The 57671-nt window shown below is 29.6% G+C and carries 57 protein-coding genes, 1 pseudogene, 1 riboswitch and 1 other annotated feature (1 of these 60 running past the window's edge); of the genes and pseudogenes, 39 read left to right on the top strand and 19 right to left on the bottom strand.

The window, feature by feature from the left end; translation table 11 throughout:
• Positions 1-1164, bottom strand: the 5' portion of a protein-coding gene (locus KPL38_RS03760; protein ID WP_216287246.1) for an O-acetylhomoserine aminocarboxypropyltransferase/cysteine synthase family protein. Its footprint begins 126 nt before the window's first position; the window shows 1164 of its 1290 coding nt (coding positions 1-1164); it begins with the start codon at positions 1162-1164; the stop codon falls past the left edge of the window.
• 188 nt (positions 1165-1352) lie between these two features.
• Positions 1353-1463: riboswitch (SAM riboswitch) on the bottom strand.
• 88 nt (positions 1464-1551) lie between these two features.
• Positions 1552-2010: a YbaK/EbsC family protein gene (locus tag KPL38_RS03755; RefSeq protein ID WP_216287230.1), complete on the bottom strand. Its 459-nt coding sequence runs from the start codon at positions 2008-2010 to the stop codon at positions 1552-1554.
• Positions 2011-2402: 392 nt separating this feature from the next.
• On the opposite strand from KPL38_RS03755, the gene KPL38_RS03750 reads away from it, so the two are divergent.
• The 4 genes from KPL38_RS03750 to ybaK all read left to right on the top strand — a co-directional run bounded on the left by KPL38_RS03750 (position 2403) and on the right by ybaK (position 5613).
• Positions 2403-3329, top strand: coding sequence for an ABC transporter ATP-binding protein (locus tag KPL38_RS03750; protein WP_246577798.1), 927 nt, complete (start codon positions 2403-2405; stop codon positions 3327-3329).
• Positions 3322-4275: an ABC transporter permease gene (locus tag KPL38_RS03745; protein WP_216287228.1), complete on the top strand. Its 954-nt coding sequence runs from the start codon at positions 3322-3324 to the stop codon at positions 4273-4275. The genes KPL38_RS03750 and KPL38_RS03745 overlap by 8 nt, the downstream gene beginning before the upstream one ends.
• 170 nt (positions 4276-4445) lie before the next feature.
• A complete protein-coding gene (locus KPL38_RS03740) occupies positions 4446-4829 on the top strand; it encodes a hypothetical protein (protein WP_216287220.1) in 384 nt (127 codons plus the stop codon).
• Positions 4830-5142: 313 nt separating this feature from the next.
• Positions 5143-5613, top strand: a complete 471-nt coding sequence (gene ybaK / locus KPL38_RS03735; protein ID WP_216287218.1) for a Cys-tRNA(Pro) deacylase — start codon at positions 5143-5145, stop codon at positions 5611-5613.
• Positions 5614-5678: 65 nt separating this feature from the next.
• Here ybaK and yjeM read toward each other — a convergent pair whose 3' ends face one another.
• Positions 5679-7190: a glutamate/gamma-aminobutyrate family transporter YjeM gene (yjeM, locus tag KPL38_RS03730; protein WP_216287211.1), complete on the bottom strand. Its 1512-nt coding sequence runs from the start codon at positions 7188-7190 to the stop codon at positions 5679-5681.
• Positions 7191-7457: 267 nt separating this feature from the next.
• On the opposite strand from yjeM, the gene KPL38_RS03725 reads away from it, so the two are divergent.
• Complete coding sequence (locus KPL38_RS03725; protein ID WP_216287209.1) at positions 7458-8825, top strand: pyridoxal-phosphate dependent enzyme; 1368 nt, start codon at positions 7458-7460, stop codon at positions 8823-8825.
• Positions 8826-8925: 100 nt separating this feature from the next.
• On the opposite strand, the gene KPL38_RS03720 is transcribed toward KPL38_RS03725, so the two are convergent.
• Both KPL38_RS03720 and KPL38_RS03715 read right to left on the bottom strand, forming a co-directional pair.
• On the bottom strand, positions 8926-9483 hold the full coding sequence (locus tag KPL38_RS03720; protein ID WP_216287207.1) for a sugar O-acetyltransferase: 558 nt from the start codon (positions 9481-9483) through the stop codon (positions 8926-8928).
• A gap of 343 nt (positions 9484-9826) precedes the next feature.
• A complete protein-coding gene (locus tag KPL38_RS03715; protein ID WP_216287205.1) occupies positions 9827-10240 on the bottom strand; it encodes a hypothetical protein in 414 nt (137 codons plus the stop codon).
• 231 nt (positions 10241-10471) lie between these two features.
• Between KPL38_RS03715 and KPL38_RS03710 the strand changes: the two genes are divergently transcribed.
• From KPL38_RS03710 to KPL38_RS03685, 6 genes are all read left to right on the top strand, one after another.
• The gene (locus tag KPL38_RS03710; RefSeq protein WP_246577797.1) at positions 10472-10906 is read left to right on the top strand and encodes a MarR family winged helix-turn-helix transcriptional regulator; all 435 of its coding nucleotides are present in this window, start codon (positions 10472-10474) and stop codon (positions 10904-10906) included.
• A 19-nt stretch (positions 10907-10925) separates the two neighbouring features.
• Entirely contained in the window at positions 10926-12365 is a 1440-nt protein-coding gene (locus tag KPL38_RS03705; RefSeq protein WP_216287203.1) for an MFS transporter, read from the top strand.
• A gap of 266 nt (positions 12366-12631) precedes the next feature.
• Positions 12632-13861 carry an aminopeptidase gene (locus KPL38_RS03700; protein ID WP_216287201.1) on the top strand — a complete coding sequence of 410 codons (1230 nt, stop codon included), beginning with the start codon at positions 12632-12634 and terminating at the stop codon, positions 13859-13861.
• Between the two features lie 57 nt (positions 13862-13918).
• Positions 13919-14086 carry a zinc-ribbon domain-containing protein gene (locus KPL38_RS03695; RefSeq protein ID WP_216287199.1) on the top strand — a complete coding sequence of 56 codons (168 nt, stop codon included), beginning with the start codon at positions 13919-13921 and terminating at the stop codon, positions 14084-14086.
• A gap of 146 nt (positions 14087-14232) precedes the next feature.
• Entirely contained in the window at positions 14233-14958 is a 726-nt protein-coding gene (locus KPL38_RS03690; RefSeq protein WP_216287197.1) for a hypothetical protein, read from the top strand.
• Between the two features lie 40 nt (positions 14959-14998).
• The gene (locus KPL38_RS03685) at positions 14999-15415 is read left to right on the top strand and encodes an acyl-CoA thioesterase (protein ID WP_216287195.1); all 417 of its coding nucleotides are present in this window, start codon (positions 14999-15001) and stop codon (positions 15413-15415) included.
• A gap of 178 nt (positions 15416-15593) precedes the next feature.
• Here the strand turns inward: KPL38_RS03685 and KPL38_RS03680 are convergent, their stop codons facing one another.
• Positions 15594-16202: a 3'-5' exonuclease gene (locus tag KPL38_RS03680; protein ID WP_216287193.1), complete on the bottom strand. Its 609-nt coding sequence runs from the start codon at positions 16200-16202 to the stop codon at positions 15594-15596.
• 347 nt (positions 16203-16549) lie between these two features.
• Here KPL38_RS03680 and KPL38_RS03675 point away from each other — a divergent pair, with 347 nt between their 5' ends.
• The 3 genes from KPL38_RS03675 to KPL38_RS03665 all read left to right on the top strand — a co-directional run bounded on the left by KPL38_RS03675 (position 16550) and on the right by KPL38_RS03665 (position 18484).
• Positions 16550-16690, top strand: a complete 141-nt coding sequence (locus KPL38_RS03675; RefSeq protein ID WP_281419320.1) for a LytS/YhcK type 5TM receptor domain-containing protein — start codon at positions 16550-16552, stop codon at positions 16688-16690.
• A 36-nt stretch (positions 16691-16726) separates the two neighbouring features.
• Positions 16727-16897 carry a LytTR family transcriptional regulator DNA-binding domain-containing protein gene (locus tag KPL38_RS20300; RefSeq protein WP_216287189.1) on the top strand — a complete coding sequence of 57 codons (171 nt, stop codon included), beginning with the start codon at positions 16727-16729 and terminating at the stop codon, positions 16895-16897.
• 150 nt (positions 16898-17047) lie between these two features.
• A complete protein-coding gene (locus KPL38_RS03665; protein WP_216287187.1) occupies positions 17048-18484 on the top strand; it encodes a carbon starvation CstA family protein in 1437 nt (478 codons plus the stop codon).
• A 171-nt stretch (positions 18485-18655) separates the two neighbouring features.
• On the opposite strand, the gene KPL38_RS03660 is transcribed toward KPL38_RS03665, so the two are convergent.
• The gene (locus tag KPL38_RS03660) at positions 18656-18835 is read right to left on the bottom strand and encodes an asparagine synthase (protein ID WP_216287185.1); all 180 of its coding nucleotides are present in this window, start codon (positions 18833-18835) and stop codon (positions 18656-18658) included.
• A gap of 231 nt (positions 18836-19066) precedes the next feature.
• Between KPL38_RS03660 and KPL38_RS03655 the strand changes: the two genes are divergently transcribed.
• Positions 19067-19228, top strand: coding sequence for a hypothetical protein (locus KPL38_RS03655; protein ID WP_216287183.1), 162 nt, complete (start codon positions 19067-19069; stop codon positions 19226-19228).
• A gap of 319 nt (positions 19229-19547) precedes the next feature.
• Here KPL38_RS03655 and KPL38_RS03650 read toward each other — a convergent pair whose 3' ends face one another.
• Positions 19548-19961: a hypothetical protein gene (locus KPL38_RS03650; protein WP_216287182.1), complete on the bottom strand. Its 414-nt coding sequence runs from the start codon at positions 19959-19961 to the stop codon at positions 19548-19550.
• Between the two features lie 411 nt (positions 19962-20372).
• On the opposite strand from KPL38_RS03650, the gene proB reads away from it, so the two are divergent.
• Together proB and KPL38_RS03640 are read left to right on the top strand one after the other, a co-directional pair.
• Positions 20373-21191, top strand: a complete 819-nt coding sequence (proB, locus tag KPL38_RS03645; RefSeq protein ID WP_216287180.1) for a glutamate 5-kinase — start codon at positions 20373-20375, stop codon at positions 21189-21191.
• Positions 21192-21281: 90 nt separating this feature from the next.
• Positions 21282-22538 carry a glutamate-5-semialdehyde dehydrogenase gene (locus tag KPL38_RS03640; protein WP_216287171.1) on the top strand — a complete coding sequence of 419 codons (1257 nt, stop codon included), beginning with the start codon at positions 21282-21284 and terminating at the stop codon, positions 22536-22538.
• Positions 22539-22598: 60 nt separating this feature from the next.
• Here the strand turns inward: KPL38_RS03640 and KPL38_RS03635 are convergent, their stop codons facing one another.
• Positions 22599-23180, bottom strand: coding sequence for a 4Fe-4S binding protein (locus KPL38_RS03635; protein WP_216287169.1), 582 nt, complete (start codon positions 23178-23180; stop codon positions 22599-22601).
• 327 nt (positions 23181-23507) lie between these two features.
• On the opposite strand from KPL38_RS03635, the gene KPL38_RS03630 reads away from it, so the two are divergent.
• The 3 genes from KPL38_RS03630 to clpA all read left to right on the top strand — a co-directional run bounded on the left by KPL38_RS03630 (position 23508) and on the right by clpA (position 26836).
• Positions 23508-23888 carry a hypothetical protein gene (locus KPL38_RS03630; RefSeq protein ID WP_216287167.1) on the top strand — a complete coding sequence of 127 codons (381 nt, stop codon included), beginning with the start codon at positions 23508-23510 and terminating at the stop codon, positions 23886-23888.
• Between the two features lie 324 nt (positions 23889-24212).
• Positions 24213-24530, top strand: a complete 318-nt coding sequence (locus KPL38_RS03625; protein ID WP_216287165.1) for an ATP-dependent Clp protease adaptor ClpS — start codon at positions 24213-24215, stop codon at positions 24528-24530.
• Between the two features lie 2 nt (positions 24531-24532).
• Positions 24533-26836: an ATP-dependent Clp protease ATP-binding subunit ClpA gene (clpA, locus tag KPL38_RS03620; protein WP_216287163.1), complete on the top strand. Its 2304-nt coding sequence runs from the start codon at positions 24533-24535 to the stop codon at positions 26834-26836.
• A 34-nt stretch (positions 26837-26870) separates the two neighbouring features.
• Here clpA and KPL38_RS03615 read toward each other — a convergent pair whose 3' ends face one another.
• The 3 genes from KPL38_RS03615 to KPL38_RS03605 all read right to left on the bottom strand — a co-directional run bounded on the left by KPL38_RS03615 (position 26871) and on the right by KPL38_RS03605 (position 29126).
• Positions 26871-27641 (bottom strand): flagellar motor protein MotB, encoded by a 771-nt coding sequence (locus KPL38_RS03615; RefSeq protein ID WP_246577796.1) that lies wholly within the window; start codon positions 27639-27641, stop codon positions 26871-26873.
• Entirely contained in the window at positions 27641-28429 is a 789-nt protein-coding gene (locus KPL38_RS03610; RefSeq protein WP_216287161.1) for a flagellar motor protein, read from the bottom strand. Before KPL38_RS03610 ends, KPL38_RS03615 begins: the two co-directional genes overlap by 1 nt.
• A gap of 328 nt (positions 28430-28757) precedes the next feature.
• Positions 28758-29126 carry a VOC family protein gene (locus KPL38_RS03605; protein WP_216287159.1) on the bottom strand — a complete coding sequence of 123 codons (369 nt, stop codon included), beginning with the start codon at positions 29124-29126 and terminating at the stop codon, positions 28758-28760.
• A 265-nt stretch (positions 29127-29391) separates the two neighbouring features.
• Here KPL38_RS03605 and KPL38_RS03600 point away from each other — a divergent pair, with 265 nt between their 5' ends.
• The 5 genes from KPL38_RS03600 to KPL38_RS03580 all read left to right on the top strand — a co-directional run bounded on the left by KPL38_RS03600 (position 29392) and on the right by KPL38_RS03580 (position 34656).
• Complete coding sequence (locus tag KPL38_RS03600; RefSeq protein WP_216287151.1) at positions 29392-30120, top strand: MBL fold metallo-hydrolase; 729 nt, start codon at positions 29392-29394, stop codon at positions 30118-30120.
• Between the two features lie 281 nt (positions 30121-30401).
• A complete protein-coding gene (locus KPL38_RS03595; protein WP_216287149.1) occupies positions 30402-31265 on the top strand; it encodes a YitT family protein in 864 nt (287 codons plus the stop codon).
• A gap of 115 nt (positions 31266-31380) precedes the next feature.
• Entirely contained in the window at positions 31381-31629 is a 249-nt protein-coding gene (locus KPL38_RS03590) for a hypothetical protein (RefSeq protein ID WP_216287140.1), read from the top strand.
• A 285-nt stretch (positions 31630-31914) separates the two neighbouring features.
• Positions 31915-32187 (top strand) — a binding site (T-box leader).
• Positions 32188-32251: 64 nt separating this feature from the next.
• Positions 32252-33643, top strand: a complete 1392-nt coding sequence (asnS, locus tag KPL38_RS03585; RefSeq protein ID WP_216287138.1) for an asparagine--tRNA ligase — start codon at positions 32252-32254, stop codon at positions 33641-33643.
• A gap of 161 nt (positions 33644-33804) precedes the next feature.
• A complete protein-coding gene (locus KPL38_RS03580) occupies positions 33805-34656 on the top strand; it encodes a YitT family protein (RefSeq protein WP_216287135.1) in 852 nt (283 codons plus the stop codon).
• Positions 34657-34732: 76 nt separating this feature from the next.
• On the opposite strand, the gene fdxA is transcribed toward KPL38_RS03580, so the two are convergent.
• On the bottom strand, positions 34733-34903 hold the full coding sequence (gene fdxA / locus KPL38_RS03575) for a 4Fe-4S ferredoxin (protein ID WP_216287134.1): 171 nt from the start codon (positions 34901-34903) through the stop codon (positions 34733-34735).
• 661 nt (positions 34904-35564) lie between these two features.
• Here fdxA and KPL38_RS03570 point away from each other — a divergent pair.
• The 4 genes and pseudogenes from KPL38_RS03570 to KPL38_RS03555 all read left to right on the top strand — a co-directional run bounded on the left by KPL38_RS03570 (position 35565) and on the right by KPL38_RS03555 (position 41870).
• A complete protein-coding gene (locus tag KPL38_RS03570; protein ID WP_216287132.1) occupies positions 35565-37688 on the top strand; it encodes a BglG family transcription antiterminator in 2124 nt (707 codons plus the stop codon).
• Between the two features lie 14 nt (positions 37689-37702).
• Positions 37703-39616: a PTS mannitol transporter subunit IICBA gene (locus tag KPL38_RS03565; protein WP_216287130.1), complete on the top strand. Its 1914-nt coding sequence runs from the start codon at positions 37703-37705 to the stop codon at positions 39614-39616.
• 39 nt (positions 39617-39655) lie between these two features.
• A pseudogene (gene pfkB / locus KPL38_RS03560) lies at positions 39656-40585 on the top strand (1-phosphofructokinase).
• Between the two features lie 22 nt (positions 40586-40607).
• Entirely contained in the window at positions 40608-41870 is a 1263-nt protein-coding gene (locus KPL38_RS03555) for a zinc-binding dehydrogenase (protein ID WP_216287128.1), read from the top strand.
• 130 nt (positions 41871-42000) lie between these two features.
• On the opposite strand, the gene tkt is transcribed toward KPL38_RS03555, so the two are convergent.
• A complete protein-coding gene (gene tkt / locus KPL38_RS03550; RefSeq protein ID WP_216287238.1) occupies positions 42001-43995 on the bottom strand; it encodes a transketolase in 1995 nt (664 codons plus the stop codon).
• Positions 43996-44501: 506 nt separating this feature from the next.
• Here tkt and ymfI point away from each other — a divergent pair.
• The 7 genes from ymfI (at position 44502) to KPL38_RS03520 (ending at position 50516) form a co-directional block, all read left to right on the top strand.
• Positions 44502-45245, top strand: a complete 744-nt coding sequence (gene ymfI, locus KPL38_RS03545; RefSeq protein ID WP_312884141.1) for an elongation factor P 5-aminopentanone reductase — start codon at positions 44502-44504, stop codon at positions 45243-45245.
• A gap of 147 nt (positions 45246-45392) precedes the next feature.
• Positions 45393-45719 carry a hypothetical protein gene (locus KPL38_RS03540; protein WP_216287117.1) on the top strand — a complete coding sequence of 109 codons (327 nt, stop codon included), beginning with the start codon at positions 45393-45395 and terminating at the stop codon, positions 45717-45719.
• Between the two features lie 182 nt (positions 45720-45901).
• Positions 45902-46759: a phosphatase PAP2 family protein gene (locus KPL38_RS03535; protein ID WP_216287115.1), complete on the top strand. Its 858-nt coding sequence runs from the start codon at positions 45902-45904 to the stop codon at positions 46757-46759.
• 100 nt (positions 46760-46859) lie between these two features.
• Positions 46860-46991, top strand: coding sequence for a hypothetical protein (locus KPL38_RS19950; protein WP_281419318.1), 132 nt, complete (start codon positions 46860-46862; stop codon positions 46989-46991).
• Between the two features lie 281 nt (positions 46992-47272).
• Entirely contained in the window at positions 47273-48679 is a 1407-nt protein-coding gene (gene cysS / locus KPL38_RS03530) for a cysteine--tRNA ligase (RefSeq protein WP_216287105.1), read from the top strand.
• 278 nt (positions 48680-48957) lie between these two features.
• The gene (locus KPL38_RS03525; RefSeq protein ID WP_216287102.1) at positions 48958-49794 is read left to right on the top strand and encodes a type I phosphomannose isomerase catalytic subunit; all 837 of its coding nucleotides are present in this window, start codon (positions 48958-48960) and stop codon (positions 49792-49794) included.
• A 32-nt stretch (positions 49795-49826) separates the two neighbouring features.
• On the top strand, positions 49827-50516 hold the full coding sequence (locus KPL38_RS03520; protein WP_312884140.1) for a peptidylprolyl isomerase: 690 nt from the start codon (positions 49827-49829) through the stop codon (positions 50514-50516).
• Positions 50517-50578: 62 nt separating this feature from the next.
• Here the strand turns inward: KPL38_RS03520 and KPL38_RS03515 are convergent, their stop codons facing one another.
• Positions 50579-50992, bottom strand: a complete 414-nt coding sequence (locus tag KPL38_RS03515) for a hypothetical protein (RefSeq protein WP_216287100.1) — start codon at positions 50990-50992, stop codon at positions 50579-50581.
• A gap of 391 nt (positions 50993-51383) precedes the next feature.
• On the opposite strand from KPL38_RS03515, the gene KPL38_RS03510 reads away from it, so the two are divergent.
• On the top strand, positions 51384-52289 hold the full coding sequence (locus KPL38_RS03510; RefSeq protein WP_216287098.1) for a serine/threonine protein kinase: 906 nt from the start codon (positions 51384-51386) through the stop codon (positions 52287-52289).
• A gap of 396 nt (positions 52290-52685) precedes the next feature.
• Positions 52686-53933 (top strand): C40 family peptidase, encoded by a 1248-nt coding sequence (locus KPL38_RS03505; protein ID WP_216287097.1) that lies wholly within the window; start codon positions 52686-52688, stop codon positions 53931-53933.
• Between the two features lie 85 nt (positions 53934-54018).
• Here KPL38_RS03505 and mscL read toward each other — a convergent pair whose 3' ends face one another.
• From mscL to KPL38_RS03490, 3 genes are all read right to left on the bottom strand, one after another.
• Positions 54019-54450 carry a large-conductance mechanosensitive channel protein MscL gene (gene mscL, locus KPL38_RS03500; protein ID WP_216287088.1) on the bottom strand — a complete coding sequence of 144 codons (432 nt, stop codon included), beginning with the start codon at positions 54448-54450 and terminating at the stop codon, positions 54019-54021.
• A gap of 80 nt (positions 54451-54530) precedes the next feature.
• Positions 54531-54854, bottom strand: a complete 324-nt coding sequence (locus tag KPL38_RS03495; protein WP_216287086.1) for a rhodanese-like domain-containing protein — start codon at positions 54852-54854, stop codon at positions 54531-54533.
• Positions 54855-55053: 199 nt separating this feature from the next.
• A complete protein-coding gene (locus tag KPL38_RS03490; protein ID WP_216287085.1) occupies positions 55054-55530 on the bottom strand; it encodes a CBO0543 family protein in 477 nt (158 codons plus the stop codon).
• Between the two features lie 205 nt (positions 55531-55735).
• On the opposite strand from KPL38_RS03490, the gene KPL38_RS03485 reads away from it, so the two are divergent.
• A complete protein-coding gene (locus tag KPL38_RS03485; RefSeq protein ID WP_216287083.1) occupies positions 55736-57115 on the top strand; it encodes an MATE family efflux transporter in 1380 nt (459 codons plus the stop codon).
• Between the two features lie 162 nt (positions 57116-57277).
• On the opposite strand, the gene KPL38_RS03480 is transcribed toward KPL38_RS03485, so the two are convergent.
• Positions 57278-57466: a hypothetical protein gene (locus KPL38_RS03480; RefSeq protein ID WP_216287081.1), complete on the bottom strand. Its 189-nt coding sequence runs from the start codon at positions 57464-57466 to the stop codon at positions 57278-57280.
• Between the last annotated feature and the right edge of the window lie 205 nt (positions 57467-57671).

The raw sequence follows: 57671 nt of genomic DNA, 5'->3' as shown, positions 1-57671 counted from the left end.
TTCTGCATGCGTTGTGCTTGATGGATGAATTACAAGAGACTTCGCATCCGCAACATTTGCAAGTAATGAGAATAACTTTACACTGTTAATAAATTTCTTCCCAGCTTCAAGTCCACCTTTAATTCCAAAAGTGAATATTGACCCAGCTCCTTTTGGTAGATATTTTTTAGATAAAGTTTTATATTTACTTGACTCGAGTTCAGGATAATTAACCCATGAAACACTTGGATGCTTGCTTAAAAATTCAACAACTTTTTTAGCGTTTGAAACATGCCTCTCAACTCTTAAAGACAATGATTCAAGTCCCTGAAGAAAATAAAATGCACTTTGTGGACTAAGTGTTGCCCCTGTATTTCGAAGTAATTGAACTCTAGCCTTTAAAGCAAATGCTGGAGCACCTAAATCGGCATATACAAGTCCATTATAGCTTTTGTCTGGTGTAGTAAAATCAGGGAACTTGCCACTTGCCCTCCAATCAAATTTACCACCATCGACTATAATTCCACCAATAGTAGTTCCATGTCCACCTATGAACTTTGTTGCTGAATGAACAACTACATCTGCTCCAAACTCAATTGGACGGCATAGGAAAGGAGTTGCAAAAGTACTGTCAATAATAAGTGGTATTTTATTTTCGTGGGCAATATTTGCTACTGCTTCTATATCTAAAACATTCATTTTTGGATTTCCTATTGTTTCACCATAAAGTGCTTTTGTTTTACTAGTTATAGCTTTTCTAAAGTTTTCAGGATCATCTGGGTCAACAAATATTGCGTTAATTCCAAGTTTTCTAAGTGTAACATTAAATAATTCATATGTACCACCATACAGTGTACTTGCAGTCACTATTTCATCACCACAGCTTGCAACATTGAGTATTGCGTAGAATATTGCAGCTAGTCCTGAAGCTGTAGCAAGTCCAGCAACGCCACCTTCTAGTGCAGCTACTCTTTTCTCGAAAACGTCTGTAGTAGGGTTCATTATCCTTGCATATACATTTCCAGGTTCCTTTAACTGAAATAAATTTGCTGCATGATCTGCATTTTTAAATACAAAAGATGATGTTTGATAAATTGGAACTGCTCTTGAACCTGTAGTTGGATCAGGGACTTGTCCTGCATGTACCTGCAATGTTTCAAAACTTAATTTTCTCTCACTCATAATAATATCTCCTTTTTATTCTATTTTTGTATTTTGGGGAAAATATTAAAAATATTGATAGTTTATTGCTGAAACAGTCACAAAATGTGATAATGCATTTATATAGGTAAAAAAAAAGCGACCTTCCTATAAGGAAAGCAGCACGTTTAACTTTAATAAACAATAAAATTGTATAATAAAATATGCTATCGTCCTTATCTTTCAGATTATACAATCTGATGGAATTGACACCATTGCATTCATAAAAGAATGCTGGTTGTCGGGCATCATCGGGCCAGTCCCTCTGCCGCTCTGGATAAGTTGTATTTAGTTATTAGTTCATAGTATATTACTCATAAAAGTTATTGTCAATGGCTTTTATGAATATTAATTATTTTATACTAATTTGATTTATTTGCAAACATTAATATATTCAGCTTTAGTTAGCTCTTGCATTTTTGAAGGACTGATTTTTAATGCTGTAAATGCTGAACCAGCTGCGGGATAAACATATTCATAGTTTTCAAGAGATACATCTATATATACTGAAATAGGTTTTATCAAACCAAATGGGCATACTCCACCTACTGGATGCCCTGTTATCTTTGCAACTTCATCGTGATCTAACATTTTTGCTTTTACTTTGAAGAAATCTTTGTATTTCCTATTATCTATTCTTGCATCTCCTTTAGTAACAATTAAAATATTACTCTCTTTAAGACGAAATGATAATGTTTTTGCGATTAAAGCTGGCTGAACACCGAGGGTTTTAGCGGCAAGATCAACAGTAGCACCACATTCTTCAAGATTAAACACTGGATCTTCAAGTCCGTGATCAATAAAAAATTTTTTAACACTTTCAACACTCATAACAAGACCTTCTTTCATATATATTTTTATTCTTTATAGTTTAAAAGCTATGATAATGCTTTTACTGAATATTGTCAATAATGCGAATATATTTTTATACGATATTATACACAAAAATAGAGTATATTGTCGATTAAAATTTTGTTGATAGAAAGAAATTTATAATCTTTTGCGTGAAACTGCTAATATATATTTCAGTAGTTTTTTTGATGTTTGAAAATCAATTGAAAAGCAAAATATATTTGTAATTAATGTAGACTTTTAAGATTGCTTTACAACCACCTAATGCTAAAAATGTTAGTTTGAAGTATGGAGTACCAAGTGTTATAATACCTTATGTCAATGGCCATTTTGAGGGCTGAACAATTAAAATACATATAAGGAGGTTTAATATGGGTGTGAAAAATATAGTACAAATTAAGAATGTTACAAAGAAAATTGGAAAAAAAGTTATAATAGATGATCTTACTTTTGATGTGCATTCTGGTGAGGTGTTTGGTTTTCTTGGACCTAATGGTGCTGGTAAAACCACTACTATTAAAATGCTTTTAGGACTTATGTCTATTACTAAGGGTGAAATATACATTGATGGTTATAATGTTGAGAAAAATTTTGAAAAAGCAATTGCTAAGGTGGGTGGAATTATAGAAAATCCAGATTTATATAAATATTTAACTGGATATCAAAACCTAGTTCATTTTTGGAGAATGTACCCATATATAAAGAAAGAACGTATTGATGAGGTTATTAAAATTGTTGGTCTTGAAAAAAGGATACATGATAAAATAAAGACATATTCTTTAGGAATGAGGCAAAGGCTAGGTGTTGCACAAGCCTTAATTAATTCTCCAAAACTATTAGTGCTTGATGAGCCTACTAATGGACTCGACCCTGCTGGAATTCATGAACTACGTACTCATTTGAGAACCCTTGCAAAAGAGGAAAATGTTGCGGTTATCGTATCTAGTCATTTGCTTTCAGAAATGGAGCTTATGTGTGATCGAGTAGGAATAATACAAAATGGTAAATTAGTTGGAATTCAGGATATGAGAGAAATGCTCGATGATGTAGATGATTCAGTTATATCTTTGATTGTTACACCAATTGAAAAAGCAAAAACATATTTAGAAAGTCTTAATAGCAAATATAAACCACAGATAAATGATAAGGAAATTAAAATTAATGAGTCTATAGAAAATATTCCTGAGTTAGTTGAAAAACTTGTAGGTCAGGGAATTAAAATTTATAGCGTTAGTAAGGTACAACAAAGTTTAGAAAATAAATTTTTAGAAATGACAGGGGGTAACGAAATTGCGTAATTTAATAAATTTAGTTCGTAATGAAAACATGAAACTTGCGCATCATACTAGCACATGGGTGATGATGGGAATAATGGTTATCCTTATAGTAGTAGCAGGATTAGTAACTAGATTTGCGGTTCCACAAGCATCTGCTAGTAATTGGAAAGCAGATATAACTACTGAAGATCAATTTATTAAGCAAATGATAGCTAAACCAGAAACAGTAAAAACACAAAAGGATGCAGCTGTTAAGCAATTACAAACTAATGAATATCGTCTTAAACATGATGTTCAACCTATACAAAGCAACTCATTATGGGGATTTGTAGAAGGAATAGCAAGTAACTTTATATCTTTAATTGCCCTTTTTGCAATTGTAATGGGTGGTGGAATAGTAGCAAATGAGTTCTCAGGGGGAACAATTAAACCATTACTAATTAGACCTTCAAAGCGTTGGAAGATACTGCTTTCAAAATATATTGCTGTTATAGAACATATTATTCTAATGCTTTTAGTACTATTAGCACTATCATTTATTCTAGGAGGCATATTGTTTAGTTTCAAGGGTGCAGGTACACCATTGCTTACTAATTCTAGTGGAGTAATCACTGAAATTAACATGGTATCACATATTGTGCAGCTTTATGGCCTTGAGTCTATAAACTTGCTTATGATGGTTACTTTATCATTTATGATTTCTACAGTTTTTCATAATAGCGCAATGGCTATAGGAATTGGAGTTTTTCTTTTAACTGTAGGGAATGTAATAACAGTAGTACTTGCTAGATATGATTGGTCAAAATACATCTTGTTTGCAAACACTAATTTAAACCAATATATTAGCGGGGAGCCATTAGTTAAGGGTATGACAATGACATTCTCAATTACTGTATTGATAGTTTATTTTATAATTTTTAATACTATTTCTTATATAGGTTTTACAAAACGAGATATAGTAGCATAATATTAATCATATCATGGAGATAACCTAGGCATTATATCATTTGCCTAGGTTATTTTATTTGGAAAAATGTTTAGATAGTAAATTATATTTTAAGAGGATAATATGTGTTATAGTAACAAAGCAGGGATAGTGGAGTAATATATAATATAAATATTATTTTGGAGGTACTTATGTACGATTATCGCTGTAAAGAGTGTGAAAACTTTGGTGAGTGTATGTCTATGGCTAATATGTCTATGATGAATATGCCTATGGGTGAGTCAGATGATGAAGATTTAAAAAGTATGTATCCTAAGGTTTATATCAGGATTTATCCAATGGTTAAACATCATTATGATATGATTGTAGCAAAACATGGAAGAATGTATTGTCCTAGTAAAGATAAAATGGATAATATGTGTAAAGATATATGCGACAAGTACAAAAAAAATCATAAGGACGAGGATAATGATGATATGAGACAATATGGATATCGGTTTTACGGTGGAGGTGGACTTGGAGACATAGTTAGAATACTTTTAATTGGAAATTTACTTGGAGGAAGAAATTATTAAAAGTATTAGTATTATTGTTAGTTAATATTAAATTAAAAGTGCTAACTTTCAATCCTATTTACAAAAAACTGTTGAAGTTTATTTCGATAGTTTTTTTTTGTTATTAAATCATCTCCTGGGTCGCTGCAACAGCTTCGAAGAGGATGGCAGACTTGAAGCTTCCAAAATATTGTTAAATAAAACTTAAGTGCATTAATATAATGTGCAGTGCATAATTGTATTTATGTGCATAGGGCGCAGAAAGAGAATATAATAAAGATAGTTTATAAGCTAACGGTATACTTTAAATTATTAAGATAACGGGGGAAAAATAATGATAAAAACAAATGCTATGCGAATTTTAGATAAAATGAATATAGAGTATGATGTTATAACTTATGAGGTTAAAGATGATAAAGTAGATGGAGTATCTGTGGCAAAGAAGATAGGGAGAGAGGAAAAATATCTTTATAAAACGATAGTAACACATGGAAATTCTAAAAAAATTTATGTTATTCTTATTCCAGTTAAAGAGGAAATAGACTTTAAGAAAGTATCTAAAGCAACTAATGAGAAGAGTGTAGAAATGTTAGATCTAAAGGAACTTAAAAAGCAAACGGGATATATTAGAGGTGGATGTTCCCCTATAGGTATGAAAAAAAAGTATAAAACATATATTGACAAAGCAGCACTTGAAATAGATAAGATAATTGTAAGCGCAGGTAAAGTAGGGTATCAAATAGAAATAAATGCAAATACATTAAAGAATATTGTAGATGGTGAGTTTGTTGATTTAATAAAATAAACTGATAATAGTTATTAAAATATAAAAAAGATGATTTCTAAGTAGAAATCATCTTTTATGGTTTATTAGTTTTTTACACATTTTTTTTCATAAGATCTATACATTAAAAATGCAACTAATGCAAAGAATACAGGCCCAGCTATACTCCAAATGGTTGTTTTTATATCTCCTGTAAGTGCGGGTTGTAAAATTGAGAAGAAATTTGCAAATCCAACAGTGAATATAACTACGATTGTCCATACTACAGCACTTTTGTAAGTTTTAAACATTTCAAAAGGTTTAATAATATCTTTATTTTTCTTAAATGGTATAAAAGCATACGCTATAAACATGTATGGAATAGTCATAGCCACATTAGTCATTGATACCAATATTACGAAGAACTTTTTCATACTACTTCCACCGAAGGCTATAAGAACAATCATAACACAAACAACTGCAGCTTGAACCCACATAGCATTTTGAGGCATTCCGTTTTTCATTTCTGCCATTTTACCAGGCCATAATTTAGGCGGAGTACCTTCAATTATTTGTTTTAATGGGGAAAACATTAATGCGAAAAATGCACCTGTTAGAGTTAAGAACATTGAAAATCCAAAGAATCTAGCTACTCCATGTGACATTGCTATACTTGTTGCTTGACTAGCACCGAATGCATCACCAAGAGCATATCCTAGATTACCCATGACTACATAACTAGCATTACCTAAATTAACAGATTTGATATTCATAACAGATGCCCAGTTAGTAAACACACCAACTAGAAATATACCAAGTGAATATCCAATTGAGATAACTGCTGCTGAAAGAACTATTCCCTTAGGGAATGTCTTTTCTGGATTTTCTGTTTCATCAACTAGGCCTCCAACAACTTCTATTCCACCATAAGCAAATATAGCAAATACTATGAATGCAAATGCTGAAACCATACTTCCACTAGCAGCGGGATCTGGTGATTGCGTAAATGAGCTTAATCCAACTACTGGCTGAGCTAATTGTCCATGATTACCTATAAGTACCAGTATAGCTCCAACAAATAGAAGTACGTTTGCCGCTACAACTGCAGTTCCACCTACAGAAGTAAATTTCTTAATGCTCTCTAACCCTTTAGTTGACATAACCGTAACAAATATTATCCAAAGGACTGCAAGTATGCCTAGAGTTTTAGGACCGGTTAATCCAGTCATACCAAATAAAGCCCAACTTTGTGTTGTATCTTTACCAAATAGCGCATTTGATATTGGAATCCAAACTCCTGAAGCAACATTAACCATCCAGACTACATAAGATGAATACCACATGAACGTTGCCATAAAAGCAAATTTAGGACCTACTGATTTTGACATCCATGAGTATATTCCACCTTTTTCATTCCTAAAAGCAGTACCAAACTCAGCCATCATGAAAGCAAAAGGAACAAAGAATGCCAGTCCTGACAGAATATACCATGGAATAGCGGCATACCCCATTATATAAAATGATCTAGGCATGTTATTAAATCCGTAAACTGAAGTAAAAATCATTAAAACTAATGATACAAGTGTTAATTTCTTAGTATGTTTTATTTTTTTTGACATGTTTTCTCCTTTCAATGTTAGATGTTAAATATGTTTTATTTTATTTTATGATAACATTATCATTATAATAACAATCGACAAAAAATTCAATAGTTTTGTTTTGAATGAGATTAGTTTTAGTTAGTTCATATGTAGTGGCATAATCAATATTTGCAGAATTAAACCAAAAATGATATAGTATAGACAATTATATCTTAGCAAAATGGGCATTCTAACTTTAAAGGTTTAAAAGAAGTTAGAATGTTTTTTTATTTAATTACATTAAGTATGGAAGGAGATATTATGCGAAAAAGTGGAAGAACGCCATTAATGAGAGCAAGAAAAATGGAAAAAGCATTAGGTATTGAAGAAATATATTTAAAGCTTGAAGGAGCTAATCCATCAGGACATAAATATGATCGTATTGCAGAGGTATTAGTAAGAGATGCTATTACTAATGGATTTTCAAAAATTCTAGTTGATGGTTCCAAATGTTACATAAAATCGGTAATGTTATTTGCAAAACTAAATGAATTGGAAGTAAGGGTTCCATTATTTAAACAAGAAAAATGGAAATTATCACGTTTAAACAAAGATATTTTAATGGATTTAAGAGATAAAAAAAATACGTTTTCACGTTTGCAATTAAGAGATATAGCAGAGGAAAATAACATGTATTTAATGTGTGAGTGGAATTTAAATAATATAATAAGCCACTTGGTACTCGAGGACATGACTACCGAATGTTTGAAGCGAATGGATTATAAAGTTGATACCATTACTCTTCAGTTAGGGTATGGGTATACACTATCAAGTATTTATAGTGGGCTTATGAAAAGTTGGGTAGAAGAAGAATTAAGCGAATTACCCCAATTGTTATGTGGTTCTAGACCATTGTGGCAAGATGTCTTGGATGAATATGCTAAAAAGATGCACATTGACCAAGATGAAAATGATAAGAATATAACAGAAAAAAAAGATGATTATTTACCAGATAAACACACAGAAATCGTAAAGATAATAATGAAAATTATTTTAGAGACACGTGTTGAAATGATTGGTATTGAAGAAGAAGATTTAAAAAAAGCATCTGCTATGCTACGTGAACTTGAGGGTGTCATAGTTTCAAAAGATGAATCCTATGCAATGGCAGCATTTATTCAAAAGGCTCAGAGTGGACTTTTGAAAAACGGAAAACATCTGATTATTTTAAATAATGGAAGAAGCGAAATTGAAGTATGCGAAATTAAAAGTTTTAATGATAAAAACAAAGAGGATTTACTTGAGATGACTCGTTCTTGGTTATCTGATTATAATGATTCAGTTGGAGAAACAGTAGATGCTATAGAAAAGGCTATGAAAGAAGGATTTTTGTTAATAGCCAAGAGAAATGGGGAAGAACAAGGTATTTGTATTATCGTCAATATGGGATTTGAAAGATTTATTCCTACATATCATTTAGCTTATATTGGCGTTAAACCAGGTAATAAGGGACGCGGTGTTGCATCTGAACTAATTGGACGTGCTATTGAATTAACAGATGGTAATTTGTCTCTTCACGTAGACCTTGATAATAAGAGGGCTAAAAGCCTGTATCGTAAAATGGGGTTTAACCATGTATATGATCGAATGATATATAATCATCCAGTTGAGTGATCTAAAATCAAGATGAGGCAAATTACTGAAATATATTTCTCAGTAATTTGCCTCATCTATTTTTCTAGTTATTTAATTATGTATATTTCAATATTTAATGTTATTTATTAATGTATTTTAATATTCTACAAGGGTTTCCTACAGCAACAACATTAGCTGGAATATCCTTTGTTACTACGCTACCAGAACCGATTACGCTATTATCACCAATAGATACTCCAGGGTTTATTATAGCTCCTCCACCAACCCATACATTATTTCCTATTGTAACAGCCTTTGTATAATCAGCGTTTTTAGGTCTTAACGTTGGATCAACTAGGTGAGTTGCAGTAAATATAGATACATTAGGAGCAAATAATGCATCATCTCCAATTTTAACGAGGCCATCATCTAGTATTAAAAAATTAAAATTGGCATAAAAGTTTTCACCAATCTCTATATTTGTTCCATAATCACAATTAAAGGGAGGTTCTATTTCAAAATTTCCACCTATTTTTCCAAATAGTTTTTTTAGAATATTTATTCTCTGCGTAGTTTCTTCGGGGTCGGAATTATTATATAACTTTGTAAGATGCCTAGCTTTATTTCTTAAGAGTACTAAATCTTTATCATAGGCATTATATATTTCACCACTTAGCATCTTTGATTTTTCACACATTTTATACACTCCTTATTCGATATACATATTTATATAAGTATATCATAGCAAAATAAATAGTAGGATTAATGAACTAATAAAGCTTATATTAGAAAGAAAAGTCATTAAAACAGTACTATGTGTTACATACTTGAACCTTATTAAATATATTAATGATAATAGGCATTATTTATAATAATATGACATTAAAATGGTCGAAAGCAAATATAAAACAACATTAGGGTTTAAGCACATAATTACATAATGTTAAATAGATAGAAGTAATAGAAACAACCCAATGTATTTTTATTCATAACATTGGGTTATATAAAAATGTAAGTTTTAGAACATTAAGTAGAAATTACTATTCTTCATTGTCTCTGTTTGCCATAGGTTTCATCGAACTCATAGGATTCATTATCATCATTTGACTCATAGCCATCATCTGATTCATTTGCATCATGTATATTACAGGACTTATTTGCAACATAGGATTAATTGTCATCATTTGCATCATAGTCATCATCTGATTCATTTGTATCATATACATGGCAGGATGCATTTGCATCATTTGACGCATAGATATCATTTGCATCATAGGATCAATTGGTGGCATATTATCGATATGTTTCATTTGAGCATGTGCCATATTATCCATGGGCTTCATTTGCATCATAGGATCTACTGATGGCATTTTATCCATAGGCATCATCTTTATATTAGGACCTACTGATCTCATATATTTACATCTCATTGCATTCATTGAATAATTTTTCATGATAATCTCCTTATATAAGTTTTATTCATTATATTATTATGATGAACTTTATTTTATGTTACTGATTTTTCAAATTTAGAATAGTTACTAAATGATTTTTATGTGTGTAGAAGTTGTATTTATATATAGAAATTAATAGTTGACAAGTCAACAAAATATATTTATACTAATAAAGGTTGACAAATCAACTAAAAAAGTGGTATGGAAGGTTAAAAAAGGCGGTGTTGAATATTGAAGGAAGATATAATGTATCTGATTAAGCTTAATAGTAAAATTTTCAGAGCTACTCAGATTTATTTGGATAAGGTGCTAAAAGAGTATCAATTAAGTAGTGGTTGTTATCCATACTTACTTATATTAAGGGGAAATGAGGGCATTAGTCAAAATAAAATAAGCGAAGAAATAGGCTGCGATAAGGCAATGTCAGCAAGGACGATAACAAAGCTTATAAAACTTGGATACTTAGATAAGAATAAAGATGAAACTGATTGCAGAGCTTATAAGTTATATTTAACAGAAAAGGCTAAGGCTATAATCCCAAAAGTTCTTAATCAAATTCATAAATTGTCTACCCTAATAACTGAAGACTTAGACTATAATGAGAAAGTTATCACAATAGATTCATTGAATAAAATTTTAAGTAATATAAAAAAAATAAATACATAATCATAAAAGGAGAATATTAATGGAGTCAGTAAAAGATAGTAATTTTAAAAATAGATGGGTAATTCTATTTATTGTAGTAATGGTAACTTTTATGTGTACGTTAGATAGTAGTGTTGTAAATGTAGCTTTACCTGTAATGGCTAAGGCATTGAACGTATCATCGGCGGGTATCCAATTGGTAGTAACAAGTTATTTAATTGTTATTTCAGCAGCTATATTAATTTTTGGTAGATTAGGTGATATGCTTGGCAAAACAAAAGTGTTTAAGTTTGGAATAGGTATATTTACAATGGGTTCGTTATTTTGTGGAATAACGAGTTCACTTCCAATTTTGGTTATAGCTAGAGTAGTGCAGGCAATAGGAGCGGCAGCTACTATGGCAAATAATCAAGGAATTATCACTGGAGTGTTTCCAGCAAAAGAAAGAGGAAGGGCACTGGGAATTGTAGGTACATTCGTGGCTTTAGGAGCAATGGTAGGACCAGCACTTGGAGGATTTATAGTGGATGCCAGCAGCTGGGAATATATATTCTTAATAAATGTTCCAATAGGCATAATAACTTTATTTTATGGAATAAAGATACTGCCAAAAGCTCACAAAACAGAAAAAGTAAAATTGGATGGACTTGGTGCAGCGTTGTTTGCATTTGCTATAGTTCCCCTATTTGTAGCTATAGGAAAGGGACAAGAAATTGGATTTACTCATCCTATAATTTTAGTGGCATTTTTGATAGCGATTGTTTCTTTTATTGCATTTATCATTGTGGAAAAGAAACGCAAAAATCCTTTACTGCAGTTAGAGATTTTTGAAAATAAATTATTTTCACTCTCTATATTTTGCGCGTTTATATCTTTTGTATCGATATTTTGTTCAGTAATTATACAACCTTTTTATCTTCAGGACGTACTTAGGTATTCACCCTCTTTTACTGGGCTAATACTTATGATATCCCCTTTGGTTTTGGCTGTAGTGGCACCAACTAGTGGATATTTGTCAGATAAAATTGGATCAGAAATCTTAACGTTTATAGGTCTTGTGGTTACAGGAATTGGATTACTATTAATGTCTACTTTAAATGAGCAAACTAGTCTTTTAAGTATGGTGTTTTTTATAGCGGTTATGTCCGTTGGAAATGGTTTATTTCAATCACCTAATAATTCTCTAGTAATGTCAACAGTACCAAAGGATAAGTTAGGTATTGCAGGAAGCATTAATGGGCTTGTAAGAAATCTTGGAATGGTATGTGGAATAGCTTTATCAACTGCTCTTTTGTATAATCGGATGAGCTATAAAATTGGGCATCGAGTAACTAATTATATAGTAGGACGAAATGATGCATTTATTTACGGTATGAGAACTGTATACATAACTGCTGCAATTATTTGTTTAATTGGGGCTGTGTTAACATTTTCAAGATTACATGGTGGTAGAGCTAAATCTAGAGATATTTTAAAATAGAAAAAATAATATTAGTACACATAATGCAGAAGTAGTAAGTAGTTGTTACCAGTTAAATAAAATTAAATTATAACAACATGATTTACAAAAAAAGTAATTATATTGAAGAAAAATATTCATACATAGATTTTTATGGTATAATTTCCTTAAATGATATGCATAATAAACTATAGATAGGTTAATGTATTATCTAAATTGTGAAAGGAAGTGAGCATTTAGTGAATGTGGATAATAGTTGTGATATACTCACTCGCTAAAGCTAAATTATGAATAATAAATTATTAGATAAATATGCTCTTTTATTAATAAAGATAGGAATTAATATTCAAAAGAATCAAACACTTGTAATTAATTCTCCTATAGAATGTGCCTATTTTACTAGAATTGTTACTAAAATTGCATATAAAGAAGGAGCTAGGGATGTAATTATTAATTGGAGAGATGAATTATCTTCAAAAATTAAATATATGAATGCGCCTGAAGAGGTTTTTGAAGAATATCCAGAGTGGCAGAAAGAATTTTATTTATCGAATGCACGAATGGGATCCGCTTTTTTAAGTATTTCAGCATCTGACCCTGAACTTATGAAGGACGTTAATCCAGTTAGAATGTCTAAAGCTAATAAAGCTGCTAGTGTTGCAATAAAGGAATATAGAGATAGACTTATGAGCAATAAAAATGTTTGGTGTATAGCATCAATTCCTACTAAATCATGGGCAAAAAAAGTTTTCCCAAAATCATCAGAGAATGAAGCAATGGAAAAACTTTGGAATGCTATATTTAAAACTGTAAGAGTTGATACTGATGATCCTGTTGCATCATGGGAAATACACAAAAACAATTTAAAGACTAGTATGGATTTTTTAAACTCTAATAACTTTAAATACTTAGAATATAAAAATTCGTTGGGTACAAATCTTAAAATTGAGCTTCCTAAAGATCATATATGGCTTGGGGGATCAGATTATACACCAGAAGGTATAGAATTTATGGCTAATATTCCTACTGAAGAAGTTTATACACTTCCTAAAAAGGATGGAGTTAATGGAATTGTTTTTAGCTCAAAACCATTAAACTATAATGGAAATTTAATCGAAAATTTTTCTCTTACTTTTAAGAAAGGGAGAATTGTGGATTGTAAAGCAGATGTAGGTTATGATATTTTAAAGAGCATAATTGAAACTGATGAGGGATCTTATTATCTTGGTGAGGTGGCTTTAGTTCCATATAATTCTCCAATATCAAATTCAAATATATTGTTTTACAATACACTTTTCGATGAAAATGCATCATGTCATCTAGCCATTGGAAAAGCATATCCGGTATGTATAGAAAATGGTGAAAATTTAAGTGATGATGAACTTTCAAAATTAGGAGTTAATGATTCATTTATGCATGAAGATTTTATGGTTGGTACAGAAGACTTGAAAATAACAGGTATTACAGCAGATGGAAAAGAAGTAATCATATTGAAAAATGGTAATTTTGCATTTTAATAGTTATAATGAAAATAAATTTAAATATATATTTCTAATCGAAAGGAGAAATGGAAAATGGAAGATAAAAAGTTAGTTTGTAAAGACTGTGGGAAAGAGTTTGTATTCACTGAAGGTGAACAAGCTTTTTACAAAGAAAAAGGATACGAAAACGAACCACAAAGATGTGCCGATTGTAGAAAGGCAAGAAAACAACAAAATGACAACTCTTCATTTAGAAGATAAAATAAACAAGTAAAGTATAACCTATAAGGCTTCGGTTTTATAGGCTTTTTATTTCCAAAAATTCATAGATAATGTATAATATATAATATGTAATAAAATAAATTTTAATGATTAAGCTAAAATACGAAATAAGGAAGTGGTATAATATGCCTTTTAATGTTTATGATAGAAATAAAAAGTTTTTAGGATTTATTCAATGTGCATATCCACAATATACGAATGTATTTATGGCAGCCAATACAGATGTTAAATTAAACGATAAGGATTTTAATATAAATAAAGTTAAATCTGAACTAGCTAGTTTTTTAGGTTGTAAAAGTATGTTAGGGAAAATTAATGAGCCAAGACTACATAAAAGTATAGATAATATAATAACAAAAGAACTTGGCAAATATAAAAATAATTCTCCTGAGGAATTGTTAAAACTGGTATATCTTAGAATATTAAGAGATGAGGATAATTTTCATTATAAAAAAATAGAAAATTCACAAATCAGATCTTATTTCTTGGTGGATATTAGCAAGGCAGTTATTGAAAATGATTCTATTATTATAGATGAAGAGATAGAATTTATTAACACTGATAAAATAGGAAATGATATTCCTATGGTCGCAATGATTACTGAGTATCCAAGAATACAAATTGATAGTATGCTCTCAGGACAAGGATTGCTCCTAGGTGCAAATATTGAGGATTTGGTTGGTAGGACTCACTTTCATAGGACAAAATTAAAAATAAAATCAGGTAACTTTATTAGTGACCTTGATTTACCAGTTGAATTATATCTAAAAAAAGGTGATACAATTCAAATATATATAGATAATAGAGTTATTAAAAGAATATTTTGTGATGGTATTATTTATGAATTTTAACAATCTAAGACTATTATAAATGTAGAATGGAGAAATGAACATGTATATCAATGAAACAAAGCTAAAAGTAAGATATGTTGAAACAGATAAAATGGGAATTGTACATCATTCAAATTATTATGTTTGGTTTGAAGTAGGCAGGACTGAATATATAACAGCGATAGGGATGACATATAAAGAAATGGAACAAAATAACATTATGTTACCAGTAGTTGAAAGCTCTTGCAAGTACATAGAAGGTGCAAAAAATGAAGACAAAATTATAATTCAGACTTTTATAAAAGAATTAAATGGTGCCAAGGTAATATTTAATTATAATGCAGTAAGAGAATGCGATGGAAAAATTTTGGCGAGGGGGAGTACTACACATGCTTTTGTTAATGAAAAATTTAAAATTATAAATATAAAAAAGGCTGATAGTAAGGTGTGGAGTAGGTTCGAAAAACTTCTTAAATAGTAACAACTAATTTATTAAAGTATTAGTATAATTAAATAAATGTATTGTATTATATTGTAAATAATACAATACATTCTTAAATATAGGTAATTACTTTTTATAAGGTATATGTATACATTAAACATGTTCGAAAGTGATTTTGTATAATTTCTGCAATATCAGAATATAATAAAATGAATTATTCCGCAATTTTTGAAAAATAATGTTTTGGAATAAAACCTTTTTTAATGCCTTCTGTTACTAGCAAATATGTTGCAGTAGTATCAAATCTGGCATCATGAAAATTTGACGTATCTCCAAAATACTCGTTGCTTTTTACATTTATTTGAGTTTCATTTAAATTAAGAAATTTAATGGCTTCTGATAATTTTGGATTTTTATGACCTCCACGTGCAGTTTGAAGTTTACAAATATCTTTATAATATTTCATAGTGCAAAATATATGTTTAGGGGTTAAACTGTGTCCACAATTTTCAAGCTCATGAGTTAAAAATTTTATATCAAAATTAACATTGTGGCCTATAAGTATATCTGCCGTTGTAAAATCATCAATAAAATCTTTGTAAGAATCTTCAAATGTTTTGCCATTGCTTAAATCAGATAAAGCTTCCACACTAAAACCATGCACGTCTTGTGCTGATGGTTCTATATAATCAACTGTAAAGAATATATTGTTACCTATAGTTTTTGTAGGCTTATAATCAGTATCAACAAGTATATAACTGAGCTGACATATGCTACCTGGTCTTATGCCAGTAGTTTCTGTATCAAAAAAAATCATTCTCATTAAAGGACCCTCCTGTAGATTTCTGTAGCAAATAATAATTACAAATTGTTATGCTCACTGTAAATTTTTATAGTACAAAACAATTAATATGCGAAGAAAACTTACAGTGAACCAATGATATTAATTTGCTAATTGTAATATTATATTAATTATAACATAAATTTTATATCTTTATATATTGTAGAATGGCGTATATATTGTTTATAAAACATTTTTAGGTACATGCCTTAAGCGAAATGGAGTTAATATGTATGATTGAACTTATGAGCAGTTTTACCAATAATTTAAGCTATGTTATTGCTATTGTTTTTTAGTTTTCAGTATAGGAAACTTTAAGAAGATTAACCCTGATTATATCAGGAATAGTGGCAAGTATGATATACAAGAAATCAAATGAAAATAGTAAGTGGATTTATGGACTAATCGGTGTTCTTATAATAGAAGTTTTAGAAATGAGTTTAATACTTTTATTGGCGCACCCATTTTAACGTGCTTTAAACATTGTAAAAAGTATATATTTTCTTATGAGTTTTCAACAAAAGGCTTTCGAAAGAATATTTTTTAGAAGTAATAGATCATATATTATAAATGCTGATAAAACAATGGAGATAATTCTATTATTTAACAATACATTTATGCTAAAGATGTTAGAGGAGAAGATAGATATACCTGTAAGCAGAAACAATTATAATTGAGTTTAAAAAAATAATGGGTATATAAAAATATTTCGTGTGATTTTTGCTTTTCTATGTATGAAACCGTATTCAAACTACTAAAATTGTAGTATAATTTAGTTAATAAATAATAAATTAATTTAACTAATAAATTATTTAGGAGGGGTTAAAATGGTATCATTTATTTTAGCAATTATAGCTCTTATAGCAGGTTATTTTATTTATGGTACAATTGTGGAAAAAGCATTTGGGGCAGATGAAAAAATTAAAACTCCAGCTGTTAGGCTTGCGGATGGTGTAGATTTTGTTGAGATGCCTGGTTGGAAGATTTTTTTAATCCAATTTCTTAACATTGCAGGACTTGGGCCTATATTTGGTGCAATTGCAGGTGCAATGTGGGGACCAGCAGCATTTTTGTGGATTGTATTTGGCTGTATCTTTGCAGGTGGAGTCCATGATTATTTTTCAGGTATGTTATCAGTAAGACATGATGGTGCAAGTATACCTGAGGTTGTAGGAAAATATCTTGGAAAAGGTTTTCAAAACTTTATGAGGGTATTTTCAGTTATACTTTTAGTACTCGTAGGAGTGGTTTTCGTAACTGGACCAGCAGGTATTTTAAAAGGGTTAACAGGAATGAATTTTCAAACACTAATTTATATAATATTCGCATATTATATTTTAGCAACGATGATCCCAATAGATAAGCTTATCGGAAAAATATACCCAATATTCGGTTTTTGTTTATTATTTATGGCAGTTGGTCTTGCTTTTGCCATGATTTTTGAAAGGGTACCTATTCCAGAAGTAACAATATCTAATTTAGTTAATATGCATTCAAATCCCGGTAAAAATCCATTATTTCCTATGTTATTTATAACTATTGCTTGTGGGGCTATTTCAGGTTTTCATGCGACTCAATCACCCTTAATGGCAAGGTGTATATCTAGTGAAAAGCAAGGCAAAAAAATATTTTATGGTGCGATGATAGTAGAAGGAATAGTTGCACTAATTTGGGCAGCTGTAGCAATGAGTTTCTTTGGTGGAGTGCCTCAGTTAAATGCGACAATGGCAATACCAGGTCATACAGCAGCATGGGTAGTAAATGAATCTTCAATTGGTCTACTTGGTAAAGTAGGCGGAATACTAGCTATACTTGGAGTTGTAGCTTGTCCTATAACTTCTGGCGACACAGCATTTAGAAGTGCTAGAATAACAATAGCTGATGTATTTAAATTTAATCAAAGCCCTATCAAAAATAGACTTCTAATTAGTGTTCCATTATTTGTTGTAGGATTTATAATAGCTAAATTAGATTTTGCAATAATATGGAGATATTTTGGATGGTCTAACCAGACTTTAGCTACTATAGTGTTATGGACAGCAGGAATGTATATGGTAAGCATAGGCAAAAAACACTGGATTGCAACTGTGCCTGCTACATTTATGACCGCTGTATGTACCTCATATATTTTAATTGCTCCAGAGGGTTTTCAACTTTCCCAAAGTATTTCATATCCAGCAGGTATTATAGCAGCAATTGTAGCAATGGTAATATTCTTAATTGCAGCGAAAAAGGTTAAGGTAAAAAGCACCGTTAATATGTAGAACTTTTTTAAAAGATGTTTTAATAGTAGTAGATAAAGTTTCAAAAGAATAAATTTTAAATACAAAAAAAGCTGATTAGAAAAAAAATTCTAATCAGCTTTTCTGTTCTAGATTGTTTTTCTAAAAGCTTAAAATATTTTTTAGCTTTTAGTATAAAGATAGTAAAGCAAACTATTTTTTGTGCTCAACAAGATCGATTGCTCCTAGCACAATGTGAGCGAGTCCAAATCCAATAACACCTGCTTCAATCATAGGGAGCATGTTATTCTTTTTTATGTCATTTTTTGAAAATGATGCTCCAGCAGCAGTTACAACTGTACCTAACAAAGTTGGAATTAATCCTTCACGCATATTAAAAGACCTCCTATTTAATAATATGTTATTATCATTTACAAATATTAAATTATTGATACTGCAAAATATATAGAATATATGCTATATATAATTATTTATGGGCTTTAATGTATATAAATTTAATATTCATATTTTTAATTGTCAATTTAGAATAAAAGTTACCTTATAGGTTAAAAATAAAGTATTATAATATCCTATTTGAAATATAAAGGAGGTAAATATAAGTTTATGAATAAAACAAAATTACCAAAAGGCCAACATGAAGAGGAAGTTGAAAATGTAAAAGACCTGCTTGAAGAAGGAAAGGGAATGATTGAAATTTTAGATTTAACAAGTTTAAATCAAGAGGAAGTCATAGACATTAACAACGAAATTAAAGGAAAAGAATAAATAATAACGTAACATGAAATAAAAGTTAATATAAAATATAAAAATAAATAAATTTAAGGAGAGAAAACAATGGCTAAAAAAGGAATGAGTAGACCAATGCCACCAGAAGTTCAAGGAAAGGGTGATAAAAATAAAAAAATGAGAAATAATGATGCAAAAAATGTCCCAATAGTAAATAAATAAAAATTTTATTTTAAAGAGTTAATAACTAATTTTTTTAATCTGACTTAGAATAAATTAACCACCAGGCTGAATGAAGCATCAACATGGTGGTTAATTATTACTAGCAATTTAATTGTAATTCTAAATTTAACGTGGTTTATTCGTATAATCCAAATCCAGTAATGACCATTGTATCCCAATCAGTTTCTTCATTTTTAATCCAATGGTATTCAATACAAAGTTCTTTTAACCAGGCATTAAGTCCACTACTTTTTTTAGATACATTTGGTGATTGTCTTCCGAAGTTTTGTCTGATCATTTCAAGTAGCTCTAGTTGAGCTTCTTTTGCTAATTCTTTATCTAGCATCCCTTCTATAATGTCACAGCACATTGCATAACATTTTTTGTCATCAACATACAAATCATCTGCAATTAATTGTCTTTTATTATTTAATGTCTCCTGTACGGTGCTTATCTCTTGTGTATTTGATAAGTATTTTTTAGCTATGTTCATAGCAGCAATTTCATTATCTATTCTATTTATTGCTCTTTCTAATTTTGAATCTCTCATTTTAAATTCCCACTTTACATTTTTTATTTAATCATTTTAAGTCACTTTAAATAAACCAATATGCATATTAGTTTATTCTAAAGATTACTAATGACAATAAAGTAATTATATCATTAAATTGATGATGATACAAAATGCTTCTAATTTATTTTAGAGTATAATCTGCTTTTATTTTAAGCAAATGAGTGTGGGCATACACAGGCCGTAATTATAACTAGCTAAAAATGTATTATACCAAACTGTGAAAGTAAGTTGCAATTATTACGTGATATATTTAAATGGAAATTTATCTTTATATGGTGTAAGATTAAATTAATTATATATAGAATATTTTTAATATTACATAAAATATTAGAGACTTACATATGAAAATATCTGGTGAGAGTTTAAGATAAGAGGGAGAGTATTTATATGAATAATAGAAAAGAATATCTAAAAGATGTAGCAAGAATTGTGGTAAAGGTAGGAACTTCAACATTAACACATTCTACAGGACTATTAAATTATAAACATATTGAAAGTCTTATAAGACAATTAGCAGATATACATAATCAAGGAATTCAGGTAGTGCTTGTCACATCTGGAGCTATAGGAGCAGGTATGGGGAAGCTGGGACATACCATAAGGCCGGAAACAATACCGGAAAAGCAAGCTGCTGCAGCTATTGGGCAAGGTATTTTAATACACATGTACGAGAAATTCTTTTCTGAGTATGGAAAAACTATAGCACAAATTCTTTTGACAAAAGAGGATATTGAAGATAATACAAGGCACTTAAATGCACATAATACATTCTTAATGTTACTTGAGCAAGGAGTTATTCCTGTTGTTAACGAGAATGATGCTGTAATAGTTGATGAAATAATGGTTGGAGACAACAATGCATTTGGGGATAATGATACGTTATCTGCGATGGTTACAACATTGATAGGGGCAGATTTACTTATAATACTTTCTGATATTGATGGATTGTATGATTCAAATCCTAGAACAAATCCTGATGCAAAAATAATTTATAATGTGAAAAAAGTAACCGATGAAATTAGAGAGTCAGCAGAAGGGGCTGGAACAAGTCTTGGGACTGGTGGAATGGCGACTAAAATCAAGGCTGCAGAGATTGTGGTAAATGCAAATGCATCTATGATAATAGCCGAAGGATCTACACCTAATGTTATTACTGATATTTTAGAGGGAATCGAAATAGGTACATTATTTAGTGAAAACATATAGAGTATAAATAATATAGTGCAATTAGTTCAATATAATTATTAGTATAGTTATGTTAGACAATGACTAAATAGGGATGAAGGGAGAGAAATAATGGATTATGAGACTTATATTCTAAACATAGGAAGGCGAGCTAAAGATTCTTCTAGAATTATGGCTACTGTAAACACCGATATGAAAAATAATGCACTTTTGAATATGGCAAAAGCTTTAGTAAACAATAAAGATATAATAATTAAAGAAAATATGAAGGATATGGATTTGGGATTAATTAATAAATTGTCAGCTTCCATGCTAGATAGATTAATGATTAATGACCAGAGAATTGAAAAAATGGCAGATGGTCTCAAGAATGTTGCTACTTTACCAGACCCAATTGGCGAGGGAGTAAAAAGATGGAAAAGACCAAATGATTTAGATATTTCAATGGTAAGAGTTCCACTCGGTGTAATAGGTATGATATACGAATCAAGACCAAATGTAACTGTAGATGCAGCTGCTTTATGCATAAAGGCAGGAAACTCAATAATACTTAGAGGCGGAAAAGAGGCTATAAACACTAACAAGGCATTAGCTAATGTTATTATAGTGGCGGCTACTGAGGTTGGACTCCCAAAAGGCTGTATTCAGCTTATTGATATGGTGGATAGAGAATTAGTAAATAAATTAGTTAAACTTAATGATTATGTAGATGTAATTATTCCTAGAGGTGGAAAGGGACTTAAAAAGGCTATTATTGCTAATGCTACTGTGCCAGTAATTGAAACAGGATCAGGCATTTGTCATATATATGTGGATGCAGATGCTGATTTAAAAATGGCAGAGAAAATAATAATTAATGCTAAAACCCAAAGGCCAGGTGTATGTAATGCAGTAGAAACAGTACTTGTTCATAAAAATATTGCAAGTGAGTTTTTGCCTAAACTTGCACAAAGACTTTATGGATTAGGTGTAGAAATAAGAATATGTGAAAAAGGAATAAAAATTATTGAAGGGGCAAAGGTTGCAACTCAGAAAGATTGGGCTACTGAGTATCTAGATCTAATACTTTCAATTAAGGTTGTTGATTCAATGGAAGATGCAATAGATCATATCTTTAAGTATGGTACAAAACATTCTGAGGCTATAATAACTAATAATTATACAAATTCACAGAAATTTTTAAAGGAAGTTGATGCTTCTTGTGTTTATGTAAATGCATCAACAAGATTTACAGATGGAGCAGAATTTGGTTTTGGAGCAGAGATAGGCATAAGCAACCAAAAACTTCATGCGAGAGGTCCAATGGGACTTGTTCAATTGACAACTACCAAATATCTTATATATGGTGAAGGGCAAGTTAGAAAATAGAAAACTTTAATAGAGGGTATAATATTTAATTATAGAATAAACAGGGATATTTATCTTTGCTTATTCTATTTTTTTGAAATTTTTTTTTGTACATATCTTTAAACATTCTGAGCATCCTTTAATTGCATTTGGAATGCAACGATATGTATGAAAAGTGTTATTTTCAAATGCATTACCAGGACATGCACTAATGCATTGATTACAGCCTGTGCAATGATTTATGCACTCTATAAGTGGCATTTTCTTAATAGGGGCATTTGTAAAGGTTGCAGCGAAAAGAAGACCAGCTCCATAATCATTATTTACGACTATTCCGTTCCTACCCCATTTTCCAAGACCTGCTGAAACAGCTAATGGACGAAAATCACCATATATAGATAAAATACTTTTATCTTTAGCGGTATAGCCTTCAGATTTAAGAATTTTAGAAGTAATATTTTGTATGTGTTTACTTAGAGCATATTCTTTTTTTATCATTTTTGCTACATTTAGGGGTCTCTTAAGAAACCATTTATCTGTAAAAGGGAAGGCGAATACGATAACGGGTTCGATTACTCTTATTTTAGTAAAACCAACTAATAAGGCCCCTTCAGCGATAGCTGTTTTTGTTATATAGTTAGATAAATCATCTTTATTTTCCATAATAATCTCCTTATTTATGTTTAATATTAGTTTACTTAAATTAGTTTTTACATACATTGTATGAATATACATGTTTTAAAAGATAATATGGGAAATACAAATATTATAAAAAAAGAATATGCGCATATATGAATAATTATTCAATATTATATACATTATGTTGAATTATATTCTAAAAAATAAAATTTTTATCAAAAACATTGGCTTAAATAAACGGATATAAACTTAAAACAATTATTATAAATTCTATTGACTTATGCATTAAAATGCAATACAATGTATATATAAAGTAAATGATTTATGCTATTAATTCAGGAGGTAATATAAATGTCAAATATTCAATTATTTCAATCAAAAAAAGAATTAGTAGGTTTTATATCAGAATATCTTATTAAACATGATGATACTATAGCTATTATAAAAAATGATTTAAGAAAAGATGTAATTAAATCATTATTAATTAATGAAGATTTTAATACTTTTAAAGATCTTTCTGATATAGATGAAAATGTTTTATTTTTAATTAAGACTGGTGATAAAAAAGAAAAAAATTTAAGCCTTAAGATTTGTGATGCACATAATCAGAAAACAAAAGCTTTTAAAATGGTTGATATTGATAATATATTACTTGTAGATGGTTTAATTACCGAGGATGAAGCTGGAAGTATTACTTACTATAAAGAAATAACTAAAATGAGATTACAATAAATCCGATTATAATATTTTTAAATATATAGATAATAACAAAAATATTGAAAGAGTAGATTTTTAAAAATACATGAACTTAATTATTTTTAATGAATACTAATAATTAATATGATTTAGAAAAGTTGACATCATTTTTTATATGGTGTCAGCTTTTTGTTTAATTAAATATAAAGTGTGAAATAGTGAAATAGTATCAGTAAATGCAGTAATTTATAAGTAAGTAGGATATAATAGTCATTAAGTAATGTGAATAAAATATAATATATTAGTAATTATTTAAAATAATTAAACATAAATTTAATTAAAACAGTGGGGTTGTTAATCATGTCAGAAAAAAGGACATCTAATTCGGAAATAAGTATTAAAGAAAAAATAGAGACAAAAATTAAAAAACCTAATAAATACAGAGTGGTTATTCATAATGATGATTATACAAGTATGGATTTTGTTGTTCAGGTTTTAGTTGGAGTTTTTAAAAAACAGGTTGTGGAAGCCACAAGAATAATGTTTGATGTTCATAAACAAGGTTGTGGTACTGCCGGCATCTACAGTTATGATGTAGGTCTTACAAAAATAAATCAAACTATGAAGATGTGTGAGGAAAGCGGATTTCCACTGAAATTAACATTAGAAGAGGAGTAATTATGCAATTAGATAATATAGTAAATGAGATTATTACTGCAGCTTATAATGAAGCTCAAATGTCGAATCATGAATATTTTACACCAGAACATATTTTGTATGCTTCTCTATTTTTTAAACAGGGAATAGAAATAATAGAGAATAGTGGTGGTAATGTTAAACGACTTAAAAATCAAATAACTAAATTTTTAAAGGAAAATATAGAGAACGTAGAAGATACTGAGCCAATTCAAACAATAGGTATTCAAACCATTTTATCATCAGCTGCGGATCATGTTATGCTATCGGGAAAAAATATTGTTATGATAGGTGATGTAATTGTAGCAATGTATGATGATGAGGAAAGTTTTGCTTCTTATTTTATGAGAGAACAGCAAATGAAGAGAAGAGATCTTCTTAATTATATAGCACATGGTATTTCAGTTGTAGATACTTTTGATTTTTCTGGAACGATAAGTCAGGAGGAAGAAGAACCTGTAAGATTTACTGAGGAAGATGATGATGAAGAGGACGAGGACTCATACGATGAGGGAATGAAAAATCCTGATGAAAAAGTAAACTTTTTAAGTAATTTTACGGTGGACTTAACAGAGAAAGCCAGTAATGGAGAAATGGATCCTCTTATTGGTAGGGAAGATATTTTGCAAAGAACACTTCAGGTATTATGCAGGAGGCTTAAGAATAACCCTGTGCATATAGGTGAACCGGGGGTGGGTAAAACGGCTATAACAGAGGGACTTGCACAATTGATTGTGCAAAATAAAGTACCAAAGTTACTGCAAGGAAGTAAAATATATTATTTAGATATGGGTTCGCTTATTGCAGGTACAAAGTACAGAGGCGATTTCGAAGAACGTATTAAAAAAGTGTTAAGTGAAATTAGTAAACAAGATAAACCAATAGTGTATATAGATGAAATTCATACTATAGTTGGAGCAGGAGCAGTTTCTGGTGGATCTATGGATGCTTCGAACATATTAAAACCATTTCTTGCGGATGGTAAGATAAGATTTATTGGATCAACTACCTATGATGAGTATAAAAAACATTTTGAAAAGGATAGTGCATTAGCTAGAAGATTTCAAAAGATTGAAGTCCCAGAGCCTTCTATTGAAGATGCGTTTAACATTCTGATGGGTCTTAAGGATAAATATGAAACTTATCATAAGGTTAAATACGAAGAGAAAGCTTTGAAAACGGCAGTAGAATTATCTGGTAAATATATTAAAGATAGATTTCTCCCAGATAAAGCTATAGATATTATGGATGAAGCGGGCGCTTATGCTAGGCTGCACGCGGGCGATAGCGAAGAAACTATTACTATTACAGTAAATGCAGTTGAAAAAATAGTAGCTCAAATTGCAAAAATTCCAGAACAAAGTGTATCCAATAATGAAGCAGATATATTAAAAAATTTAGACGGTAATTTAAAAAAACAAGTTTTTGGTCAAAGTAATGCTATAAATACTTTGGTAAGAGCTATAAAGAGATCCAGGGCAGGGTTTAATGAAGAAGATAAGCCAATAGCATCTTTACTTTTTGTTGGCCCTACAGGAGTTGGAAAAACGGAGATAAGTAAGCAATTGTCAAAGAGTCTAGCTGTTCCACTCATAAGGTTTGATATGAGTGAATTCCAGGAAAAACATACAGTGGCAAGGCTTTTAGGTTCACCACCAGGATATGTTGGTTATGAAGAAGGCGGATTATTAATTGAAGCTATTAAAAAAGAACCATATTGTGTTTTACTTCTTGATGAGATAGAAAAAGCTCATCCAGATATATTTAATGTGTTACTACAGGTTATGGATTATGCTACGCTTACAGATAATACTGGTAAGAAGGCAGATTTTAGAAATGTTATATTAATTATGACTTCTAATGCAGGAGCAAGAGAGGCTAGTAAACACATAATTGGTTTTGGAGAAAGATTAGGGTCTGGGGAAGCAATATCTAAAGAAGTAGAACGAGTATTTTCTCCCGAGTTTAGAAACAGATTAGATAATATAATTGAATTTAATAAAATTGATGAAGTTATGGCACTTGCGATAGCTAAAAAATCGATGAAACAATTTGAGAAAAAACTTTTAACTAAAAATATTAAATTAAATGTTACAGATAGTCTATATAATTGGTTAAGCAAAAAGGGTTTTTCAGAGGCATATGGTGCTCGAGAAATTAATAGGGTAGTTCAGAAAGAAATTAAGACTTATTTTGTAGATGAGGTTTTATTTGGAGAACTTTCAAAGGGTGGCAGTGCAACAATTGATATAGTAGATAATAAAATTAAAATTACTAAAGGAAATTAATAAAAGATGTTGCTAATTTATTTAGCAACATCTTTTATTTAATAACCTCTGTTTTTGAAAATAAGCTACTTAATATCACAATGTCAACTGTTCTATTCTTAGCTTTACCTGCAGGGGTACGATTAGATGATATCGGTCTATTTTCCCCATAGGCTACGGATGATATTCTTTTAGGATTAATTCCTGATTTTGAAATAAGTAATTCTGTAACATTAGTTGCACGAATAGCAGAAAGTTGCCAGTTCGAGCTAAACTCATTATTACTAATAGGAGTACTGTCAGTGTGACCTTCTATTCTAATATAATTATTAACACTATTAAGCATTTTACCTATACTAATCAATTTCTTAGTTGAGGACTTTAAAACATTTGCTTTACCTATATCAAATAGCAAGGTACTATTAAGACTTACAGCAAGACCTCTATCGTCAATTTTAGTGGACACACTACCACTTAGACCATTTTTTTTCAAATAAGTATCAACATTTTTTTTAATGCTTTGTAATTTATTTAGTTCTACTGCATTAGCAGATGCTGATGCATCTTTAGAGTCTACTGTTATTTTAGCGGGGGTTGTACCACTTGAATCTAAAACACTTACACCAGATTGATCTCCAACAATAGATTTACCACTGCCACCTTCAAAAGCTGCATTAAGTGATTTTGACAACTGTTTATATTTAGTAGTGTCCGCCGTGCTAGAGGCATACATAATAACAAAAAAAATCATAAGTAAAGTTATTAGGTCTGAATAAGTTAACATCCATCTTTCACCATTTGGTTTTTTTTCTTCTCGTCGTTTCATTATTGTATTCCTTCATTATTTATGTCATCAAATTTTTTTATTTGCTTTTTATCTAAGAACCCTTTTAATTTTTCTGCTAATATATTTGGATTCGCACCTTCTTGCATAAGAAGAACAGCTTCTATTATTAGTTGCTTCTCTTTAATTTCTTCATTATTTAAATCATTTAATCTTGAAGCAATAGGAAGCCATAATAAGTTAGCAGTCCCAATGCCGTATAGCGTAGCTATAAATGCAGCGGCAATTTTTTCTCCCAAAACGGCTGGGTCAGAAAGGTTACTTAGAACTTGTACCAGGCCCATAACCGTACCTATAATACCCATGGTTGGTGCAAATCCACCAGCTGATTCAAAGATAGCGGCACCATCTTTATGTCTAGTATAAGTAGATTCAAGTTCAAACTCTAAGATGGTTTTTACCATCTGAGGGTCTACACCATCTACTACTAGTTGTAAACTTTTTTTAACAAAGGGATCTAACTCATCTGTTATTTCGCCTTCAATACTAAGCAAACCCTCTTTTCTAGTTTTAAAGGATAATTGTTTAAAATAGGTTACAATTTCAACCAAATCTTTTTCTTTTGCTGTGAATATAAGTTTTATCATTGCTGGAATATTTTTTAATTTATTAACAGAGAATCCAAGACCTACGGATCCAATTGTACCACCAAAAACGATTAGAGCAGAACTGAGAGACGCAAGCATAAGCGGACTTCCACCTTCTAAAATGAAGGCACCTATCAAAGAACCAAAACTTATTATTAAAAATACAATTGAAAAAATATTCATAAAATCCTCCTAACTTTCAGAAAACATAATACTAATTTAAATATAATAATATGTAAAAACACTTTATTTCTAGTAATAAATAAAGATAATATCATATAATAATCTTCGAACAAAATAGTTTTTTATTTAGTGTTTTGAGGAAAAAAATCATTTAATTTTATTTGACTTGGAATATTTGTTTGATATATTAAATGAAAATAGCTTCTTTAACATTGTACATCTATATTAGATTGGACATACTTATTAAGGACCCATTTAAATACTTGATATAAATGTATTTATAATGAGCCCTATATCTAATATTTACATTCAAAATATGTATAGATTACTATTTTTGGGGTATAACCTCTGTCCAATAACCATCAGGATCCATAATAAAGTATATTCCCATAGGTTTATTTTCAAAACATATACATCCCATTTTTTTATGAATTTTATAAGCTTCATTAAAATCATCGGTAACTACAGCAAGATGAAATTCATTTTCACCTAAATTGTATGGTTTAGTTCTGTCTTTCATACAAGTAAGTTCTAACTTATGGTCGGTTGTCTCATCACCTAAAAATACAAGCGTAAAACTATTATCATTTGGATGAAATCTTCGAGTTTCTATAAAGCCTAAAGCATTTTTGTAAAATTCAACGCTTTTTTCTAAATCTAAGACATTTATATTGTTATGGTCAAAAGAAAACTTCATTAATATAACCACCTTTGTAAAAATTTAATATACTTTGTATATTATAGCTTAATTATATCTTAATTATATGCTTAATTGGATTTTATTCATACATAATTGAAAGCAAAATATACTATTTATAATATGTTTGTATTTACAAGGAGCTATGTTCATATATAATTTAGGTATAGAATTAAAAGTAGAGGTAAATTAGTGTTTTATTAAATAACTTTATTAGACTTATTAAATTTAACTTTAAAATATATAAAATATAAAGGAGAAAAAAATGAAAAATGGAGAAGCAAAAATATATTATATATTTCATAGTGGGTTTGCAATTAAAACTAAAAATCATTTCCTAATATTTGATTATTATAAGGAGCCTGCAAATAATAATAAAAAATCACTTATTTTATCACCTGAAAATATCAAACAGATGGAAAACATGTATGTGTTTTCATCACATAGTCATGAGGATCATTTTAATCCTAAAATTTTGGAGTGGGAAAAGTACAACAGTAACATACAATATATACTTAGCAGTGATATAAAAATTGATGAAAATAAACCAAACTATTGTTTTATAGAGGAAGGTAAAAAAGAATTAATTAACGATGTTTATATAAAAGCCTATGGTTCAACAGACATTGGAATATCTTTTTTAGTAAAAGTCGATGGGTTAACAATTTTTCATGCAGGAGATCTTAACTGGTGGCATTGGAAAGAGGATAGTCTTGAGGAACAATCCTTAGCAGAATCTGAATTTAAAGATAAAGTAAAGAAGTTAAAAGAAGAAAAATCTATTGATATAGCATTTTTCCCAGTTGACCCAAGGCTAGAAGAATTTTATTATATTGGTGGAGAGTATTTTGCAAAAGAAATTCATCCAAAGATACTTATACCTATGCATTTTGGAAATGATGTATACATTGCTAAAGAATTTGCAAGTAGAGTGAAGAATATTAATGTAAATGCAGTTGAGATAAATTGTAATGGGCAAGAAATAGAATATTAAAAAATATTTTAGTATGTTTGGATAAATATATTCATTTATGTCTATAATTTAAATAACAAAATAAAAAGCATCACATGTTGTATTTTTTAGTCCCCCTAAACTAATATTGCATGAGATGCTTTTTATATGCCAATAAATATATAGAAACAGAAAATGTATTGTAAGAATAATATTTATATTTACATAATTTAATAATTGTGATAACTTTATTTTAGAAAATAGAAAATAGAAAATAGAAAATAGAAAATAGAAAATAGTAAGCGGGAAGTAGGATGTAGCAAATGAGACGTGAAACTAAAAATGAAAACATATTAAATTATATTTATATTATTGTTGGAACTACAATACTTGCGGCAGGTGTAAATTTGTTTTTCGCAAAATTAAAATTAGTAACAGGTGGATTATCAGGACTTGCTATTGTTATTGAGTATATTACAAAAAAGAATTATGGGGTTGATATACCTTTGTGGTTTACAAATATTGCGGTGAACGTGCCTCTGCTTGCAATTGCTATAAAGCTTAAGGGAAGAAAATTTGTAGGTAATTCCATGTTTGCAGCGGCATACCTTTCATTTGCATTGTTTTACACCAACTATATACCAGCTCCTCATGTAGATTTATTACTTGCTAGTATATTCGGTGGCGTATTTGTTGGTACAGGCTTAGGCTTAGTATTAAGAGCATCCGCAAGTACTGGAGGAACTGATTTAGCGGCAAACATTATAAAAGTTTATTTAAAAGACGTTGCAATTGCAAAAATAATATTAGTAATTGATTCAAGTATTATACTCTTAGGTGCTTTTGTATTTGGAGTTGAAAAAGCGATGTATGCACTTATATCAATATATATAGTTGCAAAAGTTATAGATAGCATACTTGAGGGAATTAATTTTTCAAAAGCAGTATTTATTATATCGGATTATTCAAATGAAATAGCAGATGTATTATTGAAAGATTTAAATAGAGGAGTTACAGGTATGCATGCTAAAGGAATGTATACAAAAGGTGAAAAGCAGGTATTGTTTGTAGTAGTTGGTAAAGATGAAATAGTGCCTCTTCAAAAAATGGTTAAAAAAATTGATGATAAAGCATTTATTACTGTTGCAGATGTGAGAGAAGTATTAGGTGAAGGTTTTACTGAATAAATGATAAAATTTAAAATAGTTATATATTATAATAAACAAAAAAATAGGTAACATTTCCAAAGTATATTTCGAAGTCTTCATGCACAGACTAGATTTAGAAAGGAAGTGATTACAAATGAATGAAAGATTGAATAGCAAACCAATTACTTTTGATCATCCAGAGAAACTTACTGATGGAGTATCTTTAGTAGAAGGAGATGTCACAGCAAAAACATTTATTAATGAAGTTGATGGAAAAGTAAAATCAAATATTGTTATTGAAAATAAGGTTACTGGTGAAATAGCTAAAAGAGATGCAGTTATTGGTGAAATTATTGATGATGAAGTTGAATTAGATACAGGTGAAATTGACGATGAAGAATAACTAAGTTTTTATTTAATAATTTGTATTATAAATTTTAGATAAACAAAAATAAAAAATAGTTATTAGTTTATATATTATACCCTATAGATTAGAAGCAGTATAGGCCTAATCTATAGGGTATTTATATTTAAAATTTTTAATAAAAAGTTAGTTTAATAAAATAATTTATAGCATATTTATGGCAATAAATTGTAATATATATTTGACAATTATTATTAAAAATATTATAATTTAATTGAATATAAAATTAATTAGTGTGTATACTAATTATCATAATATCTAATTATAAAGACTAAGACGAGAAGAGTAGATATAAAAGGTAGTTTAAGCGAGTTGGTGATGGTGAAAGACCAATACGAGGTTTATATTAAAGAACATCTCAGAGTTTCTAACTGAAATCATATGGAGAGTAGGCTTAGACGGGTCCAATCCGTTAATAATTGGGTAGTATCGAATTATGAATTTAAGTAATACATATTAAATTCTGTACTAATTTTAGTGGCCATATTTTATGGCAAAATGGGTGGCAACGCGAAATTATAGTCTTTCGTCCCTTTATTATTAGAGGGCGGAGGGCTTTTTTATTATTTTAAAAAATATAAAATTGTAAGGAGAAAATTATATGGAAAAAGTATTGGTAAAACAGATTTACAGAGCAAAAGAAAAATATGCAGATGAAATGGTATCAATTTCTGGATGGATAAGAACTTTAAGATCTTCTAAAGCATTTGGGTTTATTGAAGTTAATGATGGAAGCTTTTTCAGCAATATTCAAGTGGTTTTTGAGGAGGAGTTAGAAAATTTCGCAGAAATAGCTAAACTACCTATAAGTTCTTCTTTGACCATAGAAGGAAAGTTAGTTGTTACACCACAGGCAAAACAACCTTTTGAGTTAAAGGCTACTAAAATAGTAATCGTGGGAATGTCAAGTAATGACTACCCTTTGCAAAAGAAAAGACATTCTTTTGAATATTTAAGAACTATTGCACATTTGAGACCAAGAAGTAATGCTTTCTCAGCAGTGTTTAGAGTTCGCTCACTTACTGCCTTTGCTATTCATGAGTTTTTTCAAAAGAGAGGATTTGTATATACTCATACACCAATAATTACTGGTAGTGATTGTGAAGGTGCAGGAGAAATGTTCAGAATATCAACTCTTGATTTAACAAATATACCATTAGATAAAGATAAAAAGGTTGATTACACAAAAGACTTTTTCGGTAAGGAGACTAGTCTAACAGTAAGTGGACAGTTAGCTGCAGAGGCTTTTGCATTAGCATTTAGAAATGTTTATACCTTTGGACCAACATTTAGAGCAGAAAATTCTAATACAGGAAGACATGCAGCAGAGTTTTGGATGATAGAACCTGAAATAGCATTTGCTGATTTAAAAGATGATATGAAACTTGCAGAAGATATGATGAAATACATAATAAAGTATGTTTTAGAAAATGCTCCAGAAGAGATGCAGTTCTTCAATAGCTTTATAGACAAAAATTTAATTGAAAGATTAAGCAGTGTTGTGAATTCAGAATTTGGACAAATAACCTATACAAAAGCTATAGATATTTTACAAAAATCAGGGAAAAAGTTTCAGTATCCAGTAACTTGGGGTTGTGATCTTCAAACTGAACATGAAAGATATTTAACGGAAGAGGTGTTTAAAAAACCGTTATTTGTAACTGATTATCCAAAGGAAATAAAATCATTCTATATGAGAATGAATGATGATAATAAGACGGTTGCAGCAGCAGATTTACTTGTTCCTGGAATAGGAGAAATCATTGGAGGAAGTCAAAGAGAAGAAAGACAAGATATCTTAGAAGCTAGAATGGATGAATGTGGCCTTAATAAAGAAGATTACTGGTGGTATTTAGAGTTAAGAAAGTATGGCGGAACTAAGCATGCTGGTTTTGGATTAGGATTTGAAAGAGCTATAATGTATATTACTGGTATGACTAATATAAGAGATGTTATTCCTTTCCCAAGAACTACTGGGTCAGCTGAATTTTAATCTAATAATTTAGAAATAACATATATAAATACAGGTAGAATTTTAATCTCTTAGCCCTTAAGCTAAGAGATTTTCTTTTTAAATCTGTTATTATTAGTTATTGTACTAAAAATAACTGTATGTATATTTACATATTAAATTTGAATTAGGGGGCAATAAGAATGAAAACAATTGTTAAAGAATATTTATTGATAACTGTCGGTATAGCATTAGTAGCACTAGGGCTTTACTTTTTCCTAATACCAAATGATTTAGCAGTAGGGGGTGTTAGTGGCCTTGCCATTGTTATAAATCAGTATCTGCCAGGTCTTACTATTGGCTCTTTGATGTTTGTATTAAATATTATTCTATTTGTTGTAGGATTTATGTTCATAGGATCAAGTTTTGGAGTAAGGACAATGTATGCTAGTTTCGGATTATCTGGAATGGTATGGGTATTAGAAAAACTTTGCCCTATGAGTGGTACCATAACAAATGATATATTTCTAGAATTAATATTTGGTATATTAATTGGAGCCGTAGGGATGGGGATGGTGTTTAATGAAAATGCATCTACAGGTGGAACGGATATAATAGCAAAAATGTTAAATAAGTATTTTCACTTAGAAATAGGTAAATCTCTTCTTATAGCAGATTTTTTTGTAACTATATTGGCAGGCGTAGCATTTGGTCCTAAAATTGGAATGTATGCATTACTTGGGGTTATTATCAATGGATTTGTTGTAGATGCAGTTATTGCTGGAATGAATATATATAAGAAAGTTGAGGTGGTTAGCTCAAAAGGTGAAGATATAAAGAGGTTTATTATTGAAGATTTAGATAGAGGAGCAACTTTATATACTGCAAAAGGGGCCTATACTAATGAGGATAAAGAAATTATAACTACTGTTTTAGGTAAAAAACAGTTTATTAAATTAAAAAACTATATAAAAGAGATTGATAAAAAAGCTTTTATAATGACGTATAACGTACATGAAACCCTTGGAGAGGGGTTTACAGATATAGACGAATAAAAACGAATAAAAACGAATAAAAAAATACAAGCTACTGACATATATGTCAGTAGCTTGTATACTAATTATGTTCTAATTAAGCTTCAACAGGAGCGCCTGTAGGACAAACACCAGCACAAGCTCCACAATCGATACAAGTATCAGCATCAATAACAAATTGTGTATCACCTTGACTTATAGCGCTAACTGGACATTCAGATTCGCAAGCTCCACAGCTTACACATGCATCAGTAATTTTATATGACATAATAATCAACCTCCTTTTTAACTAGTTTACTACATAATATCATAATTGAACTAAGAAATAAAGAGTTTTTTAGAAATAGAAAGTATTGGAATAATATCATTGATATATTAAGGTTTTACTGAATTTAATATCAACTAGATCAAATATTTATTATTTCCTTCGAATTCTTGTATTTCATAAAAAATTAAAACACATAGAATTGTAATCTATGTGTTTTAATTTTTTTTGTTTAAAACCGGTAGTATTAAATAAACTGTTTTAAATAATAGTTACAGCTAAAAACTAAATTTAAAACAGTTTATCTAATACCTATGATAGTTAGTAACCTATAGCTGTATCTATATTAATGATGAGCTCATCCGTTTAGCTGTGAGGTAATAACTATTAATAGTATTATGTGTAGGTATATAAAATAATATTCAATATAAAAATAAAAGAGATTAAATAAAGTAACTGAATATTAAATTTTGTCATCATTAACTAATGACTAATCAATTTATCTTTGAATTGTTTGTAAATGTTTACTGTACTATAATTAAGATAAAGTAATTAAGAAATTGTTATTGTAAAAACATTTAATGATTATCAAAACAAAGATAGGGTAAATATTAAATATTATAGTGACTTGATACAATCTTTTAAAAAAATTTGGAGGAATTTTATGAAGGGTTACAAAATTAATTTACGCATAAAAAATATTTTGCAAGTTATATGTAACGAAAACGAATATGTAACTATTTCAAGCATTGCAAAAGGGTTAGATGTCAGCAGCAGGACAGTGCTTAGAGAAATACATGATGTAGAAAAATTCCTTAATCAAAATGGAGTGAATTTAGATAGAAAAACTGGAGTTGGCATCAAAGTGATTGGTACTCTAGAAGAAAAACAAGCAATTATTAATTTGTTGATTGAAGAAAAAGATGACAAAATCTATTCGCCTAAGGAAAGAAAAAATATTATTATCAGTGAATTGCTGCAAAATCAAGAACCAGTTAAATTGTATAACTTTACTAGAATATTAAAAGTTACAGAGGCAACTATTAGCAATGATTTAGAAAAGACAGATTCGTGGTTCAAAAATCACAAATTAAATCTAATTAGAAAACAAGGACTTGGAGTATATTTAGAAGGAAGAGAAGATCATATAAGAAAAGCTATGGTTAGTTTAATTTATGAAAATACAAACGAAAGTCAATTATTAGGTTTGATAAGACAAAATTTAGATGATTCAGTAGTTGCAGACCCAAATATTGAAGTATCTTCTCGTAATAGACTGCTCAATTTAATTGATAATGAGACAATAAAAAAAATTGAGGGTTTAGTTGAAAATATGGAAAAAGAAAGAAACTATAAGTTAACCGATAGTGCTTTTGTCGGATTAATTGTTCATGTTGCACTTGCCATTGAGAGGGTAAAAAAAGGTGACAAAATAACTATAAATCAAAAGTTTTTAGAAGAACTTAAGAAATGTCAGGAGTATTTGATAGCATCTAATTTGTCTGTAAATATATCAAAATGCTTTGAAATCGAAATACCAGAGGATGAAATCGGTTATATAACAATGCACATAAAAGGATCTAAAAATTATAATAATAGATATAAAGCTGGGAAAAAGATAATAGGAAGTTTTGAACTCATAAAGTTATCAAAGGAAATTATTAAAGTAGCTGAAATTGAAACAGGAAAATTTCTTGGGAATAATGAAAATTTATTAAATGGATTAGTAAATCATCTTGGGATAGCAATTACAAGGTTAAAAATGAATTTAGATATTAGAAATCCTCTTTTAGAAGAAATTAAGGCTAATTATACTGATTTGATGAGGATTAGTACTAAATGCGCAGAGATAGTTGAAAATCATATAGGAATAAAAATGCCTGAAGCTGAAATAGCATTTATTGCTATGCATCTTGGAGCTGCAATTGAAAATAGTCAAACTTTTATTAAACCTATATATAGAGTGGCAATTGCTTGTGCTACGGGGATGGGAACTTCAAGACTTCTTGCAACGAGAATAGAAAGCGAGTATGAAAATATACAGATTGTGGATATAATATCTGCAATCTACATTGAAGAAAGTTTCCTAAGAGAGAATGAAATAGATTTTATAATATCTACTGTTAATATAGACAAATGCCTTAAACCGGTAGTAATAGTAAATCCATTGTTGTTTCAAGAAGATAAAGATAGAATAGTAACACAAATAAAAGATTTAAAAAACAGAAATATTACTCATTCATATAAGAAAACCAAAAATATTAAGTTTAAAGATAAGTTATTATCATTAAATGTATATAGCGGAGCAATAATACAGCTTTTAGATAATTTCTTTTTGAAAGAAGTTTCTAATATAAAAAATGTAGATGAACTAATATTAGAGGCTAGTAGGATAATAGAGAAAAATCTAGAGGTTGAAGAAAAATTAAGAATAGCACTAAAGGAGAGAGAAGAAAAAGGTAATACTGTTGTAACAGGACATGAGATGATATTACTCCATTGTAGGACAGATGTAGTGCAAAAATTATATTTTGGTGCGGTAAAGTTATCTGAAAGTTTGGAATGCTTAAATGGTGAAAATAAAGTAGAAAATATTAAGCTTGGAATTATAATGCTTGCTCCAGAAGACTGTAGTGCACTACAAATAGAAGTTATAGGGTATGTAAGTCAAATGTTAATAGAAAGAGTTGATTTTCTTAAATATTTAAAGTCGGGAGAGAGTGATTACGCATTTAATGAATTAAATGATATTTTAAAAGAGTTTTATAAACAAAAAGTAAATAATTAATGGAGGCGTGAGTTATGGATAATATATCACACAGAAAAAGTAAAGTAAAAGTTAAAGAAAGAGTACAGAGTTTTGGTAGATTTCTAAGTGGAATGATACTTCCCAATATAGGCGCATTTATAGCATGGGGGCTAATTACCGCATTATTTATACCAAAGGGCTGGATTCCAAATTCTAATTTTGCTAAATTAGTTAGTCCAACGATAACTTATCTTTTACCATTACTAATAGGTTATACTGGTGGTAAGATGGTAGGTGGAGTAAGAGGTGGAGTAGTTGGAGCAATCTCAACTATGGGAATTATAGTAGGGTCAGATATTCCAATGTTCATGGGCGCAATGATAATGGGACCACTCGGTGGTTATGTTATAAAGAAATTTGATAAAATGATTGAAGGAAAAGTACCTGCTGGTTTTGAAATGTTAATTAATAACTTTTCATCAGGTATACTTGGAGCAATACTAGCAATGATTGCATTCTCAGGTATTGGTCCAGTTGTTATAGGTTTAAATGGTCTTCTAAAAGATGGAGTAGAAATTATAGTAAATGCAGGGTTATTACCACTCGCAGCTATATTTATAGAACCAGCAAAAATATTGTTTTTAAATAATGCAATAGGTAATGGGATTTTGGTGCCAATAGGTGCACAAGAAGCTAAAACAATCGGAAAATCAGTATTTTTCCTATTAGAATCAAATCCAGGTCCTGGACTTGGAGTACTATTAGCTTATTGGGTGTTTGCAAAAGGTGCAGTTAAAGAATCAGCACCTGGAGCAATAATAATTCACTTTATTGGTGGAATACATGAAATTTATTTTCCTTATGTTTTGATGAATCCTTTACTTATAATAGCAGTAATTTGTGGTGGTGCAAGTGGAATATTCACATTCCAAATATTTGGTGCAGGATTAATTGCAGCAGCATCTCCAGGAAGTATAATTGCAATACTTGCAATGACTCCTAAAGGTGGATATTTTGCAGTAATTGCAGGTGTACTCGTAGCATCAGTGGTTTCATTCTTAGTATCATCTGTTATTATAAAGAGTACAAATAAAAAAACAGATGACAATGAATTTGAAGAAGCAAAATCAAAATCTAGTTCATTAAAATTAAAGAAAAAAGATGAGACAAGTGAGGCAAATGAAGTAATAGCTAAAACATTTGATAAAGTAATATTTGCTTGTGATGCAGGTATGGGTTCAAGTGCAATGGGAGCAACAACTTTGAGAACTAAGTTTAAAAAAGCTGGTTATAAAATTACTGTAGTAAATTGCGCAATTGAAGATATTCCAGCAGATGCTCAAATTGTGGTTACACATGAAACATTAACTGCAAGAGCAAAACATGTAGCACCTAATGCTGAACATATATCAGTTAGAGACTTTCTTAACAACCCCGTTTTTGATATTCTTTCAGCAAGATTAAAACCAGTTGGTGATACTAAGACTGAAGTTAAAAGTGTTGAAAAAAATGAAATCAAGACTAATAGAAAAATACTTGAAAAGAAAAATATAAAGCTAGGGCTTGAAAGTACAGATAAATATACAGCTATTAAAATGGCGGGTAGATTGTTGTTTGAAAGTGGTTATGTAGAAGAAGAATATATAGATGCTATGATTCAAAGAGAAGATGATTTATCAACATATATTGGTAAAGGAATAGCAATTCCACATGGAGTTGGGGAATCTAAAAAAAATATTAAAAAAACAGGAATGGTAGTACTTCAATTTCCAAAAGGTATTATGTTTGGGGAAGAATTAGCTTACCTAGTAATTGGTATTGCAGGTGTTGGCAATGAACATTTACAAATACTTTCAAATATTGCTATTGCTATTGAAGGGGAAGATGATAAGATTATAGGTAAGCTTAAAAATACAGAGGATGTTGAATATATTTACAACTTGTTTACCATAAAGTCTGAAGAGTAAAGAAAAAAATTAAATGTCAATTATAAAGAGGTGAAAAACATGATTACAACAATAACGCTAAATCCAGCGGTCGATAAGACTATTGAAATAAACAATTTTAATGTAGGAAATGTTAATAGGGTGACGTCTGTAATACTTGATGCTGGTGGTAAAGGAATTAATGTATCGAAAGTAATAAAAAATTTGGGCGGTGAAAGTCGTGCAATGGGAATACTTTCTGGGAAGTCAGGGCAGTTTATAAAAGAATATTTAGATGATATAAAAATCATGAATGACTTTATATTTACAGATGGGGAAACAAGAACAAATATAAAAGTTGTTGATCCTATCAGTCATACTAATACAGATATAAATGAAGCTGGACCAGAGGCGAGTTTAGAGACTTTAAATGAATTAAGTGATAAAATATTTAAGAATATAAATAGTAAAGATATTATCATTTTGTCAGGAAGCGTCCCTAGCAACGTAGATAAAAAAATTTATGGCAATTGAATTGCTAAGGCAAAAGAAAAAGGTGCCAAAACTATATTAGATGCAGATGGTGAATTGCTTAAGTTAGGAATTTTATCAGGACCTTATCTTATAAAACCTAATATAGATGAGCTTGAGGGTATGTTTAATAAAAAAATAAATGGAATACCTGAAACTGTAGAAGTAGCAAAAAGTTTATTGGATTATGGTATCACTATAGTAGCTGTTTCTTTGGGCAGTGAGGGAGCACTTTTTGTAACAAAGAAGAGCTCAATATATGCACATGGTCTTAAAGTGAATGTAAAAAGCACGGTGGGAGCTGGCGATTCTATGGTCGCAGCCCTTGCATATGCACTAACGAGAGGCCTTAGATTTGAAGAAACTGTAAAATTAGCTGTAGCAACTGGCGCAGCTAATGTAATGACTTCAGGTACAAAAGCCAGTGACATTAAAACAATTATAGAACTCGAAAAACAAGTAAAATATGAATATGTATAAAAAATAAAAAGGTGGTAATTATATGAAAACAAGAGCAGTAAGATTATATGGTAAAAAAGATTTAAGGATGGAAGAATTTGAGCTCCCAGAAATAAAAAAAGATGAGATATTAGTAAAAGTAGTATCAGACAGTATATGCATGTCTACTTATAAAGCAGCTATATTAGGCAGCGATCATAAGAGAGTACCTAGCGATATAGCAGTTAATCCTGTAATTGTAGGGCATGAAATGGCAGGAGATATAGTTCAAGTAGGATCTACTTGGAAAAATGAATTTAATGTAGGAGACAAGTTTTCTTTACAGCCAGCATTAAACTACAAAGGAAGTATGGATTCTCCTGGATATTCTTATAGATATTGTGGTGGAGATGCAACTTATGTAATTGTTCCTCATGAAGTAATGGAACTTGGATGTTTATTAAAATATGAAGGAAAAGCATATTATGAGGCATCACTCGCAGAGCCAATGTCATGTAATATTGGTGGATTTCATGCCAGTTTCCATACTGTAATGGGTAGTTATGAACATAAGATGGGAATTGTTGAAGGAGGCAAACTTGCAATGCTTGCAGCTGCTGGTCCTATGGGACTTGGGGCACTTGATTATGCTATGCACTGTGATAGAAAGCCAGGATTAATTGTTGTAACGGATATAAATCAAGATAGAATAGATAGAGCAAGAACAATATTTACTAGTGATGATGCAAAGGAAGCTGGAATAAAACTAATATTTGTAAATACAAAAGATATAGAAGATGTTCCTGCTTATTTAAGAAATTTAACAGACGGAACAGGTTTTGATGATGTATATGTATATTCCCCAGTTAAACAAGTAGTTGAGCAAGGAGATAAAATATTAGGAAGAGATGGTTGCTTAAACTTCTTTGCAGGTCCTACTGATAAGCAGTTTTCAGCTACATTTAATTTTTATAATGTTCATTATCAATCAACGCATACTATTGGTACAACAGGTGGAAACACAAATGATATGATTGAATCGTTAAGAATGACAGAAAAGAATCTTATAAACCCAGCAGTTATGGTTACTCATATTGGAGGACTTGATAGTGCAGCTGATGCTACTATTAGATTAACAGAAGTGCCAGCAGGTAAAAAATTAATATATACAAATATATTTATGGATATTACTGCAATTGATGAATTTGAAGAGAAAGGTAAAAAAGATCCAAGATTTAAAAAATTAGATGAAATTACTAAAAAGAATAAGGGTCTTTGGTGTTACGAAGCTGAAAAATACTTATTAGAAAATTGGAAAGCTCAATAAAACAATAAAAATGCAAAGATAATAAAAGATACAGGATTCCTGTATCTTTTATTTTAATTTATAAAAGAAAGACCATCTAATAGAATTCTATTAGATGGTCTTTCTTTATAAAAAGTACTATTTGATTTAATTATTTACCCAGTAATTTAAGTGCTTTAACAACAACATTTTCTGTTGTAAATCCAAATGCCTTATATAATACTTCTGCTTTACCTGAAGCTCCAAATCTATCAATTGAGATGACGTCACCGTCTATTCCAACATATTTTCCCCAACCGAAGGAAGATGCTGCTTCAATTGCCAAACGAGTTCTTACAGCTGATGGCAATATTGATTCTTTATATTCTTTAGTTTGTGCGTCAAATAAGTCTAAACAAGGCATACTTACTATTCTAGCTTTAATGCCTTGAGCATTTAATATCTTAGCGCCTTCATAAATAAATTCTACTTCTGAGCCAGAAGCCATTAGGATAATATCTGGATTTTGACCTTTTGCCTCATAAGTCTTTAATACATAAGCACCCTTTAAAGCTTCAATTGATGTTTCATCATACAAAGGAAGATTCTGCCTAGTTAGTACTAATGCAGTAGGAGTTGTCTTTGAAGTGATTGCACAGTACCAACCAACAGCTGTTTCTCTAGCATCAGCTGGTCTAAATACATTAAAGTTAGGTAGAGATCTTAAAGCTGCAAGTTGCTCAATTGGTTCATGAGTTGGACCATCTTCACCAACTGCTATACTATCATGGGTTAATACATATGTTACTGGAAGACCCATAAGTGCAGATAATCTCATAGCACCCTTCATATAATCACTAAATACAAAGAAAGTTGAAACAAATGGTTTAAGACCACCATGTACATAAATGCCATTAGCAATAGCTGCCATTGCATGTTCACGTACTCCGAAATGAAGGTTAGAACCACTTCTATCATCGACTGAAAAATCACCCATGTCATTCATATGTGTTTTGTTAGAAGGAGCAAGATCTGCTGAACCACCTATAAAGTTTGGTATATATTTTGCCAATATATTTATAACTTTACCTGATGAAGCTCTTGTTGCAGCTTTGCCTTCAAACTTCCATAATTCTTTAACCTTAAGTAAATCAACAGGAAGTTCACCACTTTGCCATGACTCATATTCTTTAGCAAGTTCAGGATTTTCTTTGCTATACTGAGCATAAAGATTATTCCAAGTTTCTTCTTTTTTAGCTAGTTCTAATTTTATAGTTTCCATGTTTTTAGTAACTTCAGTTGGAACTGTAAAAGGAGCTAGGTCCCATCCCATACATTTTTTCATTTCAGTTATATTATCTTCGCCAAGGGGTTCACCATGTGCTGATGATGTTCCTTGTTTTTTAGCACATCCAAATCCAATAATAGTTTTTATTTTAATAAAAGTTGGTTTAGATGTTTCAAGTTTTGCAGTTTCAATAGCTTTACCTATTGCATCCATATCGTTACCATCTTCTACGTTTAATACTTGCCATCCATAGGCTTCAAATCTTTTGCCTACATCTTCTCTGAAAGCAATATTTGTAGATCCTTCTATTGATATACTATTAGAATCATACATTAATATAAGCTTAGATAGGCCTAGGGTACCTGCGAGTGATGCTGCCTCACTAGATATACCTTCCATATTATCTCCATCACCACATATAGCAAAAGTATAATGATCTACAATGGCGTATTTTTTGGTATTGAATTTTGATGCAAGATGACTTTCGGCAATGGCCATACCTACTGCATTAGCAATTCCTTGTCCAAGTGGTCCAGTGGTAATTTCAACACCATTAGTATGACCATATTCTGGATGACCAGGTGTTAAACTTCCATATTGTCTAAATTGCTTTAAATCTTCAATAGTTAGACCATATCCAAAGAGACTAAGTAATGAATATTCAAGCATTGATCCGTGGCCAGCAGATAATACAAACCTATCTCTATCTTGCCATTTTGAATTGGCAGGATTATGTTTCATATGTTTTGACCATAATGTATATGCCATTGGTGCAACTCCAAGTGGAAGACCTGGATGACCCGAATTTGCTTTTTGTATTGCTTCAGCTGATAAAATTCTTATAGTATCTACTGTTAGTTGTTCAATATTACTCAATATAATTTCCTCCTCATGTTTTCTAATTTCTATGTTATTCAAGCAGATGATGTTTTATATTAAAAAATAGAAGATTATTCTCTATATTGCAAGAATATATCATTTTATTTATAATAATTAAGTTAATAGTTCTAGTTTCATATTATTATAGTTATTTAAACGTTTCAATTATATACATATACATTTTATCATAAATATGCTTATATTTGAAGGGAATACAACAAAGTGCTTCTAGTTAGTTGCATTTAAAATAATTAATTTTGTTATGATATGTCATTAATCTTATAATTTAATGGTTAAGTAATATTTAACAAGTAGCAAAGCAAAGGTTGCTATGGTAAAAATAGAGATATTAAAGTCCATGGGTAAACATTTGCAATCAAAAATCTTTTGTAATATCTATATCTTTTTCCATCCAATTGTATTTATTAAATGTTACTATGTAATTAGATATAATAATTTTAATATTATATAAATTATAAATAAAAGAATCTAAGTTAGGGGCGATAATTATGAGTTTGGAAGGTAAGGTAGCTATAGTTACAGGAGCATCTAGAGGAATCGGAAAAGGTATTGCTATACAACTTGCTAAAGCTGGTGCTTGTGTTGTTATAAATTATAGAAGCAACGATGAAGAAGCGGAAAAAACATATCAGGAAATTAAAAAGATTGGAGCTTATGCCCTGAAAATTAAAGGTGACGTAAGTGATTATGAGTTTTCAAAGCAGATGATAAAAACTACTGTTGATAAATTAGGAAAGGTAGATATTTTAATAAATAACGCAGGAATTTCTAAGATAGGATTATTTATGGATGCAACACCTGCGGAATGGAATAATATTTTAGATGTTAATCTTAAAGGAACTATTAATTGTTCTCATAGTGTGGTTAGGCAGATGATAAAACAAAAGAGTGGGAGCATAATAAATATATCCTCAATGTGGGGAGCGGTAGGTGCTTCTTGCGAAGTAATTTATTCGGCATCCAAAGGAGCAATTAATTCTTTTACAAAGGCACTAGCTAAGGAACTTGCTCCTTCGAACATTAGGGTTAATGCGATAGCACCTGGGGTTATAGATACAGAAATGAATGGTTGGTTAAGCAGTGATGAACGTAAATCCTTAATTGACGAAATACCTATGATGAAATTTGGAGAAGTGAGTGATGTAGGTATGCTTGTAACCTTTTTAGCAAGTGAAAATTCAAAATATATCACGGGACAAGTTATAACAATAGATGGAGGAATGTTATAGTAGTTTTATAACAAATTCAATGAAAAAATTTAATGAATTATTAATACATTCTTAATGAAAATTTAATGTTTGGTTCTATTTATATGTTATAATTAATATAGTATTTAGTAAATAAATCATATGAAATGAAAGAAGGCTAGTATTATCATGGAATATACAAATGGCAAAAATGTAATTTCAAAGTTACTGAAATTAGTTCTATATATTGGTGCTTTTATTATTTTAGCTGTTCTTGTTAGTAAAGCCTTGTTTCCAGTTGTAATTTTTGGAGTTTTGGTTTGGTATAGTTTCAAAATAGTAAAGAGCATTAAGAATCATATATATAAACTAAATACAAGGAATAATGTTAAAAAAAATAAACCTAGCAATGCCAAAGATGCTTCAGATAGCATTGATATTAATTATGAGGATAGTGTTATTGTTGATGTTGAATATGAGAAGGTTAATAATACAAAAATAAATGAAGTAAAATAAATGAAGTGAATTTAAATTACAAATTATATTTTAAAACCAATCTGCTCATTAGATTGGTTTTTTTCTTCGATTTTATAACAATTAAATTTTTAGTATTGTGAATACTAAAAGGGTTTAGTATAGAACTTAGCATATATAATTTAAATATTAAGTTTAGCGGCAAATTAAGGGGGGGGGGCAACATGCAGATAGAAATCATCAAATATATTCAGTCTATGACATCTCCTTTTGGAGATATATTTTTCCAATTAGTTACGATGACTGGAGAAGAATACTTTTATATTTTTGCAGCTGCCATAATATTCTGGTGTGTGAATAAAAAATTTGGGTATAAATTAGGGTTTGCATTACTTACCAGTGTTATTGTAAATGTTGCTTTAAAAGACATAGTTAATTCAGCGAGACCTATAGGGGTTAATGGTATAAGATCTCTAAGAGTAGAGACGGCAACAGGATCATCTTTCCCAAGTGGACATACACAAGGATCTGCAACATTTTGGATTTCTTGTATTATTCATGTAAGAAAAAAATGGATATATTTTGTCGGAATTTTAGCAATATTTTTAGTGGGATATTCTAGGCTATATCTGGGGCTTCATTATCCAATAGATGTTATTGGTGGAATAGGAATTGCAATTATATGGACTTTCATATCTAATTACATTTTCGATTATGCAGATGCTTCTAAAAAAACTTGGGTATTACTTATAATTATTGTACCTATGTTAATTGGAATGATATTTTTTAAGGATAAAAGTTATTATGCAATAGTTGGAACCGTACTAGGTTTTTGTGTTGGATATATTATAGAAACAAAATATGTGCAGTATGATGTTAGAGGTACAAAATTAAAGCAATTTATAAAGTTAGTGTTTGGTATAGGCGTACTCATAATTTTAAGAAATGTATTAAAAGGTATACTTCCTGTTAATATAATTTCAGACTTATTTAGATACTTTATAATTGGGTTGTGGATTACAGTGGGTGCTCCAATTATATTTAAAAGATTTGTTAATGTTAGTAGTACAATCGAAAATTGAAAAAAATTACAAAATGGTCTTATTATTGAAATGATACAGAATATTTTTTTGCAAAATAGTAAAACCTATATATGTAAATATAAATAAGGGAGATGTTTTTATGCCTAAAGATAGCCAGCCTGATGATAAGTTCTCCAGATTAGAAAAGAGTAACTATGATACTCCTATAACTAGAGAAACTGCAAAAAACCAAAATGCTACAAACAAAAAGCAGTCTGCTGACAAAAAATAAGGGAGAGGGGCATATAAATTTTTCTTTATATGTCCTTTTTTTACATTACAATTGATTAACAAATAAAAGATTATTAAGATATATTATTGCATTATCCTATTAATATGTTAAAATTTATATATATGTTATTTTTTTGTGAAAATTAATATTGTTTATATACTGTTAAGTTCAAGCTGCAGCATTTGTGTAGCTTTTTATATTTTTAAATTGATACATTAAATTAGTAAGAGTTTCTGAAAAATTGTGGAGACTATTGTACTATTTTAGAAGGAGTGAATATATTGAGTTTTAATGTTTATAATACTATGACTAGGAATAAAGATGAATTTGTACCTTATAAAGAAGGTAAGGTGGGCATGTACACATGTGGACCTACAGTTTATAACTATGCACATATAGGTAATCTAAGGACATATATTTTTGAAGATGTACTTAAAAAATCTTTGGAATATATAGGTTATAAAGTTAAACATGTAATGAATGTTACGGATGTAGGACATCTTCAATCAGATGGTGATGAAGGTCAAGATAAAATGGCTTTAGGTGCAAAACGTGAGCATAAAACTGTTTGGGAAATTGCTAGATTTTATGAAGATGCTTTTTTTGAAGATTGTAAAAAACTTAATATAAAAAGACCAACTATAGTATGTAGAGCTACAGATCATATACAAGATATGATAGATCTTATAAAAAAACTGGAAGAAAAAGGGTACACATATGTGTCTAATGGAAATGTATACTTTGAAATTGATAAATTTGCAGATTACACTAAACTTGCACATCTTAGTATAGATGAATTAGAAGCAGGAAGTAGAATAGAAATCGATCCTAATAAAAAGAATCCTCTTGATTTTGTATTATGGTTTACAAACTCTAAGTTTTCTAACCAAATTATGCAATGGGATTCACCATGGGGCAAGGGGTTCCCCGGTTGGCATTTAGAATGTTCGGCAATGTCACTTAAGTACATTGGTGAATATTTAGACATTCATTGTGGTGGAATAGATCATATTGCTATACATCATACTAATGAAGTTGCTCAATCTGAAGGAGCAATAGGACATAAATGGGTGAAATACTGGATGCATGGAGAGTTTTTAGTATTAGACAACGGTAAAATGTCTAAATCAAGTGGAAATTTTTTAACAATATCAAGGCTTGAGGAAGAAGGCTATAGTGCTCTAGATTATAGATACTTCTGTCTTCAATCTAAATATAGAAAACAATTAGTATTTAGTTTTGAGAGCTTAAATGATGCTAGAAATGGTTATAAAAAATTGAAGGAAAGAATAGACGCTGTTCTAGTTTCTATTAATCAAAATGATGTAACTCGTGATGAGAAAATTGGATCATATAAAGGAAAATTTGCTTCATACATCAGTGATGATTTAAACATAGCAAATGCTATTACAGTACTTTTTGATGTTTTAAAAGATAATGAGCTTAATAATAAAGAAAAGTCTATACTTATAGAAGATTTTGATAAAGTTTTCTCATTAGATCTGATGACAATTAAAAGTTCGACTACAAATGTTGATGAAAATCTTATAAATAAGCTCATAATTGAAAGAGCAGACGCAAGAGTTAATAAAAATTGGGCAAAAGCAGATGAAATAAGAGATAAATTTATAGCAATGAATATTGAACTTCTTGATTCTAAGGAAGGCACTACTTGGAAGGTTAAATAGAATATATTCATTGATGGATTGTTGTTAATACATCTCTTTAAGAGATGGATTAGCACCGCAGGTGATAAAGCACCTCAGGTGATAATTTAATACCATGTGAAAAGGCTGTTGAAATGGAAGAAAAGTTAAATACATCAAAGAATTTTAATGAAGTTATAATAAAAGTTATAGAAAAAATAATTAAAAAATGTAAAATATAAGAGATTATGAAAGTAGCATTGTAATTATAAGGGATTAGGTTATAATTTAAATAATTAAGTAATATTGGAGGAGTTATAATGTCTAAGGAATTAATTTTAAAATTAAAACCATATTTAAGTAAAAAAATATGGGGATGGGAAAAATGGGTGCTTTCATGCCACGAAGATGGGAAAACTACAATAGCCGAAGGAGTTTATAAGGGCCAAAAATTATCTGATATTTTAGGATGTGGAGATAATTTTCCTATATTAAATAAAATTATTAAGGCAGAAGATACTTTATCAGTACAGGTACACCCAAATGATGAGTATGCAAAAAGAGTTGAAAATGCCAATGGAAAAACAGAGTGTTGGTATATATTAGATGCAAAACCTGGGGCAACTTTAGTTTCAGGGATAAAAAAGGGCTTAAATAAAGATAAACTTAGGGTGATTATAAAAGAAGGTAAATTAGAAAATTATTTAGAACGAATTATTATTAAAAAAGGAGATTTTATTTACATTCCTGCGGGTACGGTTCATGCTATAGAAGCTGGTGTAAAGCTTATTGAGGTTCAGCAAAATAGCAATATTACTTATAGGCTTCATGACTGGGGACGTGGTAGAGAAGTACATATTGAAAAATCCTTAGATGTTATAGATTATGAAGGTAAAAACAATGGTGGACGAATAGATAACTTTAGTAAATTAGAGACGCCATATTTTAAAGTCGAAAAAGTTATTGTAAAGGGTAATTATGTGGATACTGTTACTGATAGTTTCCATAGCTATACTGTAATATGTGGTGAGGGAGTAATAAAAGCTAACAATGATGAGATTCATCTAAAAGAAGAGGAAACAATTTATATTTCCAAAGGGATAGAGTATATAATTGAAGGAAATATTGAATTAATTAAATCAAGCGTGAAAAATTAAAACAACGCGATATATAAAGGAGCGCTTAGAAAATGAAAAGCATGAAATTATTTAAAACAACTATTGTATTATTTACATTAATTCTTGTGACTTGTTTAGGGGGTTGCGCTAGTAAGGTGTCCAATAAGGAAGATAGCATATCTAAAGTAACTAAAACAGTAGAACCTTCAAAAAAAGTTAAAACTGAAAAAGGAGCTAAAGACAAAAACCCGGTAGTTACAGTAGAAATGGAAGATGGATCAATAATAAAGGTTGAATTATATCCAGATATTGCACCTAATACTGTAAGAAATTTTGTGAGCTTAGTTCATAGTGGATTTTATAATGGATTAAGTTTCCATAGAGTTATACCAGGTTTTATGATACAAGGAGGAGACCCAGATGGAACGGGTACGGGTGGACCAGGATATGCAATAAAAGGAGAGTTTAGTGCTAATAATTTTAATAATACTCTAAAACATGTTAGAGGAGTAATTTCTATGGCTAGAAGTGCTGATTTAAACGCAGCTGGTTCACAATTCTTTATAATGGTTAAGGCTGATAGTGAGTTAGATGGTCAATATGCTGCATTTGGTAAGGTTACACAAGGCATGGAAACGGTAGATAAAATAGTATCAGTAGAAAAGGATACAAATGATAAACCTAAAAAAGAACAAAAGATGAAAAAAGTTACTGTAGATACTTTTGGAGTAACTTATGGTAAAGTAGAAAAGGTAAAATAAATACATAAAGTGTCTCTAGCATAAAATACTTGCTAGAGGCATTTTTGTATTTATTGTTTATGTTACTCTCGACATTTGCTTAACTGATCGTCAAAAACTCTTACAAATTTAATAGAGTATATATCACACATTACTATATCATTTGTACCACTCTCTTTAATGACAATATAACTAATTCCAACTTCAAGTAAAGTACCTTCGCGATCAAGATACATATTGCTCCCAATTAAAAACTCTATTTTTATATACTTACCTATTTGTGTTGTTAACCAGCCTTGATTATAAAGTTTATTGTTTACAATAGGTGAGCTAGGTGCTATTTTAAAGTTCTGGTTAGTAGCAGGGGTAACAGGCGGTTGTCTTGCATCATCATTAACACCAAACTTTGTTATAGGTGTCATTGGAGGTTCAGACGAGCTAGAATCAGTATTCCATATTTGAGATTCATTGAAATTGTTAGGTGGCGAGATAAACATAAAATAATCCTCCTTGATAATTCATATTTTTTATTTAATGTATTTATATAATAGCGCGAATCAAGATGTAAAGTAGTGTGAATTAGAACGGCAACAAGTTCATATTCTTAATTTGCATTACAGTATTAGTGTATTCAAAATGTGCATAATGGTACACTAAAAATAGAATATTATCTCATTATTCATAATATATAATAAAACATCTAGTAAACTAATTGAAAGTTTGATACAATTAACATGCATTTGTATTCTCCTTTACATATTTGTTATTATTTATGGTAAGTCAATAAGGTAAATGCATTTTTATTTATAAATTTTTTTACATAGTGATATTGTTTAACTAACATATGTATATTGTTAAGTTGTAAAACATTTATACAAGAGGTGAAGTATGCTTAAAAGTGGAGATATATTAGATAATAAATATGAGGTAATAAAAACACTTGGAAAAGGTGGAATGGGCACCGTTTATTTATGTGAGAATACAATTATTGGAAATTTATGGGCTATAAAAGAAGTAACAAAAAATTCAAAACATATAGATATTTTGACAGAAGCTATAATTTTAAAAAATTTAAACCATCCAGGTATTCGTAGGATAGTTGACATTTTTTATGCGAGTAACAACTTGTACATGGTTCAGGACTATGTAGATGGACAAACATTAAAAGAGTATGTTATGGTGAATGGTAGAATAGAAACAAAGAAGGTTTGCCAAATAACATTGGATTTATGTGATATTATAGGTTATTTGCACAATCAAAATCCAGCTATTATATATAGAGATATAAAACCATCTAATATAATGATAACTCCAAGTGAAAAGGTTGTTTTAATTGATTTTGGTATATCAAAAGTTTATAAAAGTGATACAGAAAAAGATACTATGTCTGCAGGTTCTAATGGGTATGCAGCTCCGGAGCAATATGGTTCAGGAACATGTTGTGCTCAGACAGATATATATGGAATAGGAATGTTAATATATTTTATGGTAAAAGGTAGGACTCCGTATACAGGCATAGAGCCACTTTTGGATGAAAATTATGAGACTTATATTAATGACAATTTAAAAAAAATAGTACAAAAATGTGTTAAAATTGATATTAATGATAGATATACGTCAGTTGAAGTTTTAAAAAAAGAAATTTTGAAAGTAGCGAAAGATGATAGTTGTGGTAAAGTAATTGTTTTAGCTGCACAAATTATTAGCAAGAACGTTAATTTAAAAAAATCTAAAATGAAAATAATAGGCAAAGGTAAGTTTAAAAAAATTATTAAAGGATTTTTTGCCTTATAATTATATTGGTTAATTAAAGTTAGTAAAGTAAAGACATAAACCAAAGCTGTTCCTTATTAATTAGGGGTCAGTTTTATTTTTTACTGTAGAAAAGGATAAATACATAAAAAAAGTGGTAACAGATTAAATCAAAAATGCATCTAATTCCTAGTTATCATAAAATAATATTTGTATTATTATGTATTATATGGTATAATATTGGAAATTAATAAAAATAATTTGCAATGTGCATTAATTAAGGTGAATAAAAGAGTAATTCTATATTAGAACATATTAATCAAATCAACTGACTACCTTATCTGTTAGGATTTGCCCAAATGTAGTGCTATAATATTATAGTAAATAAAATATTAAATTTATTGATGATTTTACAACATTTGATGTGGGGGGATAACAATGAGAAAGAGAATAGGACTTTTACTTATAGCTATTGGATTAACTATGTCAGTGAGTGTATCAACTTTAGCAGGAACACTAACACAGCAATTAAATAGTCAACAGAATAAGCTTTCAAAACAACAAGGATTATACAATCTGTCTCAGAGTAACTCTGATAAGTTAGAGATATCAATTGAAACTCTAGATTCAGATATTGGAAATATATACTCAGAAGTTAATCAAGCAAAAGCAGATATAAATAGCACACAAAAGAATATAGATCAATCTATTAAGGATATAGCAGTAGCTCAAAACAATATAAAGGGTGAAGAATCTTTATTTAATGAGAGAATGAGAGTTATGTTTATGAATGGAGCAGACAGTTATGCAGAAATCTTGCTTAATTCTAAAGGCGTAGAAGATCTTATTTCACGAGTAGAAAACGTAAAGAAAATTGTAGAATATGATAATAAAATTATTAAAGAATTAAATGCCCAAAAGGAAGCTATTGAGGTTAGAAAGAAAACACTTAATGATAACAAAATGAAAGTATTAACTTTAAAAGCTGATAATGAAAATCAATTGGACAAGCTTACTTCAAAGAAAAAAGAACAAGGTAAATTAATTTTAGAAGCTAGAAAGCAGCAACAAACAACTAAAAATAAAATTGTTGAAACTCAGACTTTAGTAAATGGTACTACTAGTCAGATAAAAGATGTGGAAGATCAGAAACGTAATTACGATTTGGCAATAACAACTAAAAAAAATGAAGTAATTACCCCATCAAGAGGGAATGTGGGTAAGAACGACGCAAAAGCTAAAATAAGTGTTCAACAAAGTACTCAATCTTATCTTCAGCCAAAAATTCAAAGAAATATAGTGAAACAGGTAAGTCAGCCGAAACAAATTACATCGACTAGTTCAAATGCAATTGTAGCATATGCTGAATCATTTCTAGGGACGCCTTATGTATATGGAGCTAATGGACCAAGCACTTTCGATTGCTCAGGTTTTACTAAGTATGTGTATGCACATTTTGGTGTAAGTTTGGGTAGAACTACTTATGATCAAATAACCCAGGGACAGTATGTATCTAGAGAAAATTTACAAGCAGGAGATTTGGTGTTCTTTGGATCAGGAAGTCCACACCATGTTGGTATGTATATAGGAAATGGTTCATATATACATGCACCACATACAGGAGATGTAGTTAAAATATCCCAATTAACAAGAACTGATTATATGTCTGCGAGAAGATTTAAATAAATAACTTAAAATAAAAAAGAATAATAATACATTATCAATTTATAGGTACAGAAAGTTAATAATATAAAAAGTTCCAAGCTATATTTTACTTGGAACCTTTTATGTTATTTTTTTCTTGCAGTAAGTTTCTTTCTTGCAGTAAGTCTCTAATTTCAATTAATAACATTTCTTCATTTGAGGGTTTTGAACCAACAATTTTTTTTATTTCCTTTTTTTTAATAGATTGTATAGCTTGAATAAATATAAAAAGTGAGAATGCAATTATTAAAAAGTCAATTATAGCTTGAATAAATAATCCATAGCTAATTGATAATGAAGTTCCGCCAACTATAGAAGAGGGTATATCATATTTTAAATTATTAAAATTAATTCCACCTATTAGTATACCAAGTATTGGCATTATAAGATCATTTACCAAGGAGGTAACTATTTTAGAAAATGCAGTGCCGATAACAACGGCTATTGCTAAATCAAAAATACTTCCTTTAAGAGCAAATTCTTTAAATTCTTTAAACATATATAAAACACTCCCTTCCAAAGTATGGTTTAGTAGGATATATTAATATGTTTTAAGTTCTATTTTAGATATTAACGATATTATTTAACTGTATTATATTCCCAAGAAGATATCCCATGAGTTAAATGATATATATTTTTAAAAGAATTACTGGATAGAATATTTACTGCGAGTGGACTTTTTCTTCCTGTTTCACAATAAACAAGTATTGGTTTGTCTTTGTATTTATCAAGTTGAGTGAGTTTTGTGGAAAGAACTTGAACAGGTACGAGTTTAGCACCTGGAATGTGACCATTATCATAGTCTTCTTTATTTCTCACATCTAAAATAATCAATTCTTTATTATCGCTTATAAGTTTATGTGCTTCTTCTGGATTTACATTTTCAACATTTTTATATAGCATAATTTTGCCTCCAATTTAAAAAACATTTATAGATTTAGTATATCACCTCATAGATAACAAAAGGTAATAAATATATGAATAAAAATATGTAAACGTGAAATAGTCCCCAACTTAGGTTGGAAAATATTTAATGTTTAGTACAGTAAGTTATTGAGTATTTCAAAAATATTATATTCTACGAATAAATGTATTCAATTGATTATTTGTCGTTATTTTTTAATCTAAAAAACCATTTATAATATGTTCGTGAAATGAAAAAAGTTATGAAAAGTGTAATCCACGTTATATACCAAGTCCAATGTATATATTTAAGAATATTAGTATACTTTTCTGTAATCAACTCTAAAATAGTCATAGTAGTACAATAATAAAAGTAATACATAAAACGGCCAAAACTGTTCTTTTTTTCAGGAAAATTTATATTAAATATAGCACATATAGCGGGATAGACAAAAAATTCAAATGTGAAACTTGTTTTATTGGCATATGGGAAAAATCTTACAGGATATTCATTTAGCTTAAATTCTGATACTGTTAAACTGAGTATCCATGTTAATAAACCTTTAAATAAAAATATAACATGTGCCTCACGAATTTTATTTCTCGGGATAAAACGAATTAACAAACCTATTGTTACAATCCATTCAATAATTATAAGCACATAATCTCTATTCATAAAGATTTCCTCCATTTCTACATTTAGTATCTTCAAAAATATATTTAATTATTCTTATTATCTTTGAGCCGATAAGGAAAATATTAAAATAATAAATAAAAGAATAAGTAAATTTTAATAATGCTCTTAGAATATAATGTTCATTAAAATTGATTATGTTAATATACTTAATAATGATAATTAGTTTTTAGGAGGTAGTTTATGTATGTTAAATAGGACTACAAAAAATGAAGTCCTCAATACTTCACTACCGGTAGTTGCGGAGATAACAATATATACGTTAATGTCTATTTTTGATTTGATGATGATTGGAAGATATGGTGGAAATATAGCAGTAAGTGCTGTTGGATTAAGCAATAATTTAACAAATGCGGTTATAGAAATATTTATAACAGGTGGGTTTTGTATAAGTATTGTTTCACTAGTTTCAAGACTAGTAGGTGCAAAACAGTTTGAAACTGCTGAAAGATTTGCGACTATAGGATTTGTTTTAGGTTTCAGCTTTTGTTTTGTTATTGCTATTATAGTATTTTTATTTGGGAAAGAGCTTCTTTATATGCTTGGAGCTAGAAATCAAGTATTGGAAATAGGATATTCTTTCATAAAAATTAACTCTGTAGCCATATTCTTTTCGATGAGCATGAGACTTCTAAATTCTATTTTAATAGGATATGGAAACACTTTTGTTCCATTTATTTGTTCTTTAATTGTAATTTTTTTAAAAATAATTTTGAACTATTTATTAATTTTTGGCGTTGGGTTTAAAGCAAGAGGAATTGATGGGTCTGCTATAGCATCAAGTGTTGCTTATTTATGCGGTTTTCTATTTATCCTTTATTATATTATTTATAAGGCTAAAATTAAATTTAAACCATTTTTAATTTTCCATGTTTCATCAAAAGATATAAAGAAGATATTAGCATTAGCTATCCCTTGTTCCATGGAAGAAGCAGTATTTGCCGTTAGTAAATTAATATGCGTTGCTATAATAATTCATTCAGGCAGTGTTTCCTTTGCGTCCGATGAAATAGCTAATATGATAGAAGGAATATCAGTTATGCCAAGTATTGGATTTGGCATCGCAGTTATAACATTAGTAGGATTAAATATAGGAAAAAAAGATTACAAAAAGGCAAAAAAAGTTACCTTTAACTGTGCATTTTATGCAGTATTTATGATGAGTATTTTTGGAATAATATTTTTATTTATGCCAAATATCCTTGTTGGATTATTTGTAAATGACAATGAGAAAAGAGTTGCTTATTTAGCAGGGAAGTGTTTAGCAATTGGAGCGGTTGAACAACCTTTTATAGGGATATCTGCAGTGTTTGCTGGTGCACTCAAAGGGATAGGTGATGTTAAAAGCCCATTTATTATTTGTTGTATTACAAGTTGGCTTATAAGATTACCATTAACATATTATTTTATTAATGTATTAAATTATCAAATTACAGCGGTGTGGTGGATTACTGCATTTCAATGGAGTGTAGATGCACTTCTTATGTTTACTTTTTTTAGATACAAATTCAGTAAACTTAAAAAAAAGTCAAAAATTAATTCCTACTTCTCTAAAAGTAATGGTTAATTATGATTTTCAAACTTATAAATTATACTGGTTTCTAGTTTAATAATATCAGATAAGGTGCAGTATTATATAGAAAAAATCAAGAGAATTTTATTAAAAATAAAGGAGCATGTTATAAAAAACAAGCTCCTTTATTTTTAAAAGTAAAACAATTATTTTTAACTACTCTTTATAATTTGAAAGTGTAGTATTAGCTGCTTGTAGTGCAGATTGTACAGCATTAAGGGTGTTTTGTATTTGTTGCTTATTTTCTTCTTTTTCTACTGTATTTACAGCATCAGTTAAACAAGCACTTGAGTTTTGAAGTTTTGTACATGCATCTTGAACATGTTGTTTTGCGTTCTTTTTCATTGTAAATTCCTCCTTTATTTCTTATTAGTATATTAATAGTATGGGTATATACAGTAAAAAAAATACACAAATAATAAATTTTTTAAAAAAATTATTTTTTTATTATATAGGAAACAGCTTGCGGAAACCGCTGTGGATAACATTTTAGATAACATTTTAGATGAAAATTAGGTGGAAAATTCAAGAGAAATATGAGATGATTAAA

Source organism: Clostridium psychrophilum (genome assembly GCF_018861705.1).
GTDB classification, from domain to species: Bacteria; Bacillota; Clostridia; order Clostridiales; family Clostridiaceae; genus Clostridium_AD; species Clostridium_AD psychrophilum.
The sequence above is the reverse complement of the archived record's forward strand: the minus strand, read 5'-3'. Positions and strand labels throughout refer to the sequence as shown.

Excerpts from the sequence above, each read along its gene's own strand:
- KPL38_RS03755 (WP_216287230.1), bottom strand. The coding sequence starts at position 2,010 with ATGAGTGTTGAAAGTGTTAAAAAATTTTTTATTGATCACGGACTTGAA.
- KPL38_RS03750 (WP_246577798.1), top strand. The coding sequence starts at position 2,403 with ATGGGTGTGAAAAATATAGTACAAATTAAGAATGTTACAAAGAAAATT.
- KPL38_RS03740 (WP_216287220.1), top strand. The coding sequence starts at position 4,446 with ATGTACGATTATCGCTGTAAAGAGTGTGAAAACTTTGGTGAGTGTATG.
- ybaK (WP_216287218.1), top strand. The coding sequence starts at position 5,143 with ATGATAAAAACAAATGCTATGCGAATTTTAGATAAAATGAATATAGAG.
- yjeM (WP_216287211.1), bottom strand. The coding sequence starts at position 7,190 with ATGTCAAAAAAAATAAAACATACTAAGAAATTAACACTTGTATCATTA.
- KPL38_RS03725 (WP_216287209.1), top strand. The coding sequence starts at position 7,458 with ATGGAAGGAGATATTATGCGAAAAAGTGGAAGAACGCCATTAATGAGA.
- KPL38_RS03720 (WP_216287207.1), bottom strand. The coding sequence starts at position 9,483 with ATGTGTGAAAAATCAAAGATGCTAAGTGGTGAAATATATAATGCCTAT.
- KPL38_RS03715 (WP_216287205.1), bottom strand. The coding sequence starts at position 10,240 with ATGAAAAATTATTCAATGAATGCAATGAGATGTAAATATATGAGATCA.
- KPL38_RS03705 (WP_216287203.1), top strand. The coding sequence starts at position 10,926 with ATGGAGTCAGTAAAAGATAGTAATTTTAAAAATAGATGGGTAATTCTA.
- KPL38_RS03700 (WP_216287201.1), top strand. The coding sequence starts at position 12,632 with ATGAATAATAAATTATTAGATAAATATGCTCTTTTATTAATAAAGATA.
- KPL38_RS03695 (WP_216287199.1), top strand. The coding sequence starts at position 13,919 with ATGGAAGATAAAAAGTTAGTTTGTAAAGACTGTGGGAAAGAGTTTGTA.
- KPL38_RS03690 (WP_216287197.1), top strand. The coding sequence starts at position 14,233 with ATGCCTTTTAATGTTTATGATAGAAATAAAAAGTTTTTAGGATTTATT.
- KPL38_RS03685 (WP_216287195.1), top strand. The coding sequence starts at position 14,999 with ATGTATATCAATGAAACAAAGCTAAAAGTAAGATATGTTGAAACAGAT.
- KPL38_RS03680 (WP_216287193.1), bottom strand. The coding sequence starts at position 16,202 with ATGAGAATGATTTTTTTTGATACAGAAACTACTGGCATAAGACCAGGT.
- KPL38_RS20300 (WP_216287189.1), top strand. The coding sequence starts at position 16,727 with ATGAGTTTTCAACAAAAGGCTTTCGAAAGAATATTTTTTAGAAGTAAT.
- KPL38_RS03665 (WP_216287187.1), top strand. The coding sequence starts at position 17,048 with ATGGTATCATTTATTTTAGCAATTATAGCTCTTATAGCAGGTTATTTT.
- KPL38_RS03660 (WP_216287185.1), bottom strand. The coding sequence starts at position 18,835 with ATGCGTGAAGGATTAATTCCAACTTTGTTAGGTACAGTTGTAACTGCT.
- KPL38_RS03655 (WP_216287183.1), top strand. The coding sequence starts at position 19,067 with ATGAATAAAACAAAATTACCAAAAGGCCAACATGAAGAGGAAGTTGAA.
- KPL38_RS03650 (WP_216287182.1), bottom strand. The coding sequence starts at position 19,961 with ATGAGAGATTCAAAATTAGAAAGAGCAATAAATAGAATAGATAATGAA.
- proB (WP_216287180.1), top strand. The coding sequence starts at position 20,373 with ATGAATAATAGAAAAGAATATCTAAAAGATGTAGCAAGAATTGTGGTA.
- KPL38_RS03640 (WP_216287171.1), top strand. The coding sequence starts at position 21,282 with ATGGATTATGAGACTTATATTCTAAACATAGGAAGGCGAGCTAAAGAT.
- KPL38_RS03635 (WP_216287169.1), bottom strand. The coding sequence starts at position 23,180 with ATGGAAAATAAAGATGATTTATCTAACTATATAACAAAAACAGCTATC.
- KPL38_RS03630 (WP_216287167.1), top strand. The coding sequence starts at position 23,508 with ATGTCAAATATTCAATTATTTCAATCAAAAAAAGAATTAGTAGGTTTT.
- KPL38_RS03625 (WP_216287165.1), top strand. The coding sequence starts at position 24,213 with ATGTCAGAAAAAAGGACATCTAATTCGGAAATAAGTATTAAAGAAAAA.
- clpA (WP_216287163.1), top strand. The coding sequence starts at position 24,533 with ATGCAATTAGATAATATAGTAAATGAGATTATTACTGCAGCTTATAAT.
- KPL38_RS03615 (WP_246577796.1), bottom strand. The coding sequence starts at position 27,641 with ATGAAACGACGAGAAGAAAAAAAACCAAATGGTGAAAGATGGATGTTA.
- KPL38_RS03610 (WP_216287161.1), bottom strand. The coding sequence starts at position 28,429 with ATGAATATTTTTTCAATTGTATTTTTAATAATAAGTTTTGGTTCTTTG.
- KPL38_RS03605 (WP_216287159.1), bottom strand. The coding sequence starts at position 29,126 with ATGAAGTTTTCTTTTGACCATAACAATATAAATGTCTTAGATTTAGAA.
- KPL38_RS03600 (WP_216287151.1), top strand. The coding sequence starts at position 29,392 with ATGAAAAATGGAGAAGCAAAAATATATTATATATTTCATAGTGGGTTT.
- KPL38_RS03595 (WP_216287149.1), top strand. The coding sequence starts at position 30,402 with ATGAGACGTGAAACTAAAAATGAAAACATATTAAATTATATTTATATT.
- KPL38_RS03590 (WP_216287140.1), top strand. The coding sequence starts at position 31,381 with ATGAATGAAAGATTGAATAGCAAACCAATTACTTTTGATCATCCAGAG.
- asnS (WP_216287138.1), top strand. The coding sequence starts at position 32,252 with ATGGAAAAAGTATTGGTAAAACAGATTTACAGAGCAAAAGAAAAATAT.
- KPL38_RS03580 (WP_216287135.1), top strand. The coding sequence starts at position 33,805 with ATGAAAACAATTGTTAAAGAATATTTATTGATAACTGTCGGTATAGCA.
- fdxA (WP_216287134.1), bottom strand. The coding sequence starts at position 34,903 with ATGTCATATAAAATTACTGATGCATGTGTAAGCTGTGGAGCTTGCGAA.
- KPL38_RS03570 (WP_216287132.1), top strand. The coding sequence starts at position 35,565 with ATGAAGGGTTACAAAATTAATTTACGCATAAAAAATATTTTGCAAGTT.
- KPL38_RS03565 (WP_216287130.1), top strand. The coding sequence starts at position 37,703 with ATGGATAATATATCACACAGAAAAAGTAAAGTAAAAGTTAAAGAAAGA.
- KPL38_RS03555 (WP_216287128.1), top strand. The coding sequence starts at position 40,608 with ATGAAAACAAGAGCAGTAAGATTATATGGTAAAAAAGATTTAAGGATG.
- KPL38_RS03540 (WP_216287117.1), top strand. The coding sequence starts at position 45,393 with ATGGAATATACAAATGGCAAAAATGTAATTTCAAAGTTACTGAAATTA.
- KPL38_RS03535 (WP_216287115.1), top strand. The coding sequence starts at position 45,902 with ATGCAGATAGAAATCATCAAATATATTCAGTCTATGACATCTCCTTTT.
- KPL38_RS19950 (WP_281419318.1), top strand. The coding sequence starts at position 46,860 with ATGCCTAAAGATAGCCAGCCTGATGATAAGTTCTCCAGATTAGAAAAG.
- KPL38_RS03525 (WP_216287102.1), top strand. The coding sequence starts at position 48,958 with ATGTCTAAGGAATTAATTTTAAAATTAAAACCATATTTAAGTAAAAAA.
- KPL38_RS03520 (WP_312884140.1), top strand. The coding sequence starts at position 49,827 with ATGAAAAGCATGAAATTATTTAAAACAACTATTGTATTATTTACATTA.
- KPL38_RS03515 (WP_216287100.1), bottom strand. The coding sequence starts at position 50,992 with ATGTTTATCTCGCCACCTAACAATTTCAATGAATCTCAAATATGGAAT.
- KPL38_RS03510 (WP_216287098.1), top strand. The coding sequence starts at position 51,384 with ATGCTTAAAAGTGGAGATATATTAGATAATAAATATGAGGTAATAAAA.
- KPL38_RS03505 (WP_216287097.1), top strand. The coding sequence starts at position 52,686 with ATGAGAAAGAGAATAGGACTTTTACTTATAGCTATTGGATTAACTATG.
- mscL (WP_216287088.1), bottom strand. The coding sequence starts at position 54,450 with ATGTTTAAAGAATTTAAAGAATTTGCTCTTAAAGGAAGTATTTTTGAT.
- KPL38_RS03495 (WP_216287086.1), bottom strand. The coding sequence starts at position 54,854 with ATGCTATATAAAAATGTTGAAAATGTAAATCCAGAAGAAGCACATAAA.
- KPL38_RS03490 (WP_216287085.1), bottom strand. The coding sequence starts at position 55,530 with ATGAATAGAGATTATGTGCTTATAATTATTGAATGGATTGTAACAATA.
- KPL38_RS03485 (WP_216287083.1), top strand. The coding sequence starts at position 55,736 with ATGTTAAATAGGACTACAAAAAATGAAGTCCTCAATACTTCACTACCG.
- KPL38_RS03480 (WP_216287081.1), bottom strand. The coding sequence starts at position 57,466 with ATGAAAAAGAACGCAAAACAACATGTTCAAGATGCATGTACAAAACTT.